Origin of the sequence: Nocardia carnea (assembly GCF_029868325.1) — a bacterium.
Taxonomy (GTDB): domain Bacteria; phylum Actinomycetota; class Actinomycetes; order Mycobacteriales; family Mycobacteriaceae; genus Nocardia; species Nocardia carnea_C.
Map to the genome: position 1 here is coordinate 1 of NZ_JARWNW010000166.1, position 55,873 is coordinate 55,873.

Here is a 55,873-nt window from a genome sequence, read left to right on the forward strand (position 1 = left end):
CGGTTCGTCGAACAGAAACACCTCCGGTCGCAGGGTGAGCGCGCGGGCGGCGCCGGCCCCCGCCCCGCGCCCGCCGCGCCGCCGGCCCTGCGGGGCGCGCGCCGCCCCCGCGCGCGCCCCCCCCCCCCCTCGCCGTTTTCCCGTACCCATCCCTCGGGCGCCGACCGGCCCGATCGCCCGCCAGGCCTGCATTCTTTCGCGCCGGCGGTGATCCGGCCGCCCAGCGTGCTCGGGCATCACATCTCATCCGCGGATCGCCTCGAGGCGAACGACCAGGCGCGATACCGGTGGCCATCCCCACCTCGATCGGGGGTCTCACGGTGGCGCCCTGGACGAGGACGATTTGCCGAGGTGTACCCAGCGGCGGTTCACGGCAGGGCACCGATGACGAAGACCCCCGGTTCGCGATGAACCGGGGGTCTTCGTTCGTTCTTCGGGGCTACCCGATCACGCCTCAGGCGTTACCGGAGAGCTTCTCCCGCAGGGCCGCGAGCTGGGCATCGCTGGCCAGCGAGCCACCCGACTCCGCGGGAGCGCTGGACTGCGCGCCGCTCTCGGAGGAGTAGTTCGACGAACCGCTGCCGTTGACGGCCTCGGCCGCGGCGTCGGCCGCCATCTTCTCCATCTGCGCGGTGTGCATCTTGTGCCGGCGCTCCGCCTCGGCGTAGCGGCCTTCCCACTCTTCGCGCTGCTTGTCGAAGCCCTCGAGCCATTCGTTGGTCTCGGGATCGAAGCCCTCGGGGAAGATGTAGTTGCCCTGCTCGTCGTAGCTGTCGGCCATACCGTACTTCGACGGATCGAACTCGGGGCTGTAGTCCTCGTTGGCCTGCTTGAGGCTCAGCGAGATCCGGCGACGCTCCAGGTCGATATCGATAACCTTGACCATCGCGTCGTCGCCGACGACCACGACCTGGTCCGGGACCTCCACGTGGCGCTCGGCCAGCTCGGAGATGTGCACCAGGCCCTCGATGCCCTCCTCGACGCGGACGAACGCGCCGAACGGGACGAGCTTGGTGACCTTGCCCGGCACGATCTGGCCGATGGCGTGGGTGCGGGCGAACTGCCGCCACGGATCTTCCTGGGTCGCCTTCAGCGACAGCGAGACACGCTCGCGGTCCAGGTCGACGTCGAGGACCTCGACGGTGACCTCGTTGCCCACCTCGACCACCTCGGACGGGTGATCGATATGCTTCCAGGAGAGCTCGGAGACGTGCACCAGGCCGTCGACACCGCCGAGATCGACGAAGGCGCCGAAGTTGACGATCGAGGAGACCACACCCTTGCGGACCTGGCCCTTCTGCAGCTGATGCAGGAACTCGCTGCGCACCTCGGACTGGGTCTGCTCCAGCCAGGCGCGACGGGACAGAACCACGTTGTTGCGGTTCTTGTCCAGCTCGATGATCTTGGCCTCGATCTCCTTGCCGACGTACGGCTGCAGATCGCGGACGCGGCGCATCTCGACCAGCGATGCGGGCAGGAAGCCGCGCAGACCGATATCGAGGATCAGACCGCCCTTGACGACCTCGATCACGGTGCCGCGAACGGCCTCGTCCTTCTCCTTGAGCTCCTCGATCGTGCCCCAGGCGCGCTCGTACTGAGCCCGCTTCTTGGACAGGATCAGGCGACCCTCTTTGTCCTCCTTGGTGAGGACCAGGGCCTCCACCTCATCGCCCACGGAAACGACCTCGTTCGGGTCGACATCGTGTTTGATGGAGAGCTCGCGAGACGGAATGACGCCTTCGGTTTTGTAACCGATGTCGAGCAGGACCTCGTCGCGGTCGACTTTGACGATGGTTCCTTCGACGATATCGCCGTCGTTGAAGTACTTGATCGTGGCGTCGATGGCGGCGAGGAAATCCTCGGCGGAGCCGATATCGTTGACGGCTACCTGCGGCGAGGTGACGGTGGTGGGCATGTGGCGGTTTGCTCCGGACGGATTGTGATCGGTTGCGGACATTGAGACTTTCGGTACGCTGCGATACACCCAGCGGGTCCGGGTGTGATCACTTGCGGGTTCAGCGTACGCGACCCGTATCCAGCCGGGCAAACGACCCCCCGCTGCGGATCTATAAGCTTCGCGTCGTGTCCGACGACCTCGTTCAAGATCGCCACGCTCAGGCCACCGCACTACTGGGAACCACGGGTGCCGCACGCTCGCGAGTCGATTCGAAAGAAAGCGAACGGGCGAGCCGGCGCTGGTGGGATGCCGACGCCGGCGACTACCACGATACCCATGGAGAGTTCCTGGGCACCGGCAGTCCGGGGGGTGAGTTCGTATGGTGCCCGGAGGGCCTGCACGAGGGCGATATGCATCTACTCGGCGAGGTCGCCGGGAAGCGGATCCTGGAACTCGGCTGCGGTTCGGCGCCGTGCGCGCGCTGGCTGGCCGGTCAGGGTGCGCACCCGGTCGGCTTGGATCTGTCGATGGGAATGTTGTCTCGGGGGCTTGCCGCGATGGAGCGGGGCGGGCCCCGGGTCCCGCTCGTCCAGGCGGGGGCAGAGGACCTGCCGTTCGCGGGCGAATCGTTCGATCTGGCGTGTTCGGCCTTCGGTGCCGTACCGTTCGTCGCCGATTCCGCGCGCGTCATGCGCGAGGTTGCGCGGGTGCTGCGCCCCGGCGGTCGCTGGGTGTTCGCGGTGAACCATCCGATGCGCTGGATCTTCCGCGACGATCCGGGGCCGGACGGCCTCGAGGCCGTGCTCCCTTATTTCGACCGCACCCCATATACCGAATTCGACGGCGACGGCCGCTGCACCTACGTGGAGCACCATCGGACGATCGGTGATCGGGTCCGGGAAATCGTGGGCGCGGGATTGGTGCTCGACGATATCGTCGAGCCCGATTGGCCGGAATGGCTCGACCGGGAATGGGGGCAGTGGAGCCCGCTGCGGGGACAAATTTTCCCGGGTACGGCCATATTCGTCAGCCATAAACCGGAGTAAACGGTTCCGGCCGCACAGAAAGGCATCCTCCGGGCCGCGGCGTCCGCGGACCGGAGGATGGGAGGAACTGTTCAGGTGTCGTCGCTGCGGGCAGTCCGCGGTGAACGGCCGGCCTGGTCGAGAGCGCGCCGGAGCGCGAACTCGATCTGCGCGTTCACGCTGCGCAGATCGTCGGCCGCCCATTTCGCCACCGCGTCGTATACCGCCGGGTCGAGCCGGAGCAGGACCTTCTTGCGTTCGGCCATCAGCTGTACAGCGATCCCGCATTGACCACGGGCTGGGCCGGCCGGTCACCGCACAGCACCACCAGCAGGTTCGAGACCATGGTGGCCTTGCGTTCCTCGTCCAGGTCGACCATGCCTTCGGCGGTGAGCCGGTCCAGCGCCATCCCGACCATGCCGACCGCGCCCTCCACGATCCGGGCCCGCGCCGCGACGACCTGGTTCGCCTGCTGGCGCACCAGCATCGCCTGGGCGATCTCCGGCGCGTAGGCGAGGTGGGTGATCCGCGCCTCGATGACCTCGATACCCGCGGTTTCGGTGCGTTCACGCAGTTCGACGGTGAGTTCCCCGGCGACTTCGGCACCGTCCCGCAGGCTGGTGCGGTCGTCGTCGTGGGCGTCGTAGGGATGGGTGGTGGCCAGATGCCGGACCGCGGCCTCGGACTGTGTCGCCACATATTCTTCGTAGTCGTCCACGGCGAACGCGGCCTTGAAACTGTCGACCACCTTGTAGACCACCACCGCAGCGATCTCCACCGGGTTACCGTCGGCGTCGTTGACCTTCAGCTTCTGCGTTTCGAAGTTGCGGACCCGCAGCGAGATACTGCGCCGGTCGGTCAGCGGGAGGACCGAGAAGAAGCCGGGATCGCTCACCGACCCGATATAGCGGCCGAAGAACTGGACGACCTTGGCCTCGTTGGGGTTCACCACGGTCAGCCCGGTGACCCCGAGGAACAGCAGTACCGCCACCACACAGGCGACGATCGCCCCGGCCAGCGCCGCGACGTTCTGGTTCTGCCCGAAGGCGACGAAACCGGCCACTGCCACGGCCGCCAGCGCGATCGTGAGAACCAGCCAGATCAGCAACACCACGAACCCGTTGACCCGTGCGGCGTCCCGGAACTTCATGACATCCTCCCTCTATCAAAGTGATATCATTAAGATAGCAGTGTGGTGGTGGCTCCAGCAAGCGCACCGAAAGCACTGCCGCGCCGCGCCGCGAATGACCAAAATGGCTCGACGGCCCATACGACGGGCCGGCCCGCTGACCGCACAACGATTGCGCCCACCACCATGCTTTCCCAGAACCCGGCACCGACCTCGGTCGCGATCTACGAATTGGTGGGCAGCCGGTACCAGCGGGTCGCGGAATTCCGTCTCACCCGCGCAGCCACCGTGGAATTGTCCCTCAGCAGACCGGACGGATGCCCGATGGCGCGGCGCTGGTTCCAGCAGGGCATCCGGGTTCCCGGCGCATCGGCACCGGCGATGGCCGACAACGGTCCCGCGTTCATGCGCGCCCTGCTGTCGCCGCGCAGGCTGAGCTATTGCCGGATCGTCGACGAATCCCCTGGCATCGCCGAATCCACTGAACCCGGCGAACCCGGGAGCACCGGCGACGCGGAGTCCGCACTGTCGTGAATCCGCTGAGCCCGTGGACCGGAGTTATGGACGACACCATGCTGCGCTTGCCCAATGTCGCCGGGGTGGTGGGGCGGTACCGGGCCGAACTCGTACGCAACTACGGTGTCGACCTCGAACAGATCGCCTACGACCTCACCACCGCCGATCGCGATTTCGCCCTCCCTTCGAATGGCGCTCAGAAGCACGCGGCGACGCGCTCGGCGCCGTGCCGCCCAGCGGCCGGTTCCCGCCGTATACACCGAGCCCGGCGGAGCAGTACCTGTCCACACGCAGGCTGGTGATCGACGAGGAACTCTCGAATACCCTGCCCTCCAGCGCCAACGGAGTATTCATCGCACGCGATGCCGACGACGGTGTCTTCTATGTCTACAAACCCGGCGACATGGAGATGCACGGCGGTTCGAACTGGATTCCACACGTCTCCGGGCAATTGGCCCGCCGAGAAGTCGCCGGATACCGCATATTCGACGCTCTCGGGGCAGGCGCCCGGGTACCGCCCACGGCACTGGTCACCGGGCCGCGCGGCCCGGGTATGGCTCAACTCTTCGTGCCGATGAAGGCGAGCAAGAACTGGCACGAATACCCGAAGGTCCACCAGCAGCAGGCCGCGGTAGGACATTTCGTACTGGGCAATCTGGACGAGAACGAGGCAAATATCCGGCCCGAATACGACGGGCACAACGAAGAACACGACGCCGACGACAATATGGTGGTCTTCGATCTCGGCCACTCGATACCGGAGACGGCGGATCCGCGCCGCGGCGGCGAGGACTTCGTGCTGGGATCCCCCTTCGTGGACCGCTGGGCCGGCGAGGAATTGGAGCCGAACGTCCTGGGTCCCGTGATGGCGGCCACGCGCGACAGCCTGGGCAGCCCTCTGGAAGATCTCGAGCTGAGCGACAGCGGTATAGACGGCGTCCTCGACCGGCTGGCCTACGTACAGCACACCGGCACTGTCGCCACCGAATGGCCGGTGGGGTGACCTCCCGTCGCTGCCCCTCACAGGAGGCGGGAAAGAAACTCTTTCGTGCGATCGTGGCGCGGCGCGGCCAGCAGCTCCGCAGGTGACCCGGCCTCGACCACCACACCCTGGTCCATGAACACCAGCTGATCGGCGACCTCCCGTGCGAAGCCCATCTCGTGGGTGACGACGACCATGGTCATTCCGGAATCGGCGAGTTCGCGCATCACCGTGAGCACTTCGCCGACCAGTTCGGGATCGAGGGCGGAGGTGGGCTCGTCGAAAAGCATGAGTTTCGGGTCCATCGCCAGGGCGCGGGCGATGGCGACCCGCTGTTGCTGCCCGCCCGACAACTGCGCGGGGTAGGCGTTCGCCTTGTCCGCCAAGCCGACTCGTTCCAGCAATTCCTGTGCGCGGGCGGTGGCCGCGGCCTTGCGGAGCTTCTTCACCTGCATCGGTGCTTCGACGATATTGCCGAGCGCGGTCCGGTGCGGGAACAGGTTGAAATGCTGGAAGACCATCCCGATCTCCCGGCGCTGGCGCGCGGCGTCGCGGGGGGTGCAGTTCATACAGCCGGCCCGCTTTCTCTCGGTAGCCGACGAGTTCTCCCGCCACATACAACCGTCCCGCGCTCACCTGTTCGAGATGGTTGATACAGCGCAGGAATGTCGATTTTCCCGATCCGGAGGGTCCGATGAGACACAGCACCTCACCGCGGCGGACCTCCAGCGATATCCCGTTGAGCACGCGTAACGCACCGAAGTTCTTGTGTACCCGGTCGGCGCGGACCATCGGCTCCGTACTGGTCGCGGTCATTTATCCCGGGCCTCCCCTTGTGCGTCGGCCAGCTCCTGGAGCTGTTTGGCCGTCAGCTTCCGCGATATTCCGCGTGAATAGTATTTCTCCAGGTAGTACTGGCCGACCATCAGGACGCTGGTGATCGCCAGATACCAGGTCGCGGTGACCAGCAGCAGCGGGATGGGCAGGAAGTTCACACCGTAGATATCGCGGGCCCGCCCGAACAGGTCCGTGCTGAGCGGAATGGCGGTGACCAGGGCGGTGGTCTTCAGCATGCTGATGAGTTCGTTACCGGTCGGCGGGATGATCACCCGCATGGCCTGCGGCAGCACCGTCCGGCGCATGGTCTGTGACCAGGACATTCCCAGGGCCGTGGAGGCTTCCCGCTGCCCCTCCCCTACCGAGTTGATACCGGCCCGGACGATCTCGGCCATATACGCCGCTTCGTTGAGCCCCAGCCCGATCACCGCGAACGCGAACGCCGCCTGCAGACTCTGGACATCCACCTCGAACAGGCGCGGCCCGAACGGCACACCGAGCGCGACATGCTGGTACAGCGACGGCACCAGGCCCCAGAACACCAGCTGCACATACACCGGGGTGCCGCGGAAGATCCAGAGATACACCCAGGCGGTGGCGCGCAGCACCGGGTTCGGCGATAACCGCATCACCGCGAGCGCGGTGCCGAGCGCCACGGCGATCACCATCGCCAGTACGGTCAGCTCCAGGGTGACCACGGCACCGGACGCGATCCTGGTATCCCGCAGATACTGCCAGTACACATCCCAGCGATAGGCGGGGTTGGTGGCCGCACCGTAGACGAAAAGGCCCAGCAGAACCAGGATCAGGACCGCCGCGAGCCACCGCCCCGGGCGCCGCAGGGGAACGGCTCTGATCGGTTCGGGTTCGTGGTCGCCGCGAGTCGCGCCCGAGTCGGTGGTCATGCCGTCAGCTCCTCGCGCCGTTGATCACGGAGGTGCGCAGCGCACCCTCCTGCACACCCCAGTTCTCGGTGATCTGCCGGTACTGCCCGCTGTCCATCAGATGCTGCACCGCATCCCGCAGGACCGGCGCGAGCGGGGACCCCTTGGCCACCGCCCACCCGTACGGTGCCGCATCGAATACCGGGCCCGCCGGTTCGATTTTCCCGTCGGTCTGTTTGATGGCGTACGCCGTCACCGGGGAGTCCGCGGACATGGCGTCGACCTGGCCGAGGACCAACGCGTTGGTGACCGCGCTCTGCTCGTCGAACGCGTCGATGATGATCGGGTCCTTCCCGGCGGCGACGCAGGCTTCGCTCTTGGCCGGGACCTCCTCGATATGCTCCACGGTCGTGGCCTGGACCGCCACGCGTTTACCGCAGGCGTTCTCCGGGTCGATATCGTCACCGGTGCGCTGGGCCCACTGCACACCGGCGCTGAAGTAGGTGACGAAATCGACCTGCTGCTCCCGTTCGGGAGTATCGGTGATCGACGACATCCCGACGTCGTAGGTCCCGGCCTGAACGGCGGGGATGATCTTCTCGAACGCCGATTCGGTATAGCGGGCGCGGATTCCCAGCACCGCGGTCACCGCATCCATCAGGTCGATATCGAAGCCGACGATCGCGCCGTGCCGGTCGCGGTACTCGTTCGGCTGATACGGCACGTTCACCCCGACCACCACCTCCCCCGCCGCGGCGATATCGGGCGGTACGCGGGCCGCGAGTTCCGGCACGGTCTGCACTGCGATCTTCGGGGGGATCGGCCCGGTGTCCTCGATATTGGTCACGCATCCGGCCGTCAGCAGCACGCCGGCGATCACGCACAGCATCCGCCGGATCCGGGAACCGGATCGATCAGCCACCGTCACACCACCTGCCGTCGCGAGGAATCGGGCCCGCAGCCGCCTCGGTGGACACTGCCGGCACTTCCACTCGAGGACGTTGTCAGCACAGTAGGCGAACCGCGGGTACAACACGGCCGTAGTAACCGAGATTTGACCCGGGCGCAGCACGAGCCCGGCCGATCCGCCGGATATCGGGCGGTCGAACGGCTACCGTCTGCAGATCATGGTGCAGTCGGTGGAATTACTGCTCGACGAGACGTCCGAGCAGCGGATCCGGCGACAGTGGGAACTGCTCGCCGAAGCGGGTCTGCCCGGCCTGGGACGCGGGGCCCGCGCCGGGGACACCGACAGCCACCGGCCGCATATCACCGTGGCGGTGGCCCGGCAGATCTGGCCGCGGATCGACACCGACCTGGACCGTCTGCCTTTCCGGCCGTTCCCGGTCCGCCTCGGCGGTGTCCTGGTGTTCGGGGCGCGGCGGCCGATTCTGGTGCGCGCGGTGGTGCCGTCGGAACAGCTCCTGGCCTGGCATCGGCGGGTGCATCAGATCGTGGCACCGTGCCCGGATGTTCCGGCGAACCTGCATCCGAACCAGTGGACTCCGCATATCACGCTGGCCCGGCGCGTACTTCCGCAACGGATCGGAGAGGCGGTGCGCGCGGTGGCCGCGGACAAGGACACGGCCGCGACCGTGGTGGGTCTGCGGCGCTGGGACGGGGACCGCCGCCAGGCCTGGCCGATCGCCGAACACGGCTGACCGGACACCCACGCGCGCCGATAGATGGCAACGTAGGGTGGGGCCCGGTGGCGTACGACACCGCCGTGGAACAACCGCGGCCGGGGCCGGCGTTGCAGCCTGTATACCGACCACGAGAGGACGTCATGGCCACCCAGACACTGACGCAGCAGAACTTCGATGAGGTAGTCACCGGCAACGACGTGGTACTCGTCGATTTCTGGGCTTCCTGGTGCGGACCGTGCCGCAGTTTCGCACCCACCTACGAGGCATCGGCGGACAAACATCCCGATGTTGTCCACGGCAAGGTCGATACCGAGGCCGAACAGGGCCTGGCCGCGGCCGCCAATATCCAGTCCATCCCCACCATCATGGCTTTCCGTGAAGGCGTTCTGGTCTTCGCTCAGCCGGGCGCGCTGCCGCCCGCCGCGCTCGAGGATCTGGTCTCCCAGGTCAAGGCGCTCGATATGGACGAGGTTCGTAAGCAACTCGCCGAGCAGCAAGCAGCCAACGGCGAAGTGGCCGAATAGAATCGACGCACGGCGGCGGGCTCCACACTTTCCGGGGATGGTGTAGAGCCCGCCGTCGTGTCATATCCGGTACCGGGTCCGGCCACGGCACCGGATCGCGGCTCAGCGCTGCGCGACCAAGCGGTTCACGCTGGCGATCATCGCGCGCACCGAGGATTGCGCTCCGTCCGCCCCGAGGGCCACACCCCAGCCGCGCCGGCCGTCGAATTCGCATTGCACGAAGGTGGCGGTTCCCGCAGCGGTCCGGCGCTGATGGAAGCGCAGGATCTCCACGGGGTAGCCCGCCTCGTAGAGCGCGGAGGTCATGGCCGCGATCGGGCTGCCGGCGGCGACCACGGAGCGCGACCACCCCGGGAATTCGAGGGTGGCAGTGAACGCGCCGCCGCGGGCGCCGGTGGACGACCAGCCCGCGAGGCGGATCGGACCGGCGCATTCGCCGAAACGTTCGTGGAATTGGGCCGCGGTGAGCTCCGCGCATTCGGTGCGCAGGCTACGGGGAGCGGCGGTGGTCAGGGCGTCGTTGTCCAGCGTCAGTGTGGTCATGAGCACGTAGGTCTTCCCAGAGAAGGTCGGCAGGTTGGGGGACCAGCAAAATCGAGAAAAGGGGGCCCGCAGCGAGGGGGCCGGTCCGAATCAGACCCCGCTACGGCGGGTTACTACTACGGCAAGAACCCGCCCGGCCGGCTTCGCGATACGCGCAAGAAGCACCGCGCCCTCGCGGTCCGCGAGAATCGGCGCGGCACGTAGGCCGTCGGCGTGGATTTGCACGGTGTCGAGGATAAAGACTCACCCGCCCGATGGCAACCACATACACGCCGCGGTTTGCGCTACCCCGCAGTAGTGTTTTCGCTGGTCATCGACACGTAACCCGGAATTTCCCCGGACCCGCCGGTGACGCAGCAGACTCCGCGGTGATAGTCCGTCGCCCGGGGCGAACACCGAGGTTCGTGTTCTCCGGGGATCCGGCTCGACGGAAATTCCGGCCACCAGGGCACCGCAACGACGGGGGCCTGCCGCGTTCGAACACCGCCACCGGCCTCGAATGCGGCAGCCGCCGGGCGCCGATTGCCCCGAGGGGCCGACGCGCACCCCTGTTCGAGCAACGGGCGCCGGCAGTGCGCGACGGGCCGTGCAGGGCTCCGATGCCGCTTGCCCGGCATAGCAGCGCCGGCGTACCGGAGCCCCGGAGCCTACGACCGGCGGGCCGTGGCCCCGCACGGGCGCGCCCGCCACTCGGACCCGGCAATTCTGGCGACTTGCGGGCTGCCTGGACATACGGGGGGCGGCGCAGGTCGGCACAGCCCCCGCGTCGACCTGACGTCGCTCGCGCAACGTCGTCGAATGGCAGGGTCGGACGACGGTCGGCGAGCCCGGGCCACACTCCGACGCCCCTGTCGCGGCCGCACCGGCGGGCGGGTCCGGCCGCCGGAACGAGCATTCGGGACGCGTCCGTGCCAGGTTGCTCGACGGCCCGCCCGATATCTCACGTAACCTGCGACACCGCCGGCTCAGTGCGCGGCAGCGTCCCAGCTACGCCCGATACCTACTGAAACGCTCAGCGGCACTGAGAGTTCGATCGCCGAGGACATATTGTCGCGGACCAGGTCGCGCAGCTGCTCCTGCTCTCCCGGCGCCACCTCGAGGACGAGTTCGTCGTGGATCTGCAGCAGCATCCGGGACCGCAGGCCGGAGTCGGTCAGTGCCCGGTGCACGTTGATCATGGCAACCTTGATGATGTCGGCGGCCGTGCCCTGGATGGGGGCGTTGAGCGCCATCCGTTCCGCGGACTCGCGGCGCTGCCGGTTGCTGTGGTCGAGGTCGGGCAGGTAGCGGCGGCGGCCGAACAGGGTCTGGGTGTAGCCGACCTTGCGGGCCTGGTCCACGACGGCCTGCAGATAATCGCGGATCCCGCCGAACCGGGCGAAGTAGACCTCCATCTGCTCCTTCGCCTCCTGGGTGCTGATCTTCAGCTGGGCGGACAGCCCGTAGGAGCTCAGACCGTAGGCCAGCCCGTAGGACATGGCCTTGATCCGGCGGCGCAGTTCCGGCGACACCTCGGAGATCGGGATATCGAAGGCCTTCGAGGCGACGAAACTGTGCAGATCCTCGCCGGAGTTGAAAGCCTCGATAAGTCCCTCGTCACCGGACAGATGCGCCATGATGCGCATTTCGATCTGGCTGTAGTCGGCGGTCATCAGTGATTCGTAGCCGTCGCCGACCACGAACGTATCCCGGATCATCCGGCCGGTATCGGTGCGGATGGGGATGTTCTGCAGATTGGGTTCGGTGGAGGACAACCGGCCGGTGGCGGCGATGGTCTGGTTGAAGGTGGTGTGGATCCGGCCGTCGTCGGCGACGGCTTTCAGCAGGCCGTCGACGGTGACCTTGAGACGGGTGGCGTCGCGGTGCGCGAGCAGATGCTGCAGGAAGGGGTGCTCGGTTTTCTCGTACAGGGATTCCAGCGCGTCCGCATCGGTGGTGTAGCCGGTTTTGGTGCGTTTGGTCTTGGGCATATCGAGCTCGTCGAACAGCACCACCTGCAGCTGTTTCGGGGAGCCGAGGTTGATCTGCTTGCCGATCACGTCGTAGGCGGCGTTCGCGGCGTCGGCGACCTTATCGGCGAACTGCCGCTGCAGCGCGGTGAGCTGGTCGTTGTCGACCGCGATCCCGGCGTCCTCGAGTTCGGCGAGCACCCCGAGCAGCGGCAGTTCCATTTCGTCCAGCAGCGGCCGGGACTCGATCTTGTCCAGCTCTTCGTCCAGTGCGTGCGACAGATCGGCCACGGCGCGAGCGCGCAGCATCTCGCCCTGGGCGAGTTCGGTATCGACCGCATCCTCGGCATCCAGGAGCGAAAGCTGCGGCGCCGCCTCGGTTTCGGTGCGCAATTCACGATGCAGATAGCGCAGCGACAGATCGTCGAGGTTGAAACTGCGCTGACCCGGCCGGACCAGGTAGGCGGCGAGGGCGGTATCACTGGTGAGTCCCGCCAACGTCCAGCCACGACCCCGTAGCGCGTGCAGCGCGCTCTTGGCCTCGTGCAGAGCCTTGCCCACGGCGGGATCGGCAAGCCAGGCTCCGAGCGCTGTCTCGTCTTCAGGGGTGAGGGCGGTGACATCGATATAGGCGGACTCTTCGTCCGCGGCGGAGATCGCGAGCGCACGCACATCCCCCGCGGCCGGAGCACCGCTACCGACGATCGAAATACCGTGCCGCGCACCGGCTCCGGCATGCTCGCCGAGCCAATCCGCGACACTGCCCGGTGTCAGCGTCTGCCCGCTGATCTCGAAACCGGATTCGGCCTCGACAGTGGGCGGGGCCAGGGTTTCGAACAGCCGGTCGCGCAGCACCCGGAATTCCAGATCGTCGAACAACTGGTGGATCCGCTCCCGGTTCCAGGCGCCCTGGGCGAGCTGATCCGGGGTGTAGGGCAGCGGGACATCGCGGACCATCTCGGTGAGCTGGCGGTTGAGCACCACACTGCTGAGATTGGCGCGCAGCGCGTCACCGACCTTGCCGCGTACCTCGTCCACCTTGTCGACCAGGGTGTTCAGATCGCCGTACTCACGGATCCATTTGGCCGCGGTTTTCTCCCCCACCCCGGGGATCCCGGGCAGGTTGTCACTCGGGTCGCCGCGCAGGGCCGCGTAGTCCGGGTACTGCGCCGGGCTCAGCCCGTATTTCTTGTCCACCTCTTCCGGGGTGAACCGGGTGAGTTCGGAGACGCCCTTGCGCGGATAGAGGACGGTGACGTTCTCGTCGACCAGCTGGATGGAATCGCGGTCCCCGGTGACGATGAGCACCCGGTAGCCCTGCGGTACCGCCTGGGTGGTGAGGGTGGCGATGATGTCGTCGGCCTCATAGCCCTCGATCGCCATCACCGGGATACCGAGGGCACCCAGCACCTCTTTGGTGAGTTCGACCTGGCCGCGGAATTCGTCCGGGGTTTTCGCCCTGTTCGCCTTGTACTCGGGGAACGCATCCACGCGGAACGTCTGCCGGGACACGTCGAAGGCGGCGGCGACGTGGGTGGGTTTCTCGTCGCGCAGCAGATTGATGAGCATGGCGGTGAACCCGTACACCGCATTCGTGGTCTGGCCGGTGACGGTTTGGAAGTTCTCCGCCGGCAACGCGTAGAACGCACGGTAGGCCAGGGAATGCCCGTCCAGTAGCAGCAGCGTGGGCCGGGTTTCCGGCGATCCGGAGGTATCGGCGGTGGCGGGGAGGCTCGGCTGCGCAGTGGTCGGTGGGGTCACACCCGGAGAGTGTAGGGACTACCCCCGACACGGAGCCCAGGGAGTGTCGTCGTGGGCACAGGAGCCGGGAAGCCCGGTCAACCGACGCCGAGATACGCCGCCTGCACGGCAGGGTCGTCGAGCAGCTCCCGACCGGGCCCGGATTTGGTGACCGCACCGGTCTCCAGGATGTAGCCGCGGTCACTGCGGGCCAATGCCTGCCGCGCGTTCTGTTCCACCAGCAGCACGGTGGTGCCGGTGGCATTGATCTCGGCGATGATCCGGAAGATCTGCTGGATCACCATCGGCGCGAGACCCATGGACGGTTCGTCCAGTAGCAGCAGGCGCGGCCGCGCCATCAGTGCGCGACCGATGGCCACCATCTGCTGTTCGCCGCCCGACAGGGTGCCGCCGACCTGTTTCTCCCGCTCCCGCAGCCGCGGGAAGAGTTCGAAGACCCGGTCCAGGGCAGCGGCATGATCGCCCTTGTTCCGGAAGGGCCGGGCGTAGCACCCCATATCGAGGTTCTCCCGCACCGTCATCCCGGGGAACACCCCGCGCCCCTCCGGTGCCTGCACCAGCCCGGCAAGTACCCGCCGATGCGCCTGGACCCGGCTGATATCGCTGCCCTCGAACAGGATGCGGCCGCGGGTCAGCGGGAGCAGACCGGAGAGCGCGCGCATGGTGGTCGTCTTCCCGGCACCGTTGGCACCCAGCAGGGTCACCAGCTCCCCCTCGGCGACTTGCAGTGAAATACCGTGCAGCGCCTCGATTCTGCCGTAGCCGACGACGATATCGTCGACCTCGAGCAGCGGTTCGCCGCCGGGTTTCCCGCGCTCGGATTCGGTCATCACCGGTCCTCCGATTCCTCGCCGGCATCGATGGCCGGATCGTGTTCCGCGCGCAGCGCCACGGTGGACACCGAGACGTCCTCGGCGGTCAATTCGTCATCGGGCACCCCGAGATACGCGGCGATCACGGCGGGATCGGTCCGGATATCGGCGGGCAGGCCGTCGGCGATCTTACGGCCGAATTCCAGCACCACGATCCGGTCCGTCACGCCCATGACCAGCCGCATATCGTGTTCGATCAGCAATACCGTGAACCCGTCGTCGCGGATTTTGCGGATCAGATCCATGAGCGCGGATTTCTCGCTCGGATTGAATCCGGCGGCCGGTTCGTCCAGGCACAACAGTTTCGGTTCGGTGGCCAGTGCCCGGGCGATCTCCAGCCGGCGCTGGTCGCCGTAGGACAGATTGCGGGCCTTCTCCACCGCGCGGGGGGCGATACCGACGAATTCCAGCAGGGCCATCCCCCGGGCGATGGCATCGTGTTCTTCGCGCCGGTGCCGCCCGGTCCGCAGAATCGCGCCCGGTACGGAGGTGCGGTGGCGGGCGTCGGTGCCCACCACCACGTTCTCCAGGGCGGTCATCTCACCGAACAGGCGCACGTTCTGGAAGGTCCGCGCGATACCGAGCCTGGTGATCGCGTGCCGTTTGGTCTTGGTGAGCGGTTTCCCGTCGAAGAACACCGTGCCCGCGCTCGGCCGGTACACCCCGGTGATGGCGTTGAAGCAGGTGGTCTTCCCCGCACCGTTCGGTCCGATCAATCCCAGGATCTCACCGCGGCGGATTTCGAAACTCACCGAATCCAGGGCGGTGAGCCCGCCGAACCGCACCGTGAGGCCCTCCGTACGCAGCAGCGGTTCGCCGACCTCGGTCCGGATCTCCCGGTGCGCGGCCACGGCCTCGGCGACCGCGGCATCGTCGGCCAGCGCCGGATCGACCGCGGTCACGTCCACCTCCCCCACCGATTCGGCGCGGGGCTCGGCGGTATAGCCCGCGGCCATATCCTCGTTGTCGAACAAGGCGTCGCCTGCGTGCGGGCCGGTCACGAGGTCGCCTCCCCGCTCTTCCCCGGCGCCGGGCGCCGGACCGCCCGCACGATCTGGCGGCCGAAAGCGAGCAGTTTCTGGCGGACCGGGAACAGGCCTTGGGGACGCAGAATCATCATCACCACCAGTGCGATGCCGAAATACAGATACTTCAGGTCGCCGAGGCGCTGTTCTCCGCCTTCGTCGAAGAGCAGCAGACTGCTCAGCAGCAGTACGGCGTACACCGCCGCCAGCACGCTCACCGCGAGGTACACCCACCGTGACCAGCCCGCCAGCCCCCGGAACCGCCACCGCCAGCCCACCAGCAGCGCCGCGCAGAGTACCGCGACGATCGCCAGCTGCACATAGGCGTCGGCCCGGGTCTCGACGATCGATACCGACATCAGCCGGTTCGGCAGGTACACCACGAGGAAGGCGCCCACGATGACCCCGAGTTTGTTGCCCTGACCACCGATCACCACCGCGCACAGGAACAGCATCGAGTTGATGATGTTGAATCCGGTGGGATTGATGAACTGCACCTGCCCGGCGAACAGCGCCCCGGACAGACCACCGATGGCGGCGCCGATCATGAACGCCCACAGTTTGAATTTGAAGGTGGGTACGCCCATGATCTCGGCGGCGTCCTCGTCCTCCCGGATCGCCACCCAGGCCCGGCCCACCCGGCTCCGTTCCAGGTTGCCGACCACCAGCAGCACCACGACCACCGCCAACATTCCCACCCAGTACCACCAGGTGCCGGAACTGGCGCGGTCGAGCAGATTCGAGCTCTCCGGCGCGCCGACATTCCCGGCGGAGAACACCCCGTTGGGATGTGCCTCGGATTCGCCGACCCGCGGGTAGGCGATACCGGACAGGCCCAGGCTGCCGTTGGTGAGCTCACCCAGGTTGTCGGCGAGCAAGCGGACGATCTCACCGAAGCCGAGGGTCACGATGGCCAGATAGTCACCGCGCAGGCGCAGCGTCGGTGAACCGAGCAGCAGACCCGATACCGCGGTCACCATGATGGCCAGCGGCACGCAGGCCAGCCAGGCCCAATCGGAGTTCAGCCAGCCGCCCTCGGTCTGGTTCCACGGGCTGTTCGGGCTCGTCAGCAAGCCCACCGTGTACGCGCCGACGGCATAGAACCCGACATAACCGAGGTCCAGCAGACCGGCTTGTCCCACAACGACGTTCAGGCCGATGGCGATCAGCGCGTACATCGCGAACTGCGCCAGCACACCACCGAAACTGGTGCCGGGGGTGTCCAGGAGCGGAGGCGGGAACAGCGGAAGCAGTGCGAGCAGCAACAGCGCCGGTATCCCGACCGCCCACTGCGCCGGCCTGCTGAGCCCGGTCCACCACGCCCTCAGCTCGTCGCCGAACCCGTGACCTTTCTTCTCGGTCGCCGCAATACTCATGTGCGCGCCCTTCCGAGACTTTCCCCCAGGATGCCGGTCGGCCGGAAGAACAACACCAGCACAAGCACCAGGAAGGCCACCACATCGCGCCATTCGGTGCCGAACAGCATCTGCCCGTAGTTCTCCACCAGGCCGAGCAGCAGTCCGCCCAGCACCGCGCCGCGCAAATTGCCGATACCGCCCAGCACGGCAGCGGCGAAAGCCTTGATTCCCAGAATGAATCCGCCGTTGAAGATCACGGCATGCGGAATCTTCATCACGTACAGCATGGCGGCGGCGCCGGCCAGCAGACCGCCGATGAGGAAGGTGAGCATGATGACCCGCTCCCGCGACACACCCATCAGGGTCGCGGTATCGGGATCCTGGGCCACCGCGCGGATACCGCGGCCGAACCGGGTGCGGTTGATCAGCACCTCGGCCAGCAGCGCCAGCGTCACCGCCGATACCACGATCACCAGGGTCACATTGGTGACCTCGGCCCCGGCGATGGTGAACTGCGTTTCGGGTTCGACCAGCGTGATCTGCTGTTGGGCGTTGTTACCGCCGAGGCCCGGCCACAGCTCCGGCAGTACGAAATGCACGAACTCCTGCAGCACGAACGACATACCGATCGCCGTGATCAAGAAGGTCAGGGGTTTCGCGCCGCGGCGCCGCAGCGGCCGGTAGGCGACCCGTTCCAACCCGACCGCGGCCGCCCCGGACACCGCCATACCGATGAGCATGGCCACCCCGAGATAGACCACCGTGAGCACGATGCCCTCGCTGTAGGCATTACCGCTCGGCGCGAACCCCAGCAGCATCAGGCCCACATACTGGCCGAACATCCCGAGCATGAACACTTCGGAGTGAGCGAAGTTGATCAGCCGCAGTACCCCGTAGACCAGCGTGTAACCCACCGCCACCAGCGCGTAGATCGCACCGTAGGACAGTCCGTCGACGGTCAGCCGCCAGAACTGGTCTATGACCCCCTCATAGTTGAAATCGATCGATCCCTGCGCCCAGGCGGCCACATCGGCCGCAATGGCTGCTGTCATCGGCTATCCGCCCTCATCCATCGGATCTGCACCGGGGCAGGGGGGGGGGGGGCCCCCCCCCGCCCCGCCGGGGGGGGGCCCCCGCCCGCCCCCGCCGGCCCCCCCGGGAACCCCCACAAAACCCGGGGGGGCCCCACCCCCCCCCCGCAGCGGTCAGCCGACCTCGTACACCCAGATCAACGCGGCGGACAGCTCCCCGTCCGCGTCCCACTTGTAGTGCCGGGCGAGACCGTCACCGTCATAGCCGCGGACGTATTCCAGCAGGTCGGGGCGGGTCAATTCACCGGCGTCGATACCGGTCGCGAGGATGGTGGCCAAATCGTAGGCCTCCACGGAGTACACGCCGGGGGCCTGACCGTGCAGTTCCTCGTAGGCGGTGGCGAACTCCGCCGGTGCCGGACCGCACGGGCAGGACAGCACCGCACCGGTCGCCGAATCACCGGCCTGGCTGACGAACTGCGGATCGTTGGTGCCGTCGGCGGAGACGAACGTGGCTTCCACATTGCCGTCGCGCAGCTGCTGCACCAGTGGTGCCGCCTCGGCGTAGTAGCCCGAGTAGAAGATCGCGTCCGGTTGCGCGTTCGCGATCTTGGTGACGGTGGCCGAGAAATCCTTGTCGCCCTTCTTGATACTGGCCGCACACGCCGGATCGGCCGCCGCACCGAGCCCGGTGGTGATGCTCTTCGCCAGTCCGACACCGTAATCGGTGTTGTCCTGGACCACGCAGACCTTCTTGTAACCGGCGGTATCGACCAGGTACTTCGCCACCGACGGACCCTGCACGTCGTCGTTGGCCAGCCCCCGGAAGAAGGTCTTCCACCCGTTCTGCGTCAAAGTCGCGTTGGTGGCCGACGACGACACCGCGACCAGCCCGGCATCGCTCAGGATCTGCCCGGTGGCCTTGGTCTCGCCGGAGAAGGCGGGACCGACCACACCGATGATCGACGGATCGTTCACGATCTGCGGAATGACCTGGCTGGCCTTCTGCGGATCCCCCTCGGTGTCGAACGGCTTCACCTGGATCTGGCAGCCCGGATTGGCCTTGTTGTGCTGATCGATCGCCAGGTGCACACCGTTGACGATATTGATGCCCAGCGCCGCATCGGGGCCGGTCAGCGCACCGGCCATGGCGATCGATGTGGTGGGCGGGCAGGTCGCGTTACCGTCGCCCGCCGGATCGGCCGCGGTGGCGGCGTCGGCGGCCGGGACCTCCTTGCCCGCGGCGTCGATCTGCATCAGCGGTTCGATGGACAGCCCGCCGGCACCGGGCCCCTCCGGATCACTCGCGGATTTGTCCCCGCAACCTGCCAGAACCAATGTGGCCGCTGCGGCGACCGCCAGAATTCCGCGTACTCGGCGGCTTCGCCGCGGCATACCCGACCATGTCGAAACGAACACGATCTACCCCTATGTTCCTCATCAATCCCCGGCCGAACCGGGGTAGCCGACTACGCCGGCTTGTGAGAAACATAACTCCGGTATGTTGATCCCGCGTGACAATCGGGTCATAGCGATGATCTCGTCGCAGATTCTTGCCCGGGTATTGTTTCGAGTCGGTAAAACCGTCCCACTCACCGGTAACGTGCCGGCGAGCGGGTCGCCTCACTGCGGCGTCAGATTCTCCAGCACGACCTCCGCCACCGCCTTCATGGTGGTGCGGCGATCCATCGCGGTGCGCTGAATCCACTTGAACGCCTGCGGTTCACTCAACCCCTGCGTCTGCATCAGCACCCCCTTGGCCCGCTCGACGAGCTTACGGGTCTCCAGCCGCTCCCCCAGAGTGGCGACCTCGCTCTCCAGCGCCGTGATCTCGTGGAACCGGCTCGCCGCCAGCTCGATCGCCGGCACCAGATCCGATTTGGTGAACGGTTTCACGAGATAGGCCATGGCACCGGCGTCCCGCGCCCGCTCCACCAGATCCCGCTGACTGAACGCGGTCAGAATCACCACGGGCGCAACTCGTTTCGACGCGATCTCGGCCGCCGCATCGATCCCGTCGCGGCGCGGCATCTTCACATCCATGATCACGAGATCGGGCCGGTGCTCCACCGCCAGGTCGACAGCCTGCTGCCCGTCCCCCGCTTCCCCGACGACCTGGTAGCCCTCCTCGGTCAGCATCTCCACCAGATCCATCCGGATCAACGCCTCGTCCTCGGCGACAACCACACGTTTCGACGCGGCGTCCGCACTAGTGCCCATAAACGACCCCTCTGGTTCCGATGCCTCGTCCCGATATCGCGGACGGCGGATCGACACCGATGCCCGGCCGTCGATCCGCCGTCACGCGATCGGGTGGTGTAGAGACTACCGTTCACCAGGAACGCCGTCGCATTTACCCTGCTTACCGCCCCTCCCACCCCCGCACCCGACCCGGAATTCGGCGATCCGGCCGCCGCGGGCTATCATTTGCACCCGGTGCGCCGAGTTGGCGGAACTGGCAGACGCGACGGTCTCAAAAACCGTTGTCCGAAAGGACGTGTGGGTTCGAGTCCCACACTCGGCACCAAGGTCGGACGGTATTTCGATTCCCGGCCATTTCCGGACTCACGCGGTCCGCTACAGCTCGGCGGCGGCCTGGTCCTGCTCCGCTCAGGCCGGCCCGACAGCTCGAGGTCCAATATGCCGGGAACGCAGTGATCGAGGCGACCCCCGGCAGACGACCGGCGGCACAGGCTTCGGCCGTGCCGAAAGCTCACGCTGTCGGACATCTACTCAGGCAAGCCGTACATGGTTCGGCTCGCCCGAACCGAATTGGATCATCGGCCAGGAGGGGGCGCGGGGCGCTACTTTTCCGAATCGTGCTTGCCGAGTATCTCCGACCTGGATGAACTCCTCACTCGCCACAATCTCGAGGTTTTCGGCCCCTCGGCGCCGAAACCGGTCACAATGATCGCCGTCCAGCACATCCTCGAACACAACGCCGAAGTAGTAGTGATCCCGCATGTCACCACTACCGAGACCCGGGCCGAGCGGCTATGGCAGGTGACCGGCTCGCCGATATCGTCACCGCCGACGGCGGCCGGCTATGGGTGTGATCCCGCGTGATACCTCATCGGGTGGTCATCCGCTCGGTTCCGGTGACGCGCATCATGTCGAGTGCCGAGGCTTCGCGGGTGCCGGCGGCGGCGGAGTAGACGATCATCGACTGGTCGGTGTCGGGCAGCAGGAGGGTATCACAGTCCAGGACGAGCAGTCCGAAATCCGGGTGATCGATGGTCTTGTGCATCGATCGCCACATCGTGGAGTTTCCTTCCTGCCATATCCGCTGGAATCGGCGGCTGCCGGCCATCAGCTCGTCGATCAGTTCACGCAGGTGGGGGTCGTCGGGATAGCGCGAGAGAGCGGTGCGTAGCGATCCGACTGCTTGCTGCTCCGTCGATTCGGCTTCCTCCGGATCGAGAGCCACACGAGTTTCGCCGGCGCCGAGGAACCGCTGCCGGAACAGGTTGCGTTGTCCCTCCGGCCGGTCGGCGAGATCGCCCAGCAGAGCGCGGGCCATCGAATTCTGCACCAGCACATCCCCTTTCGCCGACAGCACGAGCGCGGGCAGATCGGTCATCCGTTGCAGCAGCCGCAGCACGCTCGGCCTCAGCGACATCTCGACCCGCCCCGCCAGCGGCGGGGCGCTGCCGGCGAGCCGGAAGACCTGATCGCGTCCGTCGCGGTCGAACCGTAACGCCCTGGTCAGCGCGGTGAGCACTTGGATCGATGGGCGCGGCGCGCGCCCCTGTTCGAGGCGCACCACGTAGTCGACGCTGAGCCCGGCGAGTTGCGCGACCTCCTCACGTCGCAGACCGGCAACCCGCCTCCTCGGGCCCGCCGCGAGACCCACTTCTTCGGGCGCGATACGTGCCCGCGCGGCTTTCAGGACATTGGCGAGTTCGGCACGATCCATACACCCGAGTTTCCTCGGCCGGATGTTCGCTGTCCTGGTACCGCGACTCCTAGCTTCGGAAGTCTCTGGACCACCGCCCACGACCGGACCATCGTGGTGTCAGGTGCCGGTCGCGAGCACACAGAATCCGGCGCCCCGACGCGTACGGGGCAACTCCCGGCATCCACACCATCTATTCGATCGTCGGAAAGTCCCTCAGGAGAACGATATGAACAGCGGAGACAACGCAGAAGTACCCGGCTACTCGATCGCCGAGCGTGATCGCCGCTGGCGCCTGGCGCGCGAATTCATGCAGCGTGAAGGGCTGGATGCGTTGCTGGTTTTCGGTGAGCACGAAGACGCCGGTCCCGCGCCCTTCGCCTTCGACACCTGGTTCACCAACGCCAGGGCGGGTACGACGGTCGTCTTTGCCCGCGACGCCGACCCGCTCTCGCTGTTGCCGATGGAGATGTTCTGGCGGGACTATCTCGAGGGCCGCCGCCGCGGCGACATCCCCTGGATCACGCCCGATAACATCCGGGCGTCTCGTGACTCGGCGGCGATTGCCGAGACGCTCACCGCACTCGGACTGTCGACGGCAACGATCGGTGTCGTAGGCCTGGAGCCGTATCCCCCGTGGCATCCGGAGGGGCTCGTGCCCTACCGGCAGTGGAACACCATCCTCGATACGTTCCCCGACGCGGAATTCATCCCCGTCGCCCGGCCGCTGTCCTGTCTGATCATGCCGCTGAGTGCCGAAGAGATCGCCGTCGTACGCCGCGCGGGGAGCATCGGAGATGCCATGGTGGCAGCCATGGTCGCCACCGCTGCGGCCGGTGTCTCGGAGAGCGAGGTCTACGCAGCGGGAATGGCCGCGGGTTACGCACGGGGCACCACGCCGGCTGCGATGCATCTGTACTCGGGTCCCGCCCCTTTGGCCCGGGCCTTGCCGCCGTGGAGCTACCGTCCGCAGGCACCGCGCGTCCTGGCCGACGGTGATGTCGTTTCGGCGGAGGTTTTCGCCAACCTGGGCGGACGTCATACCCAGCATCAAGTCACGATCACGGTCGGCGAGCCGCATCCGGATCTGCTGCGTGCCGCCGAGGTTGCCCGCGCGACGTATGACGCGGGCTTGCAGTCGCTGCGCCCGGGCCGGACATTCGGCGACGTCGTCGATGCCATGCGCGAGGTGCTGGACGCCGCCGACGGCTGGGAGTTCGGGCCGTCCGTGCACGCGCTCAACCCGGCGATCGCGCTGAGCGGCTTCCCCGCAGACGCCGGGCAGTGGATTCCCGGCGCCGAAGCCTACCCACCCGAGCCCGACCACCCCACGATCGGCGCCGACCTGGAACTCCTGCCCGGCATGACCTTCGCCGTGGAGCCCAACTACGTTTTCGGCCGGCATCTGGCCTACCTCGGAGGCACCGTGATCGTCGGCGACCCCGACCCGATCGAACTCAATCCGTACACAGCGCAGATTCTGCGCGCCCAAGGCGACAACCCGGCCGTATCGGCATAGCCGCTACGCCGCCCAGTCAAGGAGGAAGTGTGACAACAGTTTTCATCACCGGCGGTCATTCCGGCATCGGACTCGAATGCTCCAGGCAGCTCGCCGCCCGGGGAGTCGACCTCGTACTCGCCGGCCGGAGCCCGGCAAAAATGCAGACGGTCGCCGAAGAACTGCGCGCGGCGCACGATATCGACGTGGTGACGGTCGAACTGGATACCTCGTCCCTCGCCTCGGTACGTACGGCGGCCGCCACGTACAGTTCGCTGATCGAACGTGGCGAGGCCGCGCCGCTGCAGGCGCTGATCTGTAACGCAGGTGGCCGGTTCGACGGCAAGGAGAAATACAGCCCGGACGGCTACGAACTGACATTCGCGACGAACTGCCTCGGTCATTTTCTCCTCGTCGAACTCCTGATTCCGGCGATATCCGCGGACGGTCGTATCGTGTTCACCGCGAGCGGTACGCACGACCCCGCCACCATGGACGGCAAGCTGGTCGGCGCCGCCGTCGAACCGAACGCCACCGTGCTGGCCGACGACGGGCTGAACGGGGCGAAGCCCTTACCGGCCGGTAAACGCTATTCGACCTCGAAACTGTGCACCGTCATGTACGCCTACGAACTGGCGCGCCGCCTCGACCGCGCCGGCAGTGGGATCTCGTCCATCGCCTACGACCCCGGATCGGTTCCCGAGACAGGCTTCTTACGAGATATGCCGAAAGCGGTGCAATGGCTGGCAACGAGCTCTCTGATGAAATCGATATCCACATGCATCGGCGTCACGACATCGACAGTCGCGTTCTCCGGTGCCGCGCTGGCCGATCTCGCCGTCGGCAAGCAGTACGCCACGGTATCCGGTAAGTATTTTCAAGCCCAGGAGGGCAAGCTCCTGCAGAGGCAGTCGTCGAAGGTTTCCTACGATGAGGAGCGCGCGCTTGCGCTGTGGAACGATTCGAAGCGGCTCGTCGGCCTCCGCTCGGATGAGGAAACTGCCCCTCTGCGCTAGCGATTTCGTAACGGCCGGGACCGCAGAAAAACACCGTGCTAAGCGGAGATGAATTCACCGGCCGGGTGGTGTGATATTGAGCGAACACCGGTTCTGCGCAGGTCGCGGGCGACTTACCGTAGCCACATGCACATCCTGTTCGTCTGCAATGGCAATGTGTGCCGTTCGGTGATCGCCGAACGACTCACCCGTTCCATCGCGGTCGAATACCGGCTGACCGGGATCACCGCCGAAAGCGCCGGGACCCGGGCCCTGGTGGGGTTTCCGGTGGAACCGCGGGCTGCCGAGGCCATCACCGGGCTGGGCGGGGATCCGAATAACTTCCGGGCCCGCAAGCTCAAGGCCGAGCATATCGACCGGGCGGATCTGGTTCTCACCATGACCGAGAACATCCGGGACGAGGTTGCCGAGATGGGGTCGGCGATGCCACGGACTTTCACGTTGCTGGAGGCGCATCGGATCGCGCGGGTAACGGGGGCGCGTAGCGTGGCCGAACTGCATCGCAGCCGGCACAACCTTTCGATGGTGGGACGGGAGAACATCGGCGATCCGGTGGGGCTTTCGGCGCAGGCGTATTGCGAGGTCGGGGACACGATCGCCGAAGCGCTGGTACCGCTGCTGGTGGCATTGGCGCCGGTGAGTACACCGGCCGAGCGGCAGTGGGGGCGGCCGCCGCTGGTGGTACAGCCGGCCTCGCCGCAGGCGCGACTGTCACCGCTGGTGGCCGCCCAGCACAACGGCTGGTACGCGTGAATTTTCGGCGAAAGACAACGATGGTGACTCGGAGTCTGACTTTCCTGCCCACGCCCACTACACTCGCGGTCCGGAACACCGAGAATCCCATCCCGTTGCAGGTTCGACACACGACAGGAATCGCGCATGCCGAAACGCATTTCGGATGTTTCGCTTCATGTGTATGTGACACCGGAAACCCTGGACAGACTCGTCGAGTCCGTGCGCACCGATCTGGCCGAACACCTCGATGACGGTGAGGTCTGCGCGTGGCGGTGCACGCTGCCCGTCGCCGAGGACGATTCGCGGCACCGGGAATTCGACAGCCGCTGGCGTGCCGGGAATCCCGGCGCGGAACCCTGCGGGCATGCGACGTTCGAGATCGCGCTGAGCCTGGCCGGCGATCCGGCCGAACTGACCGACGGCTATATCGATGCGCTGGAGCACCGGCTGCTGCGGGGCCTGGACGAACTCGGCCCCGGGGCACCGTTCACGCTCAGCGCCGAACAGCGCACCGATGGCGATCTCGAGCCGCTACTGGCCGAGCGGCTCTGAACCGCTCGGCCGGCGGTCAGCGTCGCGCCGGGAAATGGCGGATAACGCCTTCCTGCACGGTGGTGGCCAGCAGATCGCCCGACCGCGAGTAGAAACGCCCGGTCGCCAGCCCCCGTGAGCCCGCGGCCACGGGCGATTCGGTGGCGTACAGCGCCCATTCGTCGAACCGGAACGGGCGATGGAACCAGATGGAATGGTTCACCGTGGCGGCGACGATCCGGTCCAGGCCCCACGAAAGGCCGTGCGTGGTGATGATCGAATCCAGCACCGTGGTGTCGGAGGAATAGCTCAGCGCGGCCACATGGAGCAGCGGATCGTCGGGCAGGGTGCCGTCGGCGCGCATCCACACACGATTGTGGTTCAGCTTCTCGCCAGTGCCCTTGAGGATCCAGGCCGGATCGTTGGTGTAGCGCATATCGATCGGGTGCGGAGCGTTGACGAACATCTCCAGCTTGTCCTCGAACCCGGCGAAACTCTCCTGGATCCGCGGCAGCGTCTCCGGATCCGGGACCTCCGGCCGTTCGTGCGCGTGTTCGAGCCCCTTACCCCATTCCTGGAAGGAGGCCAGCATGACGAACAGTTCCTGGCCGTCCTGGACCGCGGTAACGGTGCGGTTGGCGAACGCACGGCCGTCACGATGCCGTTCGACGTGGAAATCGATCGGCTTCTTCACATCGCCGCCCCGCACGAAATGGGCGTTGAGCACGTGGATCGGCCGGTCGCCGGCCGTGCGGCCGGCGGCGATCACGGCCTGGGAGACGAGCTGTCCACCGAAGGTGCGGCTGGCGACCTTCTCCGGATGGTGCCCGCGGAACACATCCTCGGACACCTCCTCCAGGTCCAGCAGCTCCAGCAGGGTGTCGAGATCGCGGTGCCGGTCGGTGACGGTCTCGTCGACCGGCGCGCTCACCGGGCGACTCCGGGGTTGCTCGGCATCAGTGGTCCTCCTCGCCGATACGGTGCACGTGGATCAGGTTCGTGGACCCGACGGTACCCGGTGGGGAGCCCGCCACGATGACCACGAGGTCGCCCTTGGCGTAGCGGTTCATGCTCAGCAGCGCCTGATCGACCTGTTTGATCATCGCGTCCGTGCTGTCCACGGTGGGCACGATGAAGGTTTCGGTGCCCCAGGTGAGCGCCAGCTGGCTGCGCACCTCCGGAAGGGGGGTGAACGCCAGCAGCGGTATCGGAGTGTGCAGGCGGGCCAGACGGCGCACCGTATCGCCGGACTGGGTGAACGCCACCAGCGCCTTGGCGTTGAGCCGTTCCCCGATATCGCGGGCGGCATACGAGATGACACCGCGTTTGGTGCGCGGTGTATGCGTCAGCGGCGGCACATTGGTGGATTCGGTTTCCACCGCGTGCACGATGCGCGCCATGGTGCGCACGGTCTCGATCGGATACTTGCCGACCGAGGTCTCACCGGACAGCATCACCGCATCGGCACCGTCGAGGACCGCATTGGCCACATCGGAGGCCTCGGCGCGGGTGGGCCGCGAGTTCTCGATCATCGATTCGAGCATCTGGGTCGCGACGATCACCGGTTTCGCATTCTCGCGCGCCATCTGGATGGCGCGCTTCTGCACGATCGGCACCTGCTCGAGCGGCAATTCGACACCGAGGTCGCCGCGGGCCACCATCACCGCGTCGAAGGCCAGCACCACGGCCTCGAGGTTGTCGATCGCCTCGGGCTTCTCCAGTTTGCCGATCACCGGCACCCGCCTGCCCACCCGGTCCATCACATCGTGGACGAGCTCGATATCCGACGGTGAACGGACGAACGAGAGCGCGATGAAATCCACGCCGAGGTTCAGCGCGAATTCCAGATCCTCGATGTCCTTCTCGGAGAGCGCGGGCACCGAGACATCCATCCCCGGTAGCGAAACACCCTTGTTGTTGCTGACCGGGCCGCCCTCGGTCACCTCGCACACCACGTCGTTGCCCTCGACGCGGATCACCTCCAGCCCGACCTTGCCGTCGTCGACGAGCAGCCGGTCACCGGATTTGGCGTCGGCGGCGAGCTCTTTGTAGGTGGTGGAGACGCGGTCGTGATCACCGACGATATCGTCGACGGTGATGCGGACGACCTCACCGGTCGCCCAGACGGTGCGTTCCTCTGCGAAACGCCCCAGGCGGATCTTCGGGCCTTGCAGATCGGCGAGAATACCGACGGCGCGGCCGCGATCTTCGCAGGCCTGCCGCACCTTCTTGTAGTTCTCGGCGTGGTCGGAGTGCTCGCCGTGGCTGAAATTCAGCCGGGCGACGTCCATACCGCTTTCGACGAGCTCTCGAATACGTTCCTCGGTGGCAGTGGCCGGGCCGAGGGTGCACACAATCTTCGTCCGTCGCATCACGTGTCGAGCCTAATCCTGCCGGGATACAGTGTCCCGCCCGGCCCGCGGGCGGCATCGGGAACGCCGAACTCTGGGTGAACGGCGGCCCAACGCCGCCCGCCTCAGAATGAACCGGAGGCCTTACGCGACTGTTACCTCGGCGCTACGAATTGCCCCTGACACACGAATGCGGGCCCACCGTGGGTGGACCCGCACTCTGCGCACCGGGATGATTCAGTCCCGCAGTGGACGACCGTGAGAATCGGTCACCTTGCCGGTAAGGATCAGGACACCGTCGATGAGACCCCAGATCGTTCCGGCGATACCGCAGGTGACGATGCTGGCCGCGATCTGGCCGACGCCCATCCCGGTGTCACCGATATAGAACCGGCCGATCCCGAGCGAGCCGAGGAAGATCTGCAGCAGGCCCGCCACCAGCTTCTGCTTGTCCGACAGCGGCACCCCGTACATATCGCGCCCGTAGGGAGCTTCCGGGTCCATCGGGTTGTAACCCATGGGCGCCCCGTAGACAGGTCCCGGCTGGCCGTACGCGCCCGGCTGCCCGTATGCGCCCGGCTGTCCGTAGGCGGAATCCTGCTGCCCGTATCCGGGGCCCGGCTGCCCGTAGCCCGGTGCGGCCCCGTATTGCGGATCCGGCTGCCCTGGATACGGCTGCGGCTGCGAGGCGTACGGCTGGGACGGGTAGGGCTGCGCCTGCGGCTGCGACGGATACCCCGGCGATTTACCCAGATCCGGGCCGGTGCCCGGCGGGCCGTACTGCGGTCCGCCCTGCTGGTACGGATCGGTCACTGCTCCTCCTGTGTTATTGGCGCCGCCTCCGGCGGCGCGGGGTTCGGGGCCCCTGAGGTCTCGTTCTTCACTCCTCCGCTCCTCCGCTTCGCTCCCCCGCTGTGTCATGGCGCCGCCTCCGGCAGCGCGGGGTTCGGGGCCCTAGAGGTCTCGTTCTTCACTCCTCCGCTCCTCCGCTTCGCTCCCCCGCTCCGTCGCTCCAGAACGAGACGGGCCCCGAACCATTGGGGTGGGCGGTCATGGAAGGGATTCTTCGGTGGCGCAGGGCCCCGGGATGTCTGTCTCGTTGTTCTTTGCTCGCTTCCCCGCTGTGTCATGGCGCCGCCTCCCGGTAGCGCGAGATTCGGGCCGTACTCGAGCTGGGCTATGGAAGGCTGTTCCGGCCGGCTCAGGGTTTCTTCGGTGCGGTGGTCGCGGAATCCGTATCCGCTGGTGATACGGAATCGGTGTGTGCAGCCTCGGATTCGTTCGCGCTGGACTTCGGATCGACGACATCGTCGCTTGTCGCGGATTTCGGCGGCTCCGCGGACCCGCCCGGTTCCGCGGGGTCGGCCTCGGCGGACGAATCTTGCGGGCCGGCTGCGGAATCGGCGGGGTCGTCCGTTTTCGCGGACTCGTCGGCTCCCTTCGGCTTCGCGAGCGGATCGCTGGTGCCGGACTCGCCGCCCTCCTTCGACGCCGTCGCCTTGTCGAGCGGATCGGCAGGACCGGACTCGTTTCCGGTCTCGGGATCGGGTGCGGCGGAAGCTTCCGCGCCGGAACCGGTCTCGGACGTCTCGCCTGCAGTCCGCAACGCACCGAACTGCCAGGGCCACGGGCGCGGTCCCCAATCGGGGCGGAGCTGCTCGGGGGTTTCCCGGCCCTTGGTAGCGAACAGGACGTACGCGATCGCGGCCAGGAAGACCAGGCCGGAGGTGAAGGAGTTGATCCGGATACCCGCGATCTGGGTGGCCTCGTCGTCGCGCATGAGTTCGACGAAGAAGCGCCCGAAGCAGTAGCCGGCGACGTACAGCGCGAACAGCCGCCCGTGCCCGATCCGGAAACGCCGGTCGATATAGACCAGTGCGAGCACGACCGCGACATTCCACAGCAACTCGTAGAGGAACGTCGGGTGCACGACGGAATGGACTTCGCCCGAGGAAACACCGTTCATCATGTCGAGGCGACCGGCGTCGTCGAAGCGGAGGTAGATCTCCAGACCCCACGGCAGATCGGTTTCGCGGCCGTAGAGCTCCTGGTTGAAGTAGTTGCCGAGCCGGCCGATGGCCTGGGCGAGCAGGATCGGCGGGGCGATCGCGTCACCGAGCGCAGGCAGCGGGATCTTGTAGATGCGGCAGGCGATCCAGGCGCCGATCGCGCCGAAGAACACCGCACCCCAGATGCCGAGACCGCCCTGGTAGATCTTCAGGGCGTCCATGGGGTTGCCGTCTTCCCCGAAGTACTTCTGCCAGTCGGTGGCGACATGGTAGATCCGGCCGCCGATCAGTCCGAACGGTACGGCGAAAACGGCGACGTCCAGGATCGTGCCCGCCTCACCCCCGCGGGCCTGCCAGCGTTTCTCGCCCCACCAGATGGCGATGATGATCCCGACGATGATGCAGACCGCATACGCGCGGAGCGGGAACGGCCCGATATCCCAGACACCCTGCGGCGGGCTGGGCAGATAGGCCAGCAGCTCGGTGGCGGGCGATACGACGGCCGAGGTGGTTTCCGGTACGGCGAGAACGGTCACGGGGGCAACCGTAGTCCAGGAGGCCACGTTGGCAAGTTCGGCCTCCGGCTCGCGTGTTCTCCACGCGCCCGACGGGCCCCTTACCGGAGTGTCATACGCGCGGCGGCCGGGTCAGGAAGCGACAGTGGCGGCGCGAACCCCACCGGCAAGTTCCGCAGTCAGGCTGTGGACCGCGTCCAGCCCCTCGGCAGCGGCGCTGACCAGTGCGGAACCGACGATCACACCATCAGCGTAGGCCGCGATCTCGGCCGCCTGCGCCCCGGAGCGGACCCCGAGGCCGACCCCGATGGGAATATCGCTGTGCTCGCGGATCCGGGCGCACAACGCGGGAGCCATGGTCGAGACCGCGTCCCGGGCGCCGGTGACGCCCATGGTCGATGCGGCGTAGACGAAACCCGAACTGGCATCGAGAGTGGCGGCGAGGCGTTCCTCGGTGGACGACGGCGCCACCAGGAAGATCCGGTCGAGGTGGTGGGTGTCGGAGGCGCTGAACCAGTCGGCGGCTTCCTCGGGAATGAGATTGGGCGTGATGATGCCGGCACCACCGGCGGCGGCCAGGTCGCGAGAGAACCGGTCGACGCCGTATTTGAGCACCGGATTCCAGTAGCTCATCACCACCGCCTGGGCACCCGCCTCGGCCACCGCTTCGACCACGGAGAACACATCGCGGACCCGGACCCCGCCGCGCAGCGCCTGTTCGGCGGCGGCCTGGATGGTCGGCCCGTCCATCACCGGATCGGAATAGGCGACGCCGACTTCGACGATATCGCAACCGGATTCGACCATCGCCCGCACGACTTTGCGCGAACCCTCGAGATCCGGGTAACCGGCCGGCAGGTAGCCGATGAGCGCCGCGCGGTTATCGGCCTTGCAGGCGGCGAAGGTGGCGCCGAGACGGGATTCGGAACTCACTGACCGTTCTCCTTGCCGGTGTCCGGATCGTCGATGAGCCCGAACCAGCGGGCGGCGGTATCCATATCCTTGTCGCCGCGGCCGGACAGGTTCACCAGGATGATCGCGCCCTCGCCGAGTTCGCGGCCCAGTTCGAGTGCCCCGGCGACCGCGTGCGCGGATTCGATGGCCGGGATGATGCCCTCGGTACGGCTGAGCAACAGCAGCGCGTCCATCGCGGCGGTATCGGTGACCGGCAGGTATTCGGCGCGGCCGATATCTTTCAGGAACGCGTGCTCGGGGCCCACGCCCGGATAGTCCAGGCCGGCCGAAATGGAATGCGATTCGATGGTCTGGCCGTCCTCGTCCTGCAGCAGGTACGAGTAGGCGCCCTGGAACGCGCCCGGGGAGCCACCGGCGAAGGTGGCCGCGTGCCGACCGGTTTCCACGCCGTCACCGGCGGCTTCGTAGCCGACCAGCCGGACCCCGGGGTCGTCGATGAAGGCATGGAAGATGCCGATCGCATTGGATCCTCCGCCCACGCAGGCCGCGACGGCATCGGGTAGCCGGCCGGTGAGGCTCTGGACCTGGGCCCGGGCCTCCAGCCCGACGACCCGCTGGAAATCGCGGACCATCATCGGGAACGGATGCGGTCCGGCGGCGGTGCCGAAACAGTAGTAGGTGTCGTCGGCGTTGGTGACCCAGTCGCGCAAGGCCTCGTTGATCGCGTCCTTGAGCGTCTGCGAACCGAGGGTCACCGAGACGACCTCGGCGCCGAGCAGCCGCATCCGGGCCACATTCAGGGCCTGCCGGGCGGTATCGACCGCACCCATGTAGATGATGCAGCGCAACCCGAGCAGGGCGCAGGCGGTCGCCGTGGCGACCCCGTGCTGCCCGGCACCGGTTTCGGCGATGATCCGGGTCTTACCCATCCGCTTGGCCAGCAGCGCCTGCCCCAGCACGTTGTTGATCTTGTGCGAGCCGGTGTGGTTCAGATCCTCGCGTTTCAGCAGGATCCGCGCACCGCCGGCATGCTCGGCCAGCCCGGTGCATTCGAAAACCGGCGAGGGGCGACCGGTGTAGTCGCGCTGCAGCCGATCGAGTTCGGCGAGGAAATCGGGATCCAGCCGGACCTTGTCGTATTCGGCCGTGACCTCCTCGATCACCGCCATCAGCGCCTCGGGCACATGCCGGCCGCCGTAGACGCCGAAATGGCCGCCCTCGTCGGGTTCGTGCTCGCTACGTTGCGCCACCCCGCGGCTCGCGGCGGGCAGTGCCTGGTCGGTGGACGATCCGGACGCCGCCATCATCGCCCCCGCCGGGCCGGTTTCGGGCAGGACGGATGCGTGCCGGCGGTGACCAGCTCCGAGACCGCGCCCCGGGGATCGCCACTGGTGACCAGCCCCTCGCCGACAAGTACCGCGTCCGCGCCGGCGCCCGCATACGCGAGCAGGTCCGCGGTGCCGCGGACCCCGGATTCGGCGATCCGCACGACCTCCGTGGGTAGCCCCGGTGCGATCCGGGCGAAGCAGTCCCTGTCGACCTCGAGAGTTTTCAGGTTGCGCGCGTTCACCCCGATCACGCTCGCCCCCGCGGTGAGGGCCCGATCGGCCTCCTCCTCGGTATGCACCTCGACGAGCGCGGTCATCCCGAGCGATTCGGTGCGATCGATGAGCGAAGCCAGCGTGTCCTGTTCCAGGGCGGCGACGATCAGCAGGATCACATCGGCGCCGTGCGCCCGCGCCTCGTGGATCTGGTAGGGGCCGACAACGAAATCCTTGCGCAGCACCGGAATATCGACGGTGGCGCGGACGGCGTCCAGATCGTCCAGCGATCCGTGGAAGCGCCGGCCCTCGGTGAGCACGCTGATGATCCGGGCGCCACCGTCCTCGTAGGCCTTGGCCAGACTGGCCGGGTCACCGATATCGGCGAGCGCGCCCTTGGACGGGCTGGCCCGCTTGACCTCGGCGATCACACCGATGCCGTCTTCGAGAAGGGCCGCCTTCGCATCGAGCGGCGCGGGCGCGGCGGCGGCCGCTGCCTTCACCGCGGGGAAGTCGAGCACCGCCTCCCGAGCGGCTACATCCGAGCGGACCCCGTCGAGAATCGAGTCGAGTACCGTCATCTGGCTCGAATCCTTTCTGGGGAGACACGCAAATTACTGCCTGAAGGATTCCCCCAGGAGCTGTCTCACCGATGCTGAACAAGAGTAAATGGCAGGCCGCGGCACCCTAACGCCGGGGGCGGGTCACCCGGCCGCGACCGGCCTGCTAGGGGGTATCGCCCGGCCGCGGAGCGTCCGGGCGATCTACGTCACGGGCCGTTGCGTCCCGGGCTGCCGGATTCGCCGATTCGGCCGAGGCAGACCGAGCCGTTTCGTTCGCCGGGCGGGCGACGGCCGGTCCGGCCGCGTCGTCCACCGAGCCGGCGGGACGGGCGACCGGCTTGTCCGCTCCGTCTACGTCCGCGGCGTCCGGGCCGGTCGGATCGGTCGAGTCGGTCGGGTCGGCACCGGCGTCCAGCGCGTCCCACAGCACCCGTTCCGGCAGCACCTCGCCGGACCCGCGCTGCTGCACCGCCTGGGTGGCCGCGGCCTTCCGCGTCGCGGGGTTGTCGTACTTTCCGGACAGCTGCTTGGTGCCGGCCGGCATCCGGGCCAATAACAGCCCCGCACCGAACGCGGCCAGCGCACCGCACAGCGTGAGCGCGGCCGGACCACTCGAGGTGACCAGCTCCTGCACCTGGGCGCGCCCCGGCAGCCCGGCCAGATCGGTGGCCCGCTGCTCGGTGGCTCCCGACCCGGTGAGCAGCGCCAGCGCCGGTACCGCGGTCACAGCGGCGATCAGGGCGACCACCACACCGACCAGCCGGCGCATCCAGCCCCGGGTCGCCAGCACGGCGGCGATGGCGGCCAGCAGAACCAGCGCCAGCGGCGTCAGCGCACCGAACCAGACCCCGCCGTTCAGTTCGTCGGTGCGCGGCTCGGTCAAACCGTCGGCGGAGGTCACCGTGACCCAGGTGAGCCGGGAGGACCCCCACAGCGCGGCGGCGCCGAGGGCGAGCAAGGCCAGCGCGGTAACCGGTTGCCGCGCGCCCCGAGCGGTCCCGGTCTCGGCGGCGGGTTCGATTTCCTCGTCACCCCAGTCGATCGGCCGGCGTCGAGCGGCGACCGATTCACCGGCAGACCCGGCGGCCGCTTCCGCGGAGCCCTGCGCTGCTGCCGCGAATCCACCCGTATCGGCCGTGGTCGCGCGCGTCCCAGCGGCGCTATCCGCCACGGAGCCGGGCGCGCCCGAGTGAGCGCCACCCGAACCGGCATCCGGGCCGGGTGTCGCCACAGAGCCCGCACCGTTCGTGGCGGCAGCGGCCGCTTCGGCACCAGGGTCCGTTCCGCCCATACCGATGACGGCAGCCGCGGACTCGGTCCCAGCCGGCCGGATGGCTTCCGCGCCTCCCGTATCGCCGGCGGAATCGCTCGTATTCGGGCCGGGATCACTCTGCGCGCGGATCTCCGCTACGTCATCTGCGGGCGCGCCGGCCCCCGGAGTGCCGCTCGAGGGTGCCCCGCCGGAGTCCCCGGTGAGTGGGCGGCGGGCGGGATCGTCGGCTGTCATACGCCGCCTCCGGAGGTCACGGATACCGATTCCCGGTCGGCTGCCTCCTCGTCACCGAAGGCGCGCACCGTTTCGGCGGCGGCGACCGCACGCAGCACCGCCATCGCTTTGTTCCGGGATTCGGTGTCCTCGTATTCGGCCTCGGAATCGGCCACCACGCCCGCACCCGCCTGGACGTAGGCGGTGCCGTCCTTGAGGAGGGCGGTGCGGATGGCGATCGCGGTATCGGCGTCACCGGCGAAATCGAGGTAGCCGACCACACCGCCGTACACCCCGCGCCGGGTGGGTTCGAGTTCCTCGATCAACTGCATGGCCCGCACCTTGGGAGCACCGGACAGTGTGCCCGCCGGGAAACAGGCCCGCACCGCGTCGAGCGCGATCTTGCCGGGGGCCAGGCGGCCGGTCACCGTGGAGACCAGATGCATCACATGGCTGTAGCGCTCGACATGGCGGTACTCGGTGACCCGCACCGTCCCGGGTACACAGACCCGGCCCAGATCGTTACGTCCGAGATCGACGAGCATGAGATGTTCGGCGTTCTCCTTTTCGTCGGCCAGCAGGCCCTTCTCGAGCAGCAGATCGTCTTCCTCGGTGGCGCCCCGCCAGCGGGTACCCGCGATGGGGTGCGTGGTCGCGACCCCGTCCTGTACGGCGACGAGCGCTTCCGGGCTGGACCCGACGATCGAGAATGCGGTGTTCCCGTCGCCGTCCGGGATGTGCAGCAGGAACATGTACGGGCTCGGGTTGGCCGCGCGCAGCATCCGGTAGAGGTCGATGGGGGTGCCGCCGTAGTCCATTTCGAAACGCTGCGACAGCACCACCTGGAACGCTTCCCCGGCCTCGATCTCCGAGACCAGGCGGCGGACCCCGGCGCCGTACTCGTCCGGGGTGCGGGCGCGCCGGTAATCCGGTTCGGGCTGGTCGAACACGGATACCGTGGAGACCGCGGGCGCGGCCAGCGCGGCGGTCATCCGGTCGAGCCGGGCGAGGGCGTCGTCGTAGGCGGCGTCCACATTCTCGGACGTACCGTTCCAGTTGACGGCGTTGGCGATCAGCGTGATCGCACCTTCGTGATGGTCGAACGCCGCCAGATCGGTGGCCAGCAACAGCACCATCTCCGGCAGGTGCAGATCGTCTTCGGCGTATTCGGGCAGGCGTTCCATCCGGCGCACCGCGTCGTAGCCGAGGTAACCGACCATGCCGCCGGTCAGCGGCGGCAGACCGGGCAGCCGTTCGGTGCGCAACAGTTCGAGGGTTTCACGCAGGGCGTCCAGCGGATCGCCGCCGGCGGGCGCACCGGCAGGAGTGGCGCCGAGCCAGGTGGCGGCGCCGTCGACCGAGGTGAGCGCCGAGGGGCTACCCGCGCCGATGAACGACCAGCGCGACCAGGATCGGCCGTTCTCCGCGGATTCGAACAGGAACGTGCCCGCCCGGTCACCGCCCAGTTTGCGGTAGGCCGACAGCGGGGTCTCCGAATCGGCCAGCACCTTCCGGGTCACCGGGACGACCCGGTGTTCGGCGGCGAGTTCGTGGAATCGTTCGCGGGTGGTAGTCGCGGGAGTGGTCGCGCCGTGCATTCGAACCATCATTCCAGCCGGGTACCGGCGTGCTCGACGCACCCCGCGGGACCCGCCGACGGCGGTAGTGTCCGGGTATGCAGATCGGCCAGCCCGCCCCGGTATTCGAACTCCCGGATCAGACCGGCGCCCTCCGTTCCCTCGATTCGCTGCTGGCCGGCGGGCCACTGGTGTTGTTCTTCTATCCCGCCGCGAATACGCCGGTGTGCACGGCCGAGGCCTGCCATTTCCGCGATCTCACCGCCGAGTTCGCGGCGCTGGGCGCGAGTTGCGCGGGGATCAGCGCCGATGCTGTCGACGTCCAGGCCGGGTTCGCGGGGGCGCAGCGGCTGGAATACCCGCTGCTGTCGGATACCGGCGGATCGGTCGCGGCGATGTACGGGGTCAAACGCGGGCTGCTGGGCAAGCTCATGCCGGTGAAGCGGCATACCTTCGTCATCGACACCGACCGCAGCGTGCTGACCGTGATCAGCAGCGAACTGCGCGCGAATGTACACGCCGACCGCGCACTGGATTTTCTCCGCACGCGAAAAAGCGCGTAGCGGGCCTCGATCCGCTTCGTTCGTGTGAATGGCCTCACCTTCGTTTCCGAGTTGACCCATGTTCGAGCGAAGTCGTGGCAAACTTTTCTTCGGTAGCCCGGTGACACATGCCGGAATCGTCACCGGGCCGGAGAGAAGGCGGATTAGTGACGGAGTGGCTGAACCCGGTCGAGGGACGGGCCTGGCGCGCAGTGGTCGCGGTGCTGAACCGCTTGCCGGGGGCATTGGATACCGACCTGCAGCGCGAGTCCGGCGTGACTCATTTCGAGTACTGGGTGCTCACCCTGCTCTCGGAGGCGCCGGACCGGCGGCTGCAGATGAGCGAGCTCGCCCATCGAGCAAATTCATCGCTATCGAGACTTTCCCATGTGGTCTCCAAACTCGAACGGATGGGCTGGGCCACGCGCACCGCGACCACCGGGCGACGTGGTGTCCTGGCCGAACTCACCGATGAGGGCCACCAGAAGGTCGTGGAGGCCGCGCCCGGATACATGGATGTGGTGCGGCGGCTGGTCTTCGACGGGCTCGACGCCGAGCAGACCGCGGCGATGGCAGATCTCGGCGATACGCTCGCCACCCACCTGACCACGGTCCTCGGCCGCACTGCCCCCTGAGCGAGGTTCCTGGTTCAGCCCGCTGCCCAGGCAAAGTAGGCAGTGGCGGCCAGCGCCAGCACCAGGAAACCCGCCGGGAACGCGATGTTGTGGAAGACCCGTGCTCGTATGTGGACGCCGACCGCTCCCACGAAGAACAGGAGCAGCCCGACCGCCGCGGCGAGCCCTAGGGATTCCCAGCCGAGAAGTCCCGCGACCAACCCGGCCACACCGGCACCTTCGATTACCGCCAGGTACGGGATCCACTTCGGTGCCACGCCGGCTTCGGCGGCATTCCGGACCATGAACGGCGCACGCACGGCCTTGGCGACGACCTCGGCAGCATTCGCCAGCACACAAGCCACGGTCGCGACGAACAGAGCGATATCCAGCGCGCCGGTCACCGTGTGTACCGGCCCAGCACAACGGCGGGTCGCGGCGCGACCGGGCCACGTGCCCACTCGGCCAGCCGTGCCCGGAATTCCTGGGCCTGCGGGATATCCAGGAGCGGGTTGGCGTCGGCGAGCCGGAGAATCAGCACGAACTCACCGTCCGGGCCCACCCGCATCGCGGTGTAGTCGATCCCGTCGGGACCGGCAGCGTCCACCGCGGCAAACAACTTCGTCACGGCCTCCTCGACCTCTGGTATCCGCTCCGGGGCGGTGGTGAACCGCAGAATCTGTACGCTCATATCTGTCTCCTCGAGGCGTGCCTTGTCGTGGTTGTCATCTCTCACACCTCCTGACGTCCGTCACGCACGAAAGGTGACCTACCCGTGGAAACAGTCGAGAAATTCGAGCTGGCCCGGCCGCGGCTGCTCTCGCTCGCCCACCGGATCGTCGGCTCGTACCAGGATGCCGAGGATGCGGTGCAGACGGCGTGGACCCGGGTGCAGGCGGCGGACCTCTCCGAGGTGGCCGAACCGGACGCCTGGTTCACCACCGTGACGGCGCGGTTGTGCCTGGATCTGCTCCGGGCCAGGGAGCGCCGCGGCGAACTCCCGCTGCTGCTCGACGATATCGGCGGTGAACAGGCCGGCGCCGACGAAGCGTTCCTCCGCCGCGAGGACGTGTCCCGGGCCCTGGTCGTGCTGCTCGGCGAACTGTCACCGGCCCAGCGGGTGGCCTATGTGCTGCACGATCTCTTCGCGGTGCCGTTCGACCGGATCGCCGCCGTACTCGACGCGACTCCCGCGGCCGCGAAGAAACTGGCCAGCCGGGCCCGCGGCAGGCTGCGCGAGGCGCGGCCGCCCGAATCCGGCGCCGACGGCCCCGGCACCTCCGGGCAGCGCGAGATCGCCGGGCACCTCGAAATCGTCGAGGCCTTCCTTGCCGCTGCCCGCGGCGGCGATATCGCCCGGCTGGTCACCCTGCTGGCGCCCGACGCCGTCCGGACCGTCGATCCGCGCCTGCTCCCGGCGGGTGCGCCCACCGAGGTTCGCGGGGCCACGGCCGTCGCCGAGGAAACACGGTTGTTCACCGACCGGATCGCCGTCACCGCGACCCTTCTCCTCGCCGGCAGCCCAGCGGCGATTATCGCGCCCGGCGGGCACCCCTTCGCACTCATCCGTTTCCGGATCGAGGACCGGCTCGTCCGGGAAATCGAGATCAGCCGCTATACGCCCGGGACGATATCGCCGGGCTGACAGTGCGTCACAGGCACTCGACAACGCCGTACGCTCTCGCAACCGGGCTGTCGTCACACCTGTTCGGACGGCAGCAGCACGTCGGTGTCGAAACAGGTGTGCGTGCCGGTGTGGCAGGCCGCGCCCCGCTGGTCGACCACCAGCAGGACCGTATCGCCGTCGCAGTCCAGCCGGACCTCGTGCACGTACTGCGTATGCCCGGAGGTCTCCCCCTTGACCCAGTACTGCTTGCGGGACCGGGAATAGTAGGTGGCGCGGCGGGTTTCGAGGGTGCGAGCCAGTGCCTCGTCGTCCATCCACGCCATCATCAGCACCGCGCCGGTAGCGCGTTCCTGCGCCACCGCGGCCACCAGCCCGGCGCCGTTACGTTTGAGCCGGGCGGCGATCGCCGGATCCAGTGCCATCTCAGCGCACCACCAGGTCGGCCGCGCGCAGGGCGTCCTTGACCTGCGGGATGGTCAGGTCCCCGAAGTGGAAGACGCTGGCGGCCAGTACGGCGTCGGCACCGGACTGCACCGCGGGGGCGAAATGCTCGACCGCGCCGGCACCGCCCGAGGCGATCACCGGAATCGAGACCGCGGCGCGGACGGCGCGGATCATCGGTAGATCGAAACCCGCCTTGGTACCGTCGGCGTCCATCGAGTTGAGCAGGATCTCCCCCACCCCGAGCTCGGCTCCGCGCACCGCCCATTCGACCGCGTCGATCCCGGTGCCCCGGCGACCACCGTGCGTGGTGACCTCCCAGCCCGACGGAGTGTCCGGTTCGCCGTCGGGCACGGTGCGGGCATCGACCGACAGCACGATGCATTGCGACCCGAACCGCTGCGACATCTCGTGCAGTACCTCAGGGCGGGCGATGGCGGCGGTGTTCACCGAGACCTTGTCCGCACCGGCGCGCAGCAGCCGGTCCACATCGTCGACGGTACGTACTCCTCCGCCGACGGTGAGCGGGATGAAGATCTGCTCGGCGGTCCGGGTGACCACGTCGAACATGGTGGCGCGGTCACCGCTGGAGGCGGTGACGTCGAGGAAGGTGAGTTCGTCGGCGCCCTGGGCGTCGTAGGCGGCGGCGAGCTGGACCGGATCACCGGCATCGCGCAGATTCTGGAAGTTGACGCCCTTGACCACCCGCCCGGCGTCGACGTCCAAGCAGGGGATGACACGTGTCGCCAGGGTCATGAGCGCTCCTCACCGCCGCCCGGGGCGGCCTTGTCCACACCACCGGAGTGGGCAGTGTCCACCCCGCCCTCCGAGCCGGCCCAGGCGCCGCCGGAAACGGGCGTTTCTGCCTCACCCGTAGGAGCCTGCGCGCCACCGTCGGCACCGGTATCGCGATCACTACCGGGCACGGCAAACCCGCTGCCGCGGGCGGCGGCGATCATTTCGAGTAGTTCGGCATGCACACCGGGCGCCGCCGCCAGCACCGAACCGGATTCGATCGTCCAGTCCGCGCCCTCGAGGTCGGTGACGATCCCACCGGCGCACTGCACCATCAGCGCGCCCGCCGCGTTGTCCCACGGATGGTGACCGAACACGATCGCGCCGCCGAGCGTGCCGTCGGCGGTGAAGGCGAGGTCGATTCCGGTCGAGCCGTGCATCCGCACCCGGGAGGACAACCGGCTCAGGGCGCCGAGCACCCGGTGCCGGAACAGGCCCGGGACGCGGCCGGTGGATTCGATATTGAAGGCACCGAACCCGATCATCGCCTCGTCGAGCAGGGCGGGGGGCAGTGGCGGCCGGGCGGCCCCGTCCACGAGCAGCGGTCCACCGGCGACGGCGGCGTACCGGCGGTCCAGCGGCGGGAACCAGGCGAGCCCGAGCACCGGTTCGCCGTCGCGGATCAACGCGAGCAGGGTGCCGGTGAGCGGATGGCCGGTCGAGTAGTTGAAGGTGCCGTCGATCGGGTCCAGCACCCATGCGGTGCCGCTCGTGAGCGACGGCCCGCCGAACTCCTCGCCGTGCACCTCGATACCGGTCCGGGCCACGAGCTGCTCGGAGATGGTGCGTTCGAGTTCCAGATCGAGTTCGGTGGCGAAATCCCGGGAGCCCTTGGCCACCGCACTGGGGGCGCCGCGCCCCTCGAGGAAGCGGTCGCCGACGCCGTCGAGTATTTCGGCCGCGGTGGTCAGCAACCCGGCCAGTTCGGTCTCTGCCCTGGTCATCGCTTCGGCTCCCGGTTTGTCGCGGTCGGTAGGGCCCCGCGCGCGGTCAACGGACGGCGGCCAGCGCCTCGGGCAGGGTGAACCGGCCCGCGTACAGGGCTTTGCCCACGATCGCGCCTTCCACGCCCTCGGGCACCAGTTCGGCGATCGCGGTCAGATCGTCCAGGGCCGAGACTCCGCCCGAGGCGATCACCGGCGCGTCGGTGGCCATACAGACCTCGCGCAGCAGCTCCAGGTTGGGGCCGGTGAGGGTGCCGTCCTTGGTGACATCGGTGACGACGTACCGCGAGCAGCCGTCCCGTTCCAGCCGTTCCAGGACTTCCCACAGATCCCCGCCGTCGCTGACCCAGCCCCGGCCGCGCAGCCGGTAGTCGCCGTCGACGATCTGGACGTCCAGCCCGACCGCCACCCGGTCGCCGTATTCGGCGATCGCCCGGGCGCACCACTGCGGATCCTCCAGCGCGGCGGTGCCCAGGTTCACCCGGGCGCAACCGGTGGCCATCGCGGCCTTCAGCGATTCGTCGTCGCGGATACCGCCGGACAGTTCGACGGCGACATCCAGTTCGCCGACCACCTGCGCCAGCAGCTCCCGGTTGGACCCGCGGCCGAACGCGGCGTCGAGGTCCACCAGATGCACCCATTCGGCGCCCGCGTCCTGCCACGCGAGCGCGGCATCGCGCGGCGAACCGTAACTGGTTTCGCTGCCCGCCGCGCCCTGTACCAGGCGGACGGCCTCTCCATTGGCGACATCGACAGCAGGCAGCAACACAAGACTCACGCGCAACAGCCTAGTAGCCCGGGGTTCGCCCGCGCCGCGCGCCCGGTGGCGAGTCGGTAGGCCGCGGGCTGCGGTAACGGGGGGCGACGGGCGTTGGGTGATATCACCCACTGGGCCGGTCGGGGTGCCCGCTACACTCATCGGCGAACGCGTGAGAGGTCACCGACGCGTCAGGTCACGATTCGAGAAAGTTCGGAGTGGGCGCCATCGATACCGGTCAGTTGATCGCGGATCACTACCGCCTGGTCGAGCAGATTGGTAGCGGCGGCACAGGCGTGGTCTGGCGTGCCGTCGACGAGCGTCTGCAACGATCGGTGGCGATCAAGCAGATCCATATAAAGCCCAGTCTGCCACCCGCCGAGCGCGATGTACTGCGCCAGCGCGCGACCCGGGAGGCCCGTAACGCGGCCCGTTTCCAGCATCCGAATGCCATCGTGGTGTTCGATATCACCGAACACGGCGGCGATCCGTGCCTGGTGATGGAGTACATGAAATCGCGCAGCTTGGCGCAGGTGCTGTCCTCCGACGGGCCGTTGCCGTTGCCGCAGGTCGCGCGGATCGGGGAACAGGTCGCGGCGGCGCTGATCGCGGCGCATCAGGCCGGGATCGTGCATCGCGATGTGAAACCGGGCAATGTGCTGCTCGACGAGCACGGCACCGTCAAGATCACCGATTTCGGTATCTCACGCGCCACCGGCGATGTGACGCTCACCGAAACCGGGTTGATCTGCGGGACCGCCGCCTATCTGGCCCCCGAGGTCGCGCGGGGCGCGGATCCGACCCCGGCCGCGGACGTTTTCGCCCTGGGCGCGACGCTGTTCCACGCCCTCGAAGGGGAACCGCCGTTCGGGTCCGGTAACCCGCTCAAAGTGCTGTATGCCGCGGCCAACGGTCAGGTCAGCGAACCGCAGAATGCCGGGCCGGCCACCGATTTCCTGCTCGACCTGCTGGAAGCCGATCCGCGGCTGCGGCCGACCATGCAGGAGGCCCGCGAACAGCTGGCGCAGTTCGCCGGATATCCGGGCGCCACTGCCGAGCACGCCGGGTTCGTTCCCGCGCGCGAGGCCTTCGACCGCAACGGGCATTCCGGCGGAGCCGCCGTCAGCACGATGGAAACACCGGTGCCCGGCCGCACCCGCGGTGCCGCGCCCGCCCCGGCCCCGCGCCGGCGAGCCGAACCCCGCGCCGACACCGGCCACGACGGAACCGGCGACCGCCCACCCCGGCGGGCACCGAATCATCCCCCCACCACCACCCAGCCCGTCGCGGAAGGCTCCGGCGGCGGGGTCCGGCGAGCCGTACTCATCGGCGGTATCGCCGGGGCGGCCGTGGTCGGCGGTGTGCTGTGGTTCAGTTCCTCGGATTCCGGCGACGGCGGCTCGGCGCAGGCCGATACCTCGGTCACCTCGTCGGCGCCCCGGACACCCGGGACCTCGGCGACGGCCGCCCCCGCGCTGGGCAGCACGCCCAGTACCGGGCAGGTCGAATGGGTCCAGGCCGGCCAGCTGCTCGAGCAGTTCTACATGAATCCGGCGGGTTCGTGGTCGCTGCTGACCCCCGCCGCGCAACAGGCGTACGGCAGCCGGCAGGAGTTCGAACAGTACTGGTCGACCCGGACCGTGCAGAGTTTCAGCCGTATCGAAGCCTTCAAGGGCAACAACCCCGACGGCTCGGTGGATATGCGGGTGAACAACCTCAGCTACGGCGGCCAGACCAGTAATCCGACACTGCGCGTGGTGAATTCCGGCGGATCGCTGCTCATCGACAGCGATACCCGCTGATTCGTAACGCGAACTCAGCGCCCGGAGCCGGGCTATGGTGTGCGGCATGGATATTCGGGGGATGCTCGCCGCCGAGCGAGCCGAGTTCACCGCCCTGCTGCGCGGTCTGCCGGAGGCGGAATGGGATGCGCCGACATTGTGCACCGGCTGGCGGGTCCGGGAACTGGTCGGGCATCTGCGATACGACGCGATCCCGCTCACCGAGTACGCCGGTATCGCCGTGCGCAACCGCTTCTCCATCGACGGCCTCAACAACGCCATGGCCGCGGAGGGGTCGCGCCGGACACCGGCGGAACTGCTGGCCGAATTCGAATCGGCGCCACGCACGGTATCGCGGTTGTGGCCGCGACTGGGCCTGGCCGATCTACTGGTCCATCAGCAGGATATCCGGCGCCCGCTGGGCCGGCCCCGCGAAATCCCCGCCGACCGGTTGCGGGCGGTACTCGACCATCCCGATCCGTTTGCCCGCCCCTGGCGTCTCACCAAGGGGTTACAGTTCGTCGCGACAGATTTCGACTGGGTCAAGGGATCGGGACCTACGGTTCGCGGACGCGGTGAAGCGCTAGCGTTGGCGATGGTGGGCCGGCCCGTGGTCCTCGACGAACTCGACGGCGAGGGTGTCGAGGAACTGCGTCGCCGCTGCAGCTGAAACATCCGGAAGTCCGCTTCACCGATGGGAGACGCGCAGATGACCGATTCGGCACTCGTCGCCATGGCGGCGATGATCGGCGAGTGGAAGACGACCAGTGAGCAGATCCCCGATATGGTCGGCCGGACCACCATCGAATGGCTGGACGGCGACGCCTTCCTGCTGGTCCGGCTGACGGTGCCCGAGCCGGCGATCAGCCGCACCTGGGTGGTCGGTACCGATGACGCCTACCCGGAACGACTGAAGGTGCTGCAGCACGACGGCGCCGGTGCCCGCCGGATCTACAACGGCGCGCTCACCGGGCCGCTGTGGCGGATCTGGCGCGACGCTCCCGGCGATTCTCAGCGGCTGACCGGCAATCTCGATGAGAGCGGAAACATATTCCGCGCCACCTGGGAGCGCTCGGACGCCGAATTGGACCCGCGGACCTGGGAACACCAGCTCGATATCGTCTACACCCGGATCGCCTGAGCCGGACCACGCGGATAACCACTGGTATCGGCCCGATACCCTGGTGCTGTCGTACTCAGCCGCTGCACAAGGACCGATACCACCATGACATCCCGTATCGAGCTCGCCCGCGTAGACCTGCGCGGCCGCACGCCCACCACCGCGCAGCTGCGCACCGCGCTGCCGCGCGGCGGGGTCGATGTGGACTCGGTACTGCATCAGGTGCGGCCGGTGGTGGAGGCGGTCCGGGACCGCGGCGCGGCCGCGGCCCTGGAATTCGGCGCGAAATTCGACGGGGTGACCCCGGAGACCGTGCGTGTACCGGCCGCGGAACTGGCGGCCGCCCTCGACAGGCTGGATCCGGCGGTCCGGGCGGCGCTCGAGGTCGCGATCGCGCGGACCCGCGCCGTGCACGCGGATCAGCGGCGCACCGATACCACCACCGAGGTGGTGCCCGGCGGCACCGTCACCGAACGCTGGGTGCCGGTGGAGCGGGTCGGACTGTATGTGCCCGGCGGTAACGCCGTCTACCCGTCCAGTGTCGTGATGAACGTCGTCCCCGCGCAGGCGGCCGGGGTGGAATCGCTGGTGGTGGCCTCGCCCCCGCAGGAACAGTTCGGCGGGCTGCCGCATCCGACCGTGCTGGCCGCTGCCCGGCTGCTGGGCGTCGAGGAGGTGTGGGCCGTCGGCGGCGCGCAGGCGGTCGCCCTGCTGTCCTACGGGGGTGCCGATACCGACGGCGCCGATCTGGCCCCGGTCGACCTGATCACCGGTCCCGGCAATATCTATGTCACCGCCGCCAAACGGCTGTGCCGCGGTCTGGTCGGGATCGACGCCGAGGCCGGCCCCACCGAGATCGCGATCCTGGCCGACGCCACCGCCGATCCGGTGCATGTGGCCGCCGACCTCATCAGCCAGGCCGAACACGATGTGCTCGCCGCGAGCGTGCTGGTCACCGACAGCCCCGCCCTCGCCGACGCCGTGGACGCGGCACTGACCACGCAGCTGACCGTTGTGAAACATGCCGAACGGGTGACCGCGGCGCTGTCCGGCGCCCAATCCGGCACGGTGCTGGTCGACGATATCGACCAGGGGCTGCGAGTGGTGAACGCCTACGCCGCCGAACACCTGGAAATCCAGACCGCCCAGGCCACCGCGGTCGCCGCCCGGGTGCGTAGCGCGGGCGCGATCTTCGTCGGCCCGTACGCCCCGGTGAGCCTCGGCGATTATTGCGCCGGCTCCAATCACGTTCTGCCCACCGCCGGATGCGCCCGGCATTCCTCCGGGCTGAGCGTGCAGACGTTCCTGCGCGGTATCCACGTCGTGGAATACACCGAGGCGGCGTTGAAAGATGTCGCCGGACATGTGGTGGCACTGGCCGACGCCGAGGACCTGCCCGCGCACGGCCAGGCCGTCCAGGCCCGTTTCGAGGCGCTGTCATGACCGCCCCCACTCCCGGCGCTGCCCCGGCCGGGCCGCGCCCCGCGGTGCCCGGAGCCGGTATCGGGCTCGACGCCCTCCCGCTGCGCGAGAACCTGCGCGGTAAATCGCCTTACGGGGCACCGCAACTCAGTGTCCCGGTTCAGCTCAACACCAACGAGAATCCGCATCCGCCGACCCGCGCACTGGTCGACGATGTGGCCGAGGCGGTCCGCGCCGCCGCCGCCGATCTGCACCGCTATCCCGACCGCGACGCCGTCGGGTTGCGCACCGATCTCGCCGCCTACCTCACCCGCCAGACCGGTATCGCGGTGGACGCGGCGAATGTCTGGGCGGCCAACGGGTCCAACGAGATCCTGCAGCAACTGCTGCAGGCCTTCGGCGGGCCGGGCCGGCGGGCACTGGGTCTCGTTCCCTCGTATTCGATGCATCCGATCATCTCCGAGGGCATCGACACCGAATGGGTGGAGGCGAAACGGTCCGCCGATTTCTCCATCGATATCGACGCCGCGCTGGCCGCCATCGCCGAACGCCGGCCCGATGTGGTGTTCGTGACCAGCCCCAACAACCCGACCGGGCACAGTATCCCGGCGCCGGAGCTGGCCCGGATCCTCGAGGCCGCCCCGGGCATCGTGATCGTGGACGAGGCCTACGGCGAGTTCTCCGCACAACCCAGCGCAATCGGTCTCATCGACAGTTATCCGGCGAAACTGGTGGTCAGCCGCACCATGAGCAAGGCGTTCGCCTTCGCCGGCGGCCGGCTCGGCTATCTCGTCGCGGCACCGGCGGTGATCGACGCGCTGCTGCTGGTGCGGTTGCCGTATCACCTGTCGGTGGTCACCCAGGCCGCGGCACGCGCCGCCCTGCAGCATGCCGCCGAAACCTTGGCGAGCGTCGCGGAACTGGCCGCCCAGCGCGATCGAGTCGCCCGGGAACTGACCGGCCTCGGTTTCCATGTGGTGCCCAGCGATGCGAACTTCCTGCTGTTCGGAACGTTCCACGACGCGCCCCGCGCCTGGCAGCACTACCTGGACGAAGGTGTCCTCATCCGGGATGTGGGGATCCCCGGACATCTGCGCGCCACCATCGGACTGGCCGCCGAGAACGACGAATTCCTGCGGGTCAGCGCCAAACTGGCCGCCACCGAACTGACCCCGCAGAGCTGAAGCGACAAACGGAAGTGAGCATGAACCGAACCGCGCGAGTGGAGCGCACCACGAAGGAATCCAGCATCGTGGTGGAACTGAACCTGGACGGCACCGGGCAGACCGATATCTCCACCGGTGTCCCGTTCTACGACCATATGCTCACCGCGCTCGGCTCCCACGCCAGTTTCGACCTCATGGTGCGCGCCGACGGCGATATCGAGATCGAGGCGCACCACACCGTCGAGGACACCGCCATCGTGTTCGGGCAGGCGCTCGGCCAGGCACTCGGCGACAAGAAAGGCATCCGCCGCTTCGGCGACGCCTACATCCCGATGGACGAAACCCTGGCGCACGCCGCCGTCGATGTGTCCGGCCGCCCCTACTGCGTGCACACCGGTGAACCCGATCATCTGCTGCACGCCGTGATCCCCGGCGCACCCGTACGCGGCCGCAACGACCCCGGCGCACCGTATTCGACGGTGCTCAACCGGCACGTCTTCGAATCCATCGCACTCAACGCCCGGATCGCGCTGCACGTGCGGGTGCTCTACGGCCGCGATCAGCATCACGTCACCGAAGCCGAATACAAGGCGGTCGCCCGGGCGCTGCGCGCCGCTGTCGAACCCGACCCGCGGGTGCAGGGTGTGCCGTCGACGAAGGGGGCACTGTGACTTCGGTTGTTCTGCTGGACTACGGCTCCGGCAATCTGCATTCCGCCGAACGCGCCCTGGTCCGGGCGGGTGCGCAGGTCGAGGTGACCGCCGATCACACGGCAGCGCTCGCGGCGGACGGCCTGGTGGTTCCGGGTGTCGGCGCCTTCGCGGCCTGTATGGCGGGACTGCGGGAGGTGCGCGGCGAACGCATCATCGGCCAGCGGCTGGCCGGCGGCCGGCCGGTGCTCGGCATCTGTGTGGGTATGCAGATCCTGTTCGATCGCGGGGTGGAATTCGGGGTGGAAACCGAGGGTTGCGGGGAATGGCCCGGTACCGTCGACAAACTCGACGCCCCCGTACTGCCGCATATGGGCTGGAACACCGTCGAAGCCCCCGCGGAGAGCGTGCTGTTCGCCGGTATGGACGCCGGCACCCGTTTCTATTTCGTCCACACCTATGCCGCCCGGTCCTGGGACCTGCCGCCCAGCGACCATCTCGCCGCCCCCAAGCTCACCTGGACCGAACACGGCAGCCGCTTCCTGGCCGCGGTCGAGAACGGCGCCCTGTCGGCCACTCAGTTCCACCCGGAGAAGTCCGGGGACGCGGGCGCTCAGCTGCTGTCCAACTGGGTGAAATCCCTCTGATCCCGGCAGCCTGTCGGACCGGACCCGCACGCTGGGCCGGCCCCGGTCTGCCGGTCAGGCCGGCCCGGGTGGCTTCGCCGGGTCCGGCACGCGTGATTGCGCTAATTCCAGCTCGCCGAGTGTCTCCATGAGGTTCGTACGCTGCGCATGCAGGCGTTCGAGCCGGTCGTTCAGCACCCCCAGCCGAGCCCGATAGACCTCGGCAGCGTGTCCGGGATCGTCGCACACCTCCATATCGGGCAGATCGAGGCACGCGTCGAGCTGTCTGATCCCCTCCACGGTGAGTCCGCGCCGCAACAGATCGGCGATCTTGCGTACTCGGCCGACACAGGATTCTTCGTATTCCCGCCAGCCGTTGGCGCTGCGGCCGGACCGTAGCAGCTCGTTCTGTTCGTAGTACCGCAGAGAGCGCGGGCTCACTCCGGTCCGCCGCGACAGTTCACCGATACGCATATCGCCTTCCGGACTTGCTCTTGACACCTGTGTCACTGTTTAGCGTCGGTGCCATGGCGATTGATTCCCCCGCACAACATTCCTCGTCGAGCAGCCGGCCGTACGGTGACCTGTCCGGCCTCACCGCCCTGGTCACCGGCGGCGGTTCCGGTATCGGGGCCGCCGTGGCGGTGGCACTGGCCGACCGTGGGATGGATGTCGTGGTGACCGGCCGGCGCCGGGCGGCGCTCGAGCACACCGCACGCCGGTCCAAGGCCCTGAGTATCCACGTCGGTGACGTCTCCGACCCAGACGACGCCGCCACCATGGTTCGCGCTGCACAGGAAATGAACGGACGACTCGATGTGGTCGTCAACAATGCCGGGTTCGGTATCGCGGCCCGGCTCGGCGAGATCGATCCGGATGATGCCCTGCGCATGTGGGCCACGAATGTTCTGGGACCGACCCTGGTGACACAGGCCGCCCTGCCGTATCTGCGCGTCCGTGGCGGCGCGGTGATCAACATTTCCAGTACTTTCGGCGCCAAGACGGCGCCCGGCATCAGCCACTACGGGGCGGGGAAAGCCGCACTCGAACAGCTGACCCGGAGCTGGGCGGTGGAATTGGCCGATACCGGGATCCGGGTGAACGCGGTGGCGCCGGGGCCGACCGAGAGTGAAGCACTGGACCGGATGGGCCTGTCCGCCACCGAAGCCGAACAGGTGAAAGCGCAGGAAGCCGCGCAGATTCCGCTGGGCCGCCGGGGCCGGCCCAGCGATGTGGCCGAATGGGTGGTCGCGCTGGCACATCCGGATTCCTGGGTCACCGGGCAGGTACTCGGTGTCGACGGCGGGTATTCGGTGGTCTGAACGGCCCGCACGTTATGCCGCGCATTTGGCGCCGGGCGGGGCCGGAGGCGCGGCGACGACCCCGGCCGCGACATCGACCAGGAAGTCGCGGTTGCCGTCGAGGGGTTCGGTGCCCAGGAGCAGTCGTTCGACCACGCAGCCCGCTTCGAACAGCGCCGGGCCGACATTGTGGCGGCCCGGTTCCACCACACCGTCCAGAGTGCGACCGCTGACGATGGAGTACATCGTGCTCGGTTTGCCGGCCAGCATGAGGGCGGTACGCATCTGCATACTGGCCGCATAGGGCACCACCTCGTCGGCGGTGCCGTGGATGAGGAAGGCGTGCCGGATATTCATCCGGCCGGCTTGCAGCGCCGGGGAGCGTTCGGCGTAGGCGAGCGGGCAGACGGCCGGGACACAACCACCGGCATCCCGCTGGATCTGGGTCTGCAGCGCGGGATAGTCGGCGGCGGGCCCCTGGAAATGGGTGAACAGATCCGACGGGCCGAAGGTATCGACCCAGTAGTCGAACAAACCGGCGGGTCCGTAGGCGGCGGCCAGGCCGGAAGTCATGGCGCCCTGGCTCCAGCCCCACAGCAGGGTGCGCGCGACCCTGGGATTCATCCACTTGTACCACTGGGTGGCGGCCACCAGATCGCGCCAGCCGGCCCACAGGTTCCAATCGCCGGTCGGCCACTGCGGGCTGCCGCGCATATCCATGGACAGGATCGGGGTCGCGGTGCGGGCGGCGATCGAGATCAGGTACTCGGAGTACTGGGCCGCGGACCCCTTGTGCCCGTGTGCGGCCACCACCAGGGCGTTGCCGACGGTACAGCCCTGCGGTTCGTACACCAGGCCGGTGGCCATTTCACCGTCGACCGGCACCGCGACCGGGCGCGTATGCACCGAGCAGGCGTCGGACGCGGCCGCGGGAGCGGCCAGCAGGGTCGCCGTCAACGCCGGGAGCAGTAACCCGGCCAAATAGCTCAGTGCACGTCTGCTCATAACGGGAATATTTCCACGCCGGAGGCCGGGTGAGCGGGAACCACACTGGGCCCGTCGGCAATTCGCCGCAACAACGCGGCGTGGGCAATATCCCCGCCCCCGAGGAGATCCCCGCCCCCGAGGAGCCGCCACTGCGGGGGCCATGCCGCGGGCTGATCACCGAGCCCGGCTTCGAGCGCCCGCTCCGAGCCGCCCGCTCCGATCCGGCGACCGCTGGATCTCTCGCGTCGCGGCGACAGGCCCACCGCCGCCGGGGTACGACCGTTCCGGTGCAGGAACCGGCCCACCGGCCGGTGGGCGGTAACGGCAGTTCGCAGCCTGCTGCGCGCCCCGGCGGTGAGCAGTGGCGCGACCCAGGCGCCGGCCTCCGCGCAGCCGCGAATGTCGGTGGGCACCGCTACCATCCGCCTCATGTACGCCTTCACCACCGAGCAGCGACGGGCACGCCTCGGGATCCGGCATCGGCTGGCAGTCGAGTCTCGTAGCGGCGACGTCGCCGAAATCGCGCGCTCCCTGGTGGTACTGCACGCCACCGATCCGGCCACCGTGCACCTCTCGGTGGCCGCTCGGGGCACGGCGCTCGGTCCGGCCCACGTCGAGCGCGCACTGTACGACGATCGTTCGCTGCTGCGCATGCTGGCGATGCGGCGCACCATGTTCGTGGCGCCGGTCGAGCTGGCGCCCGTGCTGCACGCCTCCTGCGCCGGCGATCTGGCTGCCCGGCAACGCCGCACCTACGCGAAGTACCTGGCGGACGCCGGTATCGGCGACGGCGATCCGGAGTCCTGGCTGGCCACCGTCGCAGACGACACCTATCGCGCGCTTCTGGCACGGGGCAGCGCTACCGGCGCCCAGCTGAGCAAGGATGTCCCCGCGCTGCGCACCCAGGTGAATACGAGCCCTGAGAAGTCGTACTCCAAACCGACCTCCATCACCACCTGGGTGCTCCTACTACTCGGCACCGAGGGGCGGATCGTCCGGGCCCGGCCGGGCGGCAGCTGGTCCAGCAGCCAGTATTCGTGGGCGCCGGCCGAATCCTGGCTGCCCGCGCCCATCGACGACCTGGACGCCGGCGTTGCCCGCACCGAACTGGTACGCCGCTGGCTGCGGACCTTCGGCCCCGCCCCGATCGGCGATATCAAATGGTGGACGGGCTGGACGCTGGGGCAGGTCCGCACAACACTGGCCCGGCTCGATACGGTGGAGGTCGATCTCGACGGCACCACCGGGCTGCTCCTCGCCGAGGATCTCGACCCGGTCCCGCCGCCGCAACCCTGGGCGGCCCTGCTGCCCGCACTGGACCCCACGCCGATGGGCTGGCAATCCCGCGACTGGTACCTGGGCGGGCACAAAGAACAACTGTTCGACCGCAACGGCAATATCGGGCCGAGTATCTGGTTCGACGGCCGGATAGTCGGGGGCTGGGCGCAACGTAAGGACGGTGAGATCGTGACCCGGCTGCTGGAAGATATCGGGGCCGATGCCCGCGCCCTCGTCACCGCCGAGGCCGAGCGCGCCGCGGGCTGGTACGGCGAGCTCCGGCCGATCCCCCGCTTCCGCACTCCCCTGGAACGGGAACTCACCGCCTGAGCGGCGCTTCGAGATAGATTGCCGCCATGCGAATCCGAACGTTCGAGGAACGGGACCGACCGGCACTACGGCAGCTGGCGTTGCGGGCGGGACAGGGTTCGCCGACCGAATCCCTGTGGGGCCATCCCGAATCCGAGGCGCAGATATACCTCGATCCCTATATGGAACGCGAACCCGAATCGTTGTTCCTGGCCGAATCCGACGGCGAACTGATCGGTTACCTCACCGGTTGCGTGGATACGGACGCTTTCCCGGGCGAGGACCAGCGAATCGCGGACGCCATCCGGGCGCACCGCCTGATCCTGCGTCCCCGGCCGGTTCTGTTCTTCGCCCGCAGCGCATTCGACGCCGCGAGCGCGGCGCTGCGCCGTACACCGGCCGCCGGTGAAATCCACGATCCGCGCTGGCCTTCTCATCTGCACATCAATGTCGTGCCCGAGGCCCGAGGCACCGGCGCGGCGGACGGACTGATGGAACATTGGTTCGCGCGGCTCCGGTCGGCGGGTTCCTCCGGGTGCTATCTGCAGACATTGGTCGAGAACACCCGGGCTGTCCGGTTCTTCGAACGGATGGGTTTTGCCCCGCACGGATCGACGCCGCCGGTGCCGGGGCTGCGTTACCAGGGCAAACGAGTCCACCAGCAGACCATGGTCCGCAGCTGCTGACCGACTCCGCCGCCGGACTATTTCCCGGCCGGCCGCGTCGCGTGATCGTCGAGTATCCGGCCGAGCAGCGTAACCAGAGTGCGGCGTTCCGCGGCGGATAGAGCGGCGAGCAGATCCTGTTGAGCGAGGTCCAGTCTGCGGTCCAGCTCGCGGAGATGTTCCCGGCCGGGACCCGCCAGGTTCACGATATTGCGCCGCCGATCATCCGGATCGGCGGTGCGCTCCACGAACCCCCTGGCCACCAGGTCGTTCAGGACGGCGACGATATCGCTGCGATCGATTCCGGTGCGGCGCCCGAGTTCGGCCTGACTGGTGGCGCCGCCTTCGTCCAGCGTGGTCAGCACCGCGTAGTGGTACCGGCGCGAACCCGTACCGGCCATCGCCTGTTCGGTCGCCCGGTCGGCCAGTAGCGCGGTCTGGTTGATCAGTCGCGTCGGCAGACTACGCAGCCTGCCCGCGGCCCCCTGATGCGCGGCTTCCATACCGGCAATCTAGCAACCGCCCGTTGGCAGGACCCACAAAACCTCCGCTCTCGCGCAGGTAATCATTGAGGCTCATCGGGATCTGACCGTCCTGCCGGGACAGCCCTGTGCGACACTGACGACGTGCAGCCGAAGCGTAGGGTTCACTTCGTGGGCAGCTTGCCCGCACAGTTGGACAATCCAGCCAAGGCGATGGCGTTCGCCGTCGACACTGCCGGTGAATTCCTGGATGGCCTGGTTCCCGGTGGCGAAGCGGATCCCTATCGCGCCCAGTGGTACATCAGGCCCATCATCGATCGGCTCGACAGCATCCCCGCGCTGGAAGCGGTGCGGCGCGGTGATTGGTCGACGCTGCGTTCCCGCAACACCTTTCGGCTCCGGCCGGGGCGATCGCTGGGCGAAGCAGATATCGACGCCGCACTCGGCTATGCGGAGGAAGCCGGCCGTGCCGTCGAGGCATTGGCCGATATGCGCCGAACAGATCCCGGACTACGTTTACAGGTAGGCATACCGACGCCGTTCGTCATCGGTTTCATCGCATTCGAGGCACGGATGCTCGTGTGGCGCCGACGCTCGGCGCACCGCGGTGACCGACGCTTCCCCTACTACCGCCCGATCGTCGACGCGACCGTCAGGGAAATCCTCCGGATCCACGAGTCGTTGGGGGACAACGTCGTATTCCAACTCGAACTTGCCGCGGAGACGCTGCTCTGCGCACGGCTGCCCGCTGTCCTGCGGCAGGCTGTGGCCACCGCGGCGGGTCGAGCGATCGCACGCCTCGTGGCACGGGCACCCCACGGTGCCCGTTTTGGGGTACACCTCTGCTACGGGAGCCTCGACGACAAGCCGGTCGTGGCGCCGAGGTCCACGGAGGCGGTCGTCGTGCTGGCCAACGCGATTGCGCGATACTGGCCCGCGGGAAGGCATCTCGAGTTCGTCCACCTGCCCATCGGCAACGGCAAGCTGGCACCGGTGCAACCGCGGTACTACGAGCCCTTGGCCCGCCTCGAATTGCCCGCCACTACGCGAGTTGCCGCCGGGCTCGCGCATCCGGAGCAGCCGCTCGAGCAAGCACGACAGAGCCTGGCGGCGGCGGAGTCGGCCTACGGCGGCCTGTTGGATATCGCGGCCCCGTGTGGTCTGGGCCGGTACAGCACCGTCGACCGGGCACGGTCCGCAGTAGCTCACGCAGTCGCCCTGGCCGAAACCGATCTGTGAAGACGACCGGTGGTCACGCAGCGCCGCCGGAACGCATTTCGCCGGAAGATGTTTCGTCGACAGCCGGATCCGGGGAGCGCGGTTCGGCCGGGCTGAGCGCTGACTCGTTCGGGTAACCCGTATCCCACTCCGTGTGAGGCCGAGAGATCTCCGGAGGAACGCACACCCGAGGTGGCCGTCGGCTACGATTGCACCCGTGGTCGAAGGAATCGAAGGGCCTGCGCCGGAAAGCAGCCGGACGCCGAGCCCGTTCGACACCGAAAAGCTGACTTCCGCCCGGGTGTACGACTACCTGTTGGGCGGAAAGGACAATTACGATGTCGACCAAGACATGGCTCGTCAAATGTTGTCCAGCACACCCGAACTCAAGACGTTGGCCTGGTTCACCCGGAGCTTCATGCGCAGAGCGGTCGAGATGGCCGCTGATGCCGGTATCCGTCAGTTCATCGATCTCGGCTCGGGTACTCCGAATTCGCCCAATGTGCACGAGGTGGCTCGGGAGATCGAACCGTCGGC

General features: G+C 67.9%; 58 protein-coding genes, 1 tRNA gene and 2 pseudogenes (1 of these 61 cut by a window edge). 27 read left to right on the forward strand and 34 right to left on the reverse strand.

Features of this window, described 5'->3' with window-relative positions; genetic code table 11:
- Positions 1–454: 454 nt before the first annotated feature.
- Entirely contained in the window at positions 455–1,915 is a 1,461-nt protein-coding gene (gene rpsA, locus QH196_RS12655; RefSeq protein ID WP_062978742.1) for a 30S ribosomal protein S1, read from the reverse strand.
- Between the two features lie 167 nt (positions 1,916–2,082).
- Here rpsA and QH196_RS12660 point away from each other — a divergent pair, with 167 nt between their 5' ends.
- Positions 2,083–2,943, forward strand: a complete 861-nt coding sequence (locus QH196_RS12660) for a class I SAM-dependent methyltransferase (RefSeq protein ID WP_280415969.1) — start codon at positions 2,083–2,085, stop codon at positions 2,941–2,943.
- A gap of 71 nt (positions 2,944–3,014) precedes the next feature.
- On the opposite strand, the gene QH196_RS12665 is transcribed toward QH196_RS12660, so the two are convergent.
- Both QH196_RS12665 and QH196_RS12670 read right to left on the reverse strand, forming a co-directional pair.
- Positions 3,015–3,188, reverse strand: a complete 174-nt coding sequence (locus tag QH196_RS12665) for a hypothetical protein (protein WP_280415970.1) — start codon at positions 3,186–3,188, stop codon at positions 3,015–3,017.
- Positions 3,188–4,072, reverse strand: coding sequence for an SPFH domain-containing protein (locus QH196_RS12670; RefSeq protein WP_280415971.1), 885 nt, complete (start codon positions 4,070–4,072; stop codon positions 3,188–3,190). Before QH196_RS12670 ends, QH196_RS12665 begins: the two co-directional genes overlap by 1 nt.
- Positions 4,073–4,237: 165 nt before the next feature.
- On the opposite strand from QH196_RS12670, the gene QH196_RS12675 reads away from it, so the two are divergent.
- The 3 genes from QH196_RS12675 to QH196_RS12685 are packed head-to-tail and all read left to right on the forward strand — an operon-like array spanning position 4,238 to position 5,570.
- Positions 4,238–4,585 (forward strand): hypothetical protein, encoded by a 348-nt coding sequence (locus tag QH196_RS12675; RefSeq protein WP_280415972.1) that lies wholly within the window; start codon positions 4,238–4,240, stop codon positions 4,583–4,585.
- Positions 4,582–4,869, forward strand: a complete 288-nt coding sequence (locus QH196_RS12680; RefSeq protein ID WP_280415973.1) for a hypothetical protein — start codon at positions 4,582–4,584, stop codon at positions 4,867–4,869. The genes QH196_RS12675 and QH196_RS12680 overlap by 4 nt, the downstream gene beginning before the upstream one ends.
- A complete protein-coding gene (locus tag QH196_RS12685; protein WP_280415974.1) occupies positions 4,866–5,570 on the forward strand; it encodes a hypothetical protein in 705 nt (234 codons plus the stop codon). Before QH196_RS12680 ends, QH196_RS12685 begins: the two co-directional genes overlap by 4 nt.
- Positions 5,571–5,587: 17 nt before the next feature.
- Here QH196_RS12685 and QH196_RS12690 read toward each other — a convergent pair.
- From QH196_RS12690 to QH196_RS12700, 3 genes and pseudogenes are all read right to left on the reverse strand, one after another.
- A pseudogene (locus tag QH196_RS12690) lies at positions 5,588–6,341 on the reverse strand (amino acid ABC transporter ATP-binding protein).
- Positions 6,342–6,361: 20 nt separating this feature from the next.
- Entirely contained in the window at positions 6,362–7,291 is a 930-nt protein-coding gene (locus QH196_RS12695) for an amino acid ABC transporter permease (protein WP_280415975.1), read from the reverse strand.
- Positions 7,292–7,295: 4 nt separating this feature from the next.
- Positions 7,296–8,159 (reverse strand): ABC transporter substrate-binding protein, encoded by an 864-nt coding sequence (locus QH196_RS12700; protein ID WP_280416038.1) that lies wholly within the window; start codon positions 8,157–8,159, stop codon positions 7,296–7,298.
- A gap of 238 nt (positions 8,160–8,397) precedes the next feature.
- Here QH196_RS12700 and QH196_RS12705 point away from each other — a divergent pair, with 238 nt between their 5' ends.
- Together QH196_RS12705 and trxA are read left to right on the forward strand one after the other, a co-directional pair.
- The gene (locus tag QH196_RS12705) at positions 8,398–8,931 is read left to right on the forward strand and encodes a 2'-5' RNA ligase family protein (protein WP_280415976.1); all 534 of its coding nucleotides are present in this window, start codon (positions 8,398–8,400) and stop codon (positions 8,929–8,931) included.
- A 125-nt stretch (positions 8,932–9,056) separates the two neighbouring features.
- Positions 9,057–9,440: a thioredoxin gene (gene trxA, locus QH196_RS12710; protein WP_062978736.1), complete on the forward strand. Its 384-nt coding sequence runs from the start codon at positions 9,057–9,059 to the stop codon at positions 9,438–9,440.
- A gap of 102 nt (positions 9,441–9,542) precedes the next feature.
- Here the strand turns inward: trxA and QH196_RS12715 are convergent, their stop codons facing one another.
- From QH196_RS12715 to QH196_RS12750, 8 genes are all read right to left on the reverse strand, one after another.
- Positions 9,543–9,983: an alpha-isopropylmalate synthase regulatory domain-containing protein gene (locus QH196_RS12715; protein WP_280415977.1), complete on the reverse strand. Its 441-nt coding sequence runs from the start codon at positions 9,981–9,983 to the stop codon at positions 9,543–9,545.
- A gap of 965 nt (positions 9,984–10,948) precedes the next feature.
- On the reverse strand, positions 10,949–13,693 hold the full coding sequence (polA, locus tag QH196_RS12720; protein WP_280415978.1) for a DNA polymerase I: 2,745 nt from the start codon (positions 13,691–13,693) through the stop codon (positions 10,949–10,951).
- 77 nt (positions 13,694–13,770) lie between these two features.
- Entirely contained in the window at positions 13,771–14,523 is a 753-nt protein-coding gene (locus QH196_RS12725; protein ID WP_280415979.1) for an ABC transporter ATP-binding protein, read from the reverse strand.
- Positions 14,523–15,566, reverse strand: coding sequence for an ABC transporter ATP-binding protein (locus QH196_RS12730; protein ID WP_432278234.1), 1,044 nt, complete (start codon positions 15,564–15,566; stop codon positions 14,523–14,525). Before QH196_RS12730 ends, QH196_RS12725 begins: the two co-directional genes overlap by 1 nt.
- Positions 15,563–16,966, reverse strand: coding sequence for a branched-chain amino acid ABC transporter permease (locus QH196_RS12735; RefSeq protein WP_280415980.1), 1,404 nt, complete (start codon positions 16,964–16,966; stop codon positions 15,563–15,565). Before QH196_RS12735 ends, QH196_RS12730 begins: the two co-directional genes overlap by 4 nt.
- Positions 16,963–18,000 (reverse strand): branched-chain amino acid ABC transporter permease, encoded by a 1,038-nt coding sequence (locus QH196_RS12740; protein ID WP_280415981.1) that lies wholly within the window; start codon positions 17,998–18,000, stop codon positions 16,963–16,965. The genes QH196_RS12735 and QH196_RS12740 overlap by 4 nt, the downstream gene beginning before the upstream one ends.
- A gap of 153 nt (positions 18,001–18,153) precedes the next feature.
- A complete protein-coding gene (locus QH196_RS12745) occupies positions 18,154–19,374 on the reverse strand; it encodes a branched-chain amino acid ABC transporter substrate-binding protein (protein WP_280415982.1) in 1,221 nt (406 codons plus the stop codon).
- A 228-nt stretch (positions 19,375–19,602) separates the two neighbouring features.
- On the reverse strand, positions 19,603–20,199 hold the full coding sequence (locus tag QH196_RS12750) for an ANTAR domain-containing response regulator (RefSeq protein ID WP_280415983.1): 597 nt from the start codon (positions 20,197–20,199) through the stop codon (positions 19,603–19,605).
- 220 nt (positions 20,200–20,419) lie between these two features.
- Between QH196_RS12750 and QH196_RS12755 the strand changes: the two genes are divergently transcribed.
- Both QH196_RS12755 and QH196_RS12760 read left to right on the forward strand, forming a co-directional pair.
- Positions 20,420–20,506: transfer RNA gene (locus QH196_RS12755), tRNA-Leu, on the forward strand.
- A gap of 296 nt (positions 20,507–20,802) precedes the next feature.
- Positions 20,803–21,045: a hypothetical protein gene (locus QH196_RS12760; RefSeq protein WP_280415984.1), complete on the forward strand. Its 243-nt coding sequence runs from the start codon at positions 20,803–20,805 to the stop codon at positions 21,043–21,045.
- Between the two features lie 4 nt (positions 21,046–21,049).
- Here the strand turns inward: QH196_RS12760 and QH196_RS12765 are convergent, their stop codons facing one another.
- On the reverse strand, positions 21,050–21,895 hold the full coding sequence (locus tag QH196_RS12765) for a helix-turn-helix transcriptional regulator (RefSeq protein ID WP_280415985.1): 846 nt from the start codon (positions 21,893–21,895) through the stop codon (positions 21,050–21,052).
- A 208-nt stretch (positions 21,896–22,103) separates the two neighbouring features.
- Here QH196_RS12765 and QH196_RS12770 point away from each other — a divergent pair, with 208 nt between their 5' ends.
- The 4 genes from QH196_RS12770 to QH196_RS12785 all read left to right on the forward strand — a co-directional run bounded on the left by QH196_RS12770 (position 22,104) and on the right by QH196_RS12785 (position 25,675).
- On the forward strand, positions 22,104–23,393 hold the full coding sequence (locus QH196_RS12770; protein ID WP_280415986.1) for a M24 family metallopeptidase: 1,290 nt from the start codon (positions 22,104–22,106) through the stop codon (positions 23,391–23,393).
- Positions 23,394–23,422: 29 nt separating this feature from the next.
- The gene (locus tag QH196_RS12775; protein ID WP_280415987.1) at positions 23,423–24,388 is read left to right on the forward strand and encodes an SDR family NAD(P)-dependent oxidoreductase; all 966 of its coding nucleotides are present in this window, start codon (positions 23,423–23,425) and stop codon (positions 24,386–24,388) included.
- Between the two features lie 126 nt (positions 24,389–24,514).
- Positions 24,515–25,141: a low molecular weight phosphatase family protein gene (locus QH196_RS12780; protein ID WP_280415988.1), complete on the forward strand. Its 627-nt coding sequence runs from the start codon at positions 24,515–24,517 to the stop codon at positions 25,139–25,141.
- Positions 25,142–25,267: 126 nt separating this feature from the next.
- Positions 25,268–25,675 (forward strand): hypothetical protein, encoded by a 408-nt coding sequence (locus QH196_RS12785; protein WP_280415989.1) that lies wholly within the window; start codon positions 25,268–25,270, stop codon positions 25,673–25,675.
- Between the two features lie 16 nt (positions 25,676–25,691).
- Here QH196_RS12785 and QH196_RS12790 read toward each other — a convergent pair whose 3' ends face one another.
- The 9 genes from QH196_RS12790 to QH196_RS12830 form a co-directional block, all read right to left on the reverse strand.
- Positions 25,692–26,585, reverse strand: a complete 894-nt coding sequence (locus QH196_RS12790; RefSeq protein WP_280415990.1) for an acyl-CoA thioesterase — start codon at positions 26,583–26,585, stop codon at positions 25,692–25,694.
- A gap of 25 nt (positions 26,586–26,610) precedes the next feature.
- The gene (pyk, locus tag QH196_RS12795) at positions 26,611–28,029 is read right to left on the reverse strand and encodes a pyruvate kinase (protein WP_280415991.1); all 1,419 of its coding nucleotides are present in this window, start codon (positions 28,027–28,029) and stop codon (positions 26,611–26,613) included.
- 213 nt (positions 28,030–28,242) lie between these two features.
- Positions 28,243–28,818 carry a TM2 domain-containing protein gene (locus QH196_RS12800; RefSeq protein ID WP_280415992.1) on the reverse strand — a complete coding sequence of 192 codons (576 nt, stop codon included), beginning with the start codon at positions 28,816–28,818 and terminating at the stop codon, positions 28,243–28,245.
- A 388-nt stretch (positions 28,819–29,206) separates the two neighbouring features.
- Positions 29,207–30,550: a prolipoprotein diacylglyceryl transferase gene (lgt, locus tag QH196_RS12805; RefSeq protein WP_280415993.1), complete on the reverse strand. Its 1,344-nt coding sequence runs from the start codon at positions 30,548–30,550 to the stop codon at positions 29,207–29,209.
- 111 nt (positions 30,551–30,661) lie between these two features.
- Complete coding sequence (gene trpA / locus QH196_RS12810; protein ID WP_280415994.1) at positions 30,662–31,462, reverse strand: tryptophan synthase subunit alpha; 801 nt, start codon at positions 31,460–31,462, stop codon at positions 30,662–30,664.
- Entirely contained in the window at positions 31,459–32,751 is a 1,293-nt protein-coding gene (trpB, locus tag QH196_RS12815) for a tryptophan synthase subunit beta (RefSeq protein ID WP_280415995.1), read from the reverse strand. The genes trpA and trpB overlap by 4 nt, the downstream gene beginning before the upstream one ends.
- Positions 32,748–33,566, reverse strand: a complete 819-nt coding sequence (trpC, locus tag QH196_RS12820) for an indole-3-glycerol phosphate synthase TrpC (protein WP_280415996.1) — start codon at positions 33,564–33,566, stop codon at positions 32,748–32,750. The genes trpB and trpC overlap by 4 nt, the downstream gene beginning before the upstream one ends.
- Positions 33,567–33,711: 145 nt before the next feature.
- Positions 33,712–35,055, reverse strand: a complete 1,344-nt coding sequence (locus QH196_RS12825) for a TIGR02234 family membrane protein (RefSeq protein ID WP_280415997.1) — start codon at positions 35,053–35,055, stop codon at positions 33,712–33,714.
- Positions 35,052–36,632 carry an anthranilate synthase component I gene (locus QH196_RS12830; protein WP_280415998.1) on the reverse strand — a complete coding sequence of 527 codons (1,581 nt, stop codon included), beginning with the start codon at positions 36,630–36,632 and terminating at the stop codon, positions 35,052–35,054. The genes QH196_RS12825 and QH196_RS12830 overlap by 4 nt, the downstream gene beginning before the upstream one ends.
- A 77-nt stretch (positions 36,633–36,709) precedes the next feature.
- Between QH196_RS12830 and QH196_RS12835 the strand changes: the two genes are divergently transcribed.
- A complete protein-coding gene (locus QH196_RS12835; RefSeq protein ID WP_280415999.1) occupies positions 36,710–37,174 on the forward strand; it encodes a peroxiredoxin in 465 nt (154 codons plus the stop codon).
- Positions 37,175–37,320: 146 nt separating this feature from the next.
- Positions 37,321–37,788 (forward strand): MarR family winged helix-turn-helix transcriptional regulator, encoded by a 468-nt coding sequence (locus QH196_RS12840; RefSeq protein WP_280416000.1) that lies wholly within the window; start codon positions 37,321–37,323, stop codon positions 37,786–37,788.
- Positions 37,789–37,802: 14 nt separating this feature from the next.
- Here QH196_RS12840 and QH196_RS12845 read toward each other — a convergent pair whose 3' ends face one another.
- Positions 37,803–38,159, reverse strand: coding sequence for a DoxX family protein (locus QH196_RS12845; RefSeq protein ID WP_280416040.1), 357 nt, complete (start codon positions 38,157–38,159; stop codon positions 37,803–37,805).
- An 8-nt stretch (positions 38,160–38,167) separates the two neighbouring features.
- Positions 38,168–38,458, reverse strand: coding sequence for a hypothetical protein (locus tag QH196_RS12850; RefSeq protein ID WP_280416001.1), 291 nt, complete (start codon positions 38,456–38,458; stop codon positions 38,168–38,170).
- A gap of 84 nt (positions 38,459–38,542) precedes the next feature.
- Here QH196_RS12850 and QH196_RS12855 point away from each other — a divergent pair, with 84 nt between their 5' ends.
- Positions 38,543–39,412, forward strand: coding sequence for a sigma-70 family RNA polymerase sigma factor (locus QH196_RS12855; RefSeq protein ID WP_280416002.1), 870 nt, complete (start codon positions 38,543–38,545; stop codon positions 39,410–39,412).
- 53 nt (positions 39,413–39,465) lie between these two features.
- Here the strand turns inward: QH196_RS12855 and hisI are convergent, their stop codons facing one another.
- From hisI to priA, 4 genes and pseudogenes are all read right to left on the reverse strand, one after another.
- Positions 39,466–39,816 (reverse strand): phosphoribosyl-AMP cyclohydrolase, encoded by a 351-nt coding sequence (gene hisI / locus QH196_RS12860; protein ID WP_280416003.1) that lies wholly within the window; start codon positions 39,814–39,816, stop codon positions 39,466–39,468.
- Between the two features lies 1 nt (position 39,817).
- Positions 39,818–40,591, reverse strand: coding sequence for an imidazole glycerol phosphate synthase subunit HisF (gene hisF, locus QH196_RS12865; RefSeq protein WP_062978712.1), 774 nt, complete (start codon positions 40,589–40,591; stop codon positions 39,818–39,820).
- Positions 40,592–40,782: 191 nt separating this feature from the next.
- Positions 40,783–41,574: pseudogene (locus QH196_RS12870) on the reverse strand (inositol monophosphatase family protein); the annotation flags it as partial.
- A 46-nt stretch (positions 41,575–41,620) separates the two neighbouring features.
- A complete protein-coding gene (gene priA / locus QH196_RS12875; protein WP_280416004.1) occupies positions 41,621–42,352 on the reverse strand; it encodes a bifunctional 1-(5-phosphoribosyl)-5-((5-phosphoribosylamino)methylideneamino)imidazole-4-carboxamide isomerase/phosphoribosylanthranilate isomerase PriA in 732 nt (243 codons plus the stop codon).
- Between the two features lie 197 nt (positions 42,353–42,549).
- On the opposite strand from priA, the gene QH196_RS12880 reads away from it, so the two are divergent.
- From QH196_RS12880 to hisH, 7 genes are all read left to right on the forward strand, one after another.
- Entirely contained in the window at positions 42,550–44,133 is a 1,584-nt protein-coding gene (locus QH196_RS12880) for a serine/threonine-protein kinase (RefSeq protein WP_280416005.1), read from the forward strand.
- A 46-nt stretch (positions 44,134–44,179) separates the two neighbouring features.
- Positions 44,180–44,782, forward strand: coding sequence for a maleylpyruvate isomerase family mycothiol-dependent enzyme (locus tag QH196_RS12885; protein WP_280416006.1), 603 nt, complete (start codon positions 44,180–44,182; stop codon positions 44,780–44,782).
- A 39-nt stretch (positions 44,783–44,821) separates the two neighbouring features.
- A complete protein-coding gene (locus QH196_RS12890; protein ID WP_280416007.1) occupies positions 44,822–45,253 on the forward strand; it encodes a hypothetical protein in 432 nt (143 codons plus the stop codon).
- 84 nt (positions 45,254–45,337) lie between these two features.
- A complete protein-coding gene (gene hisD, locus QH196_RS12895; protein ID WP_280416008.1) occupies positions 45,338–46,675 on the forward strand; it encodes a histidinol dehydrogenase in 1,338 nt (445 codons plus the stop codon).
- Positions 46,672–47,838, forward strand: coding sequence for a histidinol-phosphate transaminase (locus QH196_RS12900; protein WP_280416009.1), 1,167 nt, complete (start codon positions 46,672–46,674; stop codon positions 47,836–47,838). Before hisD ends, QH196_RS12900 begins: the two co-directional genes overlap by 4 nt.
- A 20-nt stretch (positions 47,839–47,858) precedes the next feature.
- Positions 47,859–48,491 carry an imidazoleglycerol-phosphate dehydratase HisB gene (hisB, locus tag QH196_RS12905; protein ID WP_280416010.1) on the forward strand — a complete coding sequence of 211 codons (633 nt, stop codon included), beginning with the start codon at positions 47,859–47,861 and terminating at the stop codon, positions 48,489–48,491.
- A complete protein-coding gene (gene hisH, locus QH196_RS12910) occupies positions 48,488–49,117 on the forward strand; it encodes an imidazole glycerol phosphate synthase subunit HisH (RefSeq protein WP_280416011.1) in 630 nt (209 codons plus the stop codon). Before hisB ends, hisH begins: the two co-directional genes overlap by 4 nt.
- A gap of 54 nt (positions 49,118–49,171) precedes the next feature.
- Here hisH and QH196_RS12915 read toward each other — a convergent pair whose 3' ends face one another.
- Positions 49,172–49,597 carry a MerR family transcriptional regulator gene (locus QH196_RS12915; RefSeq protein WP_280416012.1) on the reverse strand — a complete coding sequence of 142 codons (426 nt, stop codon included), beginning with the start codon at positions 49,595–49,597 and terminating at the stop codon, positions 49,172–49,174.
- Positions 49,598–49,623: 26 nt separating this feature from the next.
- Here QH196_RS12915 and QH196_RS12920 point away from each other — a divergent pair, with 26 nt between their 5' ends.
- A complete protein-coding gene (locus tag QH196_RS12920; RefSeq protein WP_280416013.1) occupies positions 49,624–50,418 on the forward strand; it encodes an SDR family NAD(P)-dependent oxidoreductase in 795 nt (264 codons plus the stop codon).
- Positions 50,419–50,430: 12 nt separating this feature from the next.
- Here the strand turns inward: QH196_RS12920 and QH196_RS12925 are convergent, their stop codons facing one another.
- The gene (locus QH196_RS12925) at positions 50,431–51,402 is read right to left on the reverse strand and encodes an alpha/beta hydrolase family protein (protein WP_280416014.1); all 972 of its coding nucleotides are present in this window, start codon (positions 51,400–51,402) and stop codon (positions 50,431–50,433) included.
- Positions 51,399–51,797, reverse strand: coding sequence for a hypothetical protein (locus QH196_RS12930; RefSeq protein ID WP_280416015.1), 399 nt, complete (start codon positions 51,795–51,797; stop codon positions 51,399–51,401). The genes QH196_RS12925 and QH196_RS12930 overlap by 4 nt, the downstream gene beginning before the upstream one ends.
- 16 nt (positions 51,798–51,813) lie before the next feature.
- On the opposite strand from QH196_RS12930, the gene QH196_RS12935 reads away from it, so the two are divergent.
- A complete protein-coding gene (locus tag QH196_RS12935; protein ID WP_280416016.1) occupies positions 51,814–52,992 on the forward strand; it encodes a winged helix DNA-binding domain-containing protein in 1,179 nt (392 codons plus the stop codon).
- A gap of 26 nt (positions 52,993–53,018) precedes the next feature.
- Positions 53,019–53,657 carry a GNAT family N-acetyltransferase gene (locus QH196_RS12940; protein WP_280416017.1) on the forward strand — a complete coding sequence of 213 codons (639 nt, stop codon included), beginning with the start codon at positions 53,019–53,021 and terminating at the stop codon, positions 53,655–53,657.
- A 17-nt stretch (positions 53,658–53,674) separates the two neighbouring features.
- Here QH196_RS12940 and QH196_RS12945 read toward each other — a convergent pair whose 3' ends face one another.
- Positions 53,675–54,139, reverse strand: a complete 465-nt coding sequence (locus tag QH196_RS12945) for a MarR family winged helix-turn-helix transcriptional regulator (RefSeq protein ID WP_280416018.1) — start codon at positions 54,137–54,139, stop codon at positions 53,675–53,677.
- Between the two features lie 150 nt (positions 54,140–54,289).
- Here QH196_RS12945 and QH196_RS12950 point away from each other — a divergent pair, with 150 nt between their 5' ends.
- Complete coding sequence (locus QH196_RS12950; protein WP_280416019.1) at positions 54,290–55,357, forward strand: hypothetical protein; 1,068 nt, start codon at positions 54,290–54,292, stop codon at positions 55,355–55,357.
- Positions 55,358–55,553: 196 nt separating this feature from the next.
- Positions 55,554–55,873, forward strand: partial view of an SAM-dependent methyltransferase gene (locus QH196_RS12955; protein WP_280416020.1) — the beginning only. It continues 493 nt past the right edge of the window; only the first 320 of its 813 coding nucleotides appear in the window; its start codon is at positions 55,554–55,556; its stop codon lies off the right edge, out of view.

Excerpts from the sequence above, each read along its gene's own strand:
- rpsA (WP_062978742.1), bottom strand. The coding sequence starts at position 1,915 with ATGCCCACCACCGTCACCTCGCCGCAGGTAGCCGTCAACGATATCGGC.
- QH196_RS12665 (WP_280415970.1), bottom strand. The coding sequence starts at position 3,188 with ATGGCCGAACGCAAGAAGGTCCTGCTCCGGCTCGACCCGGCGGTATAC.
- QH196_RS12670 (WP_280415971.1), bottom strand. The coding sequence starts at position 4,072 with ATGAAGTTCCGGGACGCCGCACGGGTCAACGGGTTCGTGGTGTTGCTG.
- QH196_RS12675 (WP_280415972.1), top strand. The coding sequence starts at position 4,238 with ATGCTTTCCCAGAACCCGGCACCGACCTCGGTCGCGATCTACGAATTG.
- QH196_RS12695 (WP_280415975.1), bottom strand. The coding sequence starts at position 7,291 with ATGACCACCGACTCGGGCGCGACTCGCGGCGACCACGAACCCGAACCG.
- QH196_RS12700 (WP_280416038.1), bottom strand. The coding sequence starts at position 8,159 with ATGCTGTGCGTGATCGCCGGCGTGCTGCTGACGGCCGGATGCGTGACC.
- QH196_RS12705 (WP_280415976.1), top strand. The coding sequence starts at position 8,398 with ATGGTGCAGTCGGTGGAATTACTGCTCGACGAGACGTCCGAGCAGCGG.
- trxA (WP_062978736.1), top strand. The coding sequence starts at position 9,057 with ATGGCCACCCAGACACTGACGCAGCAGAACTTCGATGAGGTAGTCACC.
- QH196_RS12715 (WP_280415977.1), bottom strand. The coding sequence starts at position 9,983 with ATGACCACACTGACGCTGGACAACGACGCCCTGACCACCGCCGCTCCC.
- QH196_RS12725 (WP_280415979.1), bottom strand. The coding sequence starts at position 14,523 with ATGACCGAATCCGAGCGCGGGAAACCCGGCGGCGAACCGCTGCTCGAG.
- QH196_RS12735 (WP_280415980.1), bottom strand. The coding sequence starts at position 16,966 with ATGAGTATTGCGGCGACCGAGAAGAAAGGTCACGGGTTCGGCGACGAG.
- QH196_RS12740 (WP_280415981.1), bottom strand. The coding sequence starts at position 18,000 with ATGACAGCAGCCATTGCGGCCGATGTGGCCGCCTGGGCGCAGGGATCG.
- QH196_RS12745 (WP_280415982.1), bottom strand. The coding sequence starts at position 19,374 with ATGCCGCGGCGAAGCCGCCGAGTACGCGGAATTCTGGCGGTCGCCGCA.
- QH196_RS12750 (WP_280415983.1), bottom strand. The coding sequence starts at position 20,199 with ATGGGCACTAGTGCGGACGCCGCGTCGAAACGTGTGGTTGTCGCCGAG.
- QH196_RS12765 (WP_280415985.1), bottom strand. The coding sequence starts at position 21,895 with ATGGATCGTGCCGAACTCGCCAATGTCCTGAAAGCCGCGCGGGCACGT.
- QH196_RS12770 (WP_280415986.1), top strand. The coding sequence starts at position 22,104 with ATGAACAGCGGAGACAACGCAGAAGTACCCGGCTACTCGATCGCCGAG.
- QH196_RS12780 (WP_280415988.1), top strand. The coding sequence starts at position 24,515 with ATGCACATCCTGTTCGTCTGCAATGGCAATGTGTGCCGTTCGGTGATC.
- QH196_RS12785 (WP_280415989.1), top strand. The coding sequence starts at position 25,268 with ATGCCGAAACGCATTTCGGATGTTTCGCTTCATGTGTATGTGACACCG.
- trpB (WP_280415995.1), bottom strand. The coding sequence starts at position 32,751 with ATGATGGCGGCGTCCGGATCGTCCACCGACCAGGCACTGCCCGCCGCG.
- trpC (WP_280415996.1), bottom strand. The coding sequence starts at position 33,566 with ATGACGGTACTCGACTCGATTCTCGACGGGGTCCGCTCGGATGTAGCC.
- QH196_RS12825 (WP_280415997.1), bottom strand. The coding sequence starts at position 35,055 with ATGACAGCCGACGATCCCGCCCGCCGCCCACTCACCGGGGACTCCGGC.
- QH196_RS12830 (WP_280415998.1), bottom strand. The coding sequence starts at position 36,632 with ATGCACGGCGCGACCACTCCCGCGACTACCACCCGCGAACGATTCCAC.
- QH196_RS12835 (WP_280415999.1), top strand. The coding sequence starts at position 36,710 with ATGCAGATCGGCCAGCCCGCCCCGGTATTCGAACTCCCGGATCAGACC.
- QH196_RS12850 (WP_280416001.1), bottom strand. The coding sequence starts at position 38,458 with ATGAGCGTACAGATTCTGCGGTTCACCACCGCCCCGGAGCGGATACCA.
- hisI (WP_280416003.1), bottom strand. The coding sequence starts at position 39,816 with ATGGCACTGGATCCGGCGATCGCCGCCCGGCTCAAACGTAACGGCGCC.
- hisF (WP_062978712.1), bottom strand. The coding sequence starts at position 40,591 with ATGACCCTGGCGACACGTGTCATCCCCTGCTTGGACGTCGACGCCGGG.
- QH196_RS12885 (WP_280416006.1), top strand. The coding sequence starts at position 44,180 with ATGGATATTCGGGGGATGCTCGCCGCCGAGCGAGCCGAGTTCACCGCC.
- QH196_RS12890 (WP_280416007.1), top strand. The coding sequence starts at position 44,822 with ATGACCGATTCGGCACTCGTCGCCATGGCGGCGATGATCGGCGAGTGG.
- hisD (WP_280416008.1), top strand. The coding sequence starts at position 45,338 with ATGACATCCCGTATCGAGCTCGCCCGCGTAGACCTGCGCGGCCGCACG.
- QH196_RS12900 (WP_280416009.1), top strand. The coding sequence starts at position 46,672 with ATGACCGCCCCCACTCCCGGCGCTGCCCCGGCCGGGCCGCGCCCCGCG.
- hisB (WP_280416010.1), top strand. The coding sequence starts at position 47,859 with ATGAACCGAACCGCGCGAGTGGAGCGCACCACGAAGGAATCCAGCATC.
- QH196_RS12920 (WP_280416013.1), top strand. The coding sequence starts at position 49,624 with ATGGCGATTGATTCCCCCGCACAACATTCCTCGTCGAGCAGCCGGCCG.
- QH196_RS12925 (WP_280416014.1), bottom strand. The coding sequence starts at position 51,402 with ATGAGCAGACGTGCACTGAGCTATTTGGCCGGGTTACTGCTCCCGGCG.
- QH196_RS12935 (WP_280416016.1), top strand. The coding sequence starts at position 51,814 with ATGTACGCCTTCACCACCGAGCAGCGACGGGCACGCCTCGGGATCCGG.
- QH196_RS12940 (WP_280416017.1), top strand. The coding sequence starts at position 53,019 with ATGCGAATCCGAACGTTCGAGGAACGGGACCGACCGGCACTACGGCAG.
- QH196_RS12945 (WP_280416018.1), bottom strand. The coding sequence starts at position 54,139 with ATGGAAGCCGCGCATCAGGGGGCCGCGGGCAGGCTGCGTAGTCTGCCG.